The following is a 57,671-nucleotide window of genomic DNA, read 5'->3' as shown; positions in this document are numbered from 1 at the left end:
GAAGGGAAACCGCCGGGCGATGCGAGGCCCTAATGACCACCCATCTGGACGTATGCAGCGTAGGTCTGTTGCCAGCCCATCATGCCCTGTTCATCCAACATGCCGCGCTGGTACAGATCAGCATAGACTGCCAGAAGCTGAGCGTAGTGCTGCAACATTGCAGACGCATTCGGATCTGGCTGAGGTGCTGCGGTGCTTGCATTGGGCGCCGCTCCGGTTCCAAGCACAAATGGCATGATCGGTTGCGCGGGCTGCACTGGCTGTAAAGGTGGCCGCGGCAGTCCACCACCAGGCACTTGCGGCCCTTCAAAAATGCCTTTGGCCGGACCTTCGAAGATGGACTTCGGTGGATCGTTGATCAGGTTTTTGGGCAGATCATCGCGAATGTTCTTGGGACCGGGATCAAAAGGACCGTCCTTGATAAGATCCTTGGGTCCATCTTTGATGCCTTCCTTTACCAATTCTTTGGGTGGATCCTTTGGACCATCTTTCGGGAAATCTTTACCAAAATCTTTGGGTGGGTCTTTGGGGGCATCCTTCCCAAGATCTTTCGGGAGTTCCTTGGGCAGGTCCTTCGGAATCTCTTTGAGAGGTTTGCCACCTGGATCGCCAACGATCGGTTTGGGGATAAGCGGATTGCACGAGAATGTCTCACCGATACTCGAACGTGGGCCGTCGAGGCACGCTTGCATCCGCGCGATCTGACCCTCGGTGAACATGACCATCGTGTCATCATCCACATAGTCCATGTAGTTCATGAACATATCGCCATTGGGGCCGTTGCTGCACGAAACCGATGGGAAACTTGGCTTGCCCGTGTTTGGACCACCTTGGTTGGGGGTATCGGACACGTGGTCTGTCCCGTTACAACCACCCCCATCGTCACCCCAGATGTGACGCAAGTTCAACCAATGGCCGATCTCATGTGTGGTTGTCCGGCCTTTGTCGAAAGGCGCTTGGGCCGTGCCGGTGTTGCCAAAGGCGGTATAGGTGCAGACGACCCCATCCGTTGCAGCCGGCCCACCGGGGAATTGTGCATACCCCAACAATCCACCAGACAATTGTCCGACCCAGATGTTCAGATACTCAGATGTATCCCAGGCATCTGCACCGCCCGAAGCCGATGACTTGATCTCGTCGTTGGATCCAAACGATGTTTCGTTCGTTTGTGTGCGTGTGACACCATCGGTGGGGTTCCCGTCGGGGTCTTCACTGGCGAGGACAAATTCGATCCGCGCATCCCCTGCCAGTGGTGCAAAAGGTGCGGGAACATTGGAAACGTCCGCATTCTTCTTGCGGAAGTCTTCGTTCAGCACGGCAATCTGACTGTCAATCTGCGCCTGAGAGATGTTTTGATCGGGCGTATTCCAAACCACATGAACCACAACTGGAATGCGGGTACATCCCGGTCGCATCGTAATTCCGGACTGGATCGCGCGGAAACAGTGGTCTTCCGCTCGCGCCAAACGCCGCGCATAGTTTCGATCGGTATCAAGAAGACGACGGTGGTTCTTCATCGTGCCGCACGCGCGGCAAGGCTTCCCGTGTTCGTGTGCGTGTTCGTCAGCCATAGCGCTGCTCCTCTTTCTACAAAAACTTGTCGTCAAAAGTCAGACTGGTCCCGATAAGGCCCCTTAAATACAGGGCCGGGACACGGACGCCGTAACCTAGCGCCGGTTCAGGATCAGTTCTGTATCGGTCATGGATTCTACCGTGTATTCGCCCTCCCATCCTTCAAGTTTCAATTCCAAAGTGTTCTCGTCAATCATGGACCAATCGCCCTCGGCCTGCGCCTCAAGTCGATCAGTCGCACCTTGTGCCATTGATAAAACGCAGCCTTCCGGATCCAGTTCCAATTGCCGCCGCCCGCCGCGGCTGGATGGAACATTTGCATCTGCCCGCATCAGGACCAGTTGGTCTTTTGCGCCGCGCTCTTGAATTTCGACCCATGCGCCAGTGAGTTTTTCTGTCTGTCCCATTCGGTTCCTTCAAAGTTGAGATTGCCCTGTCAGCCGATCGTGTTCCGTTCGAAGCTGTTGCATGTGCAGAAGATCATTCTGGTTCAATCCGCCCATAGCAGATAAGCGCGCGTATTGAGCCAAAAGCATCTGATAGTGCATCGCCAACTGGCGCATCTCGTCAGATGGCCCGCATCCAGCACATCCACAACCACTTTCGCCAGGCTGCGTGGTCTGTCCGGCAACCACGCTGGCTTGCTCCGCAAGGAAGGCCACGTTCATACGCAATATTTCCATCGCGAAAGCGACGTCGACACGGTCAAGCGTATCATTTTCGGTATGGATCGCGTCATTCGCGCTGTCCGCACCTTCAATGGTCAGGACCGCCGGGATACCGGCATCCAGGAAAGGCACATGATCTGATGCAAATGGATTAAGCGAACTTTGCACATTCAGCGATGTAAACGAAGCGGCTGCACTGGATAGTCCGTCAATCAAAGACTGGCTGAGCGACGCGCCTTCAAGCAGAACAGTTTGCGCTGGCGTATTCACATGGCCAATCATATCCATGTTCAAAACGGCTTTGGTGCGGGCTTTGTCCGCCGTGCTCATATCGGCGACATATTGCTGAGAACCGTGCAGACCTTGCTCTTCACCACCGAAAAGGATGAATGTCAAATCATGTTCAAACTGCGCCCCGGCCATGGCTTGGGCAAGGGCCAGAACGCCCGCAGAACCAGACCCGTTGTCATCTGCGCCCGGAGCGGGTGACGTGGGGCCACCCGGGTGGTTCACGCTGTCCAGATGCGCGACGATGATCACCTGATCAGGGCTCGTCGATGTGCCCGCCTTGAATCCGATGACGTTGGATGACTGCCCGGCGCCCGGAACGGTCACTGGCGCTTGGCTCGTGACATAACCCATGCCGGACAAGCGGCCTTGGCACCAATCTGCGGCATCCTGATAATTGGACGATGTTGATAAACGCGTGGGGAAACTCACCAGGTGTGTCAGATCTGCGATAAATCTCGCCTGATCCAAAGCTGCAACCAGATCACTCGTGCCGCTTCGCGTGGTTGCGGCTTTCGGCGTGACCTCTTCAAATGCAATGGAATTCTCTTGCAGCGGTTCGATGGCAAAGCAAGTCTCGTCATCACGGACGAGCGTCTTGGCTTTCGCCTTGGGAACGTCAACAACAAGGTAGCGTCCCTTGTCGAGGATCACGGGAATGTCTGGGTAAGCCTGTTGAAAGGTGCGTCCCTTTTGAACGACCAAATGCATGGCACCCTTATTGATTTCACCATCGGCTGCCAATCCACCGCGACCAATCGCGGATGTAACGCCAGCCCACTTGTTCGCGGCCGCGTAAATCAATTGAGTATCACCGAACTGAACCCACCACCCATCGGCTTTGGCTGCCTTGTTGCTGGTGGTGCGTGCTTTCGTCCCTGCAGCCGGAATAATAGCGTATTTCATCCGCAGCTCCTCCAATAATTTTCAAAATATTTTTTCAAACAATGCGAAAACAATATCAAAACCAGCCCGTTTTTTCAATGGAACCGACGCGAAAGCCCGGATTTCCGCCGTATGTCCGGCCTATTTGTGCGAAAGTAGTTCTACTGCCATTCCGGCAGTGCTCCCTGCTTCTGGTTGACTTAATTCCGCATCATCATTTAGCGGATTGTCTCTTCTTTTGCGGTTGGAGCGCTTAAAACTGATTGTGTTCACCAAGCAAACAACAACAAAGTCCTGCGTGATAGAAATATACCCCCGGACAAATTCTATTTGTGATAATCAGTCGTTTTTGTCACTTGCGACACAACCCCGGAAAGCAATGAAAAATCTCCGCCACAAACTCTTGGGAAAACCTCCATTGATTTTATCACGTTTTTGACGCGCACCCGAGGTATCGGCCCTTCATGCAGGATGCAGCATCGGACAGAAAAGCGTTCCTTGTTGGCTTGCTCTGCCTGGTGGATCAATTACAGCTTTGTTGATTGCTACCCGAGATGGGCAAACTTTGAATCGCAAATGGCAAGACCTGTGGATTGTCAAACGCCCCACCGATATTTAACCCTCAGTTTAGTCCGTAGGCCGTGGCAGATCTATGTGTGGCCACCCAGCAAAAAACCAAACGCATTCGGAATGACCTTCCCTTTGTGGCGCAGGTGGCGGACACTTGCCCCTGCGCCTGCGTATGTCAGCTGACAGCGGCCAATAGGCTGGCATTGCCACCGGCTGCTGTCGTGTCGACACAGATGTGACGTTCCATCAGGCAGCGATCTCCAAAATCTTCTTCGGTGATCAAAGGTACAAGAGCACCTTCACGTTCAGCAAGTGCTTTACGGATGATGCGCAGATCGGGTTCTGCCCCCCAGTGAACCACTGCATCAATGCCTTCCAGCGTCACGAGCGAGGAGGGATCAATCGTGCCGTCCGCAGCTCCCGGACCCTGCGCGCCGGTGGCAACGATGATAGCGGCACAGCCATGGGCCTGTGCGATGGCGGCCTGTTGGCGGGCCGCAGCAAGCGTTGGGCCAAGGCACAGGAACTTACCGCGCCCGTAAGTCGACAACACGTTGGATTCTCCGGTCGGTCCTGGCAACTCTGTCCGACCAAGGGCAAGCCGTGCGGGCATTGCCGCTTCGTTGATTGCAGCCTGAATACCGGCTTGCGAGGCTGCCTTGCCGGGCTCAGCCGCAATGCTATTGCTCGGGCCCTGCGTGAACCGCCTGACGTAAGACGGACCGCCTGCTTTCGGACCGGTGCCCGACAGACCCTCGCCGCCAAAGGGCTGTGAGCCGACGATCGCTCCGATCTGGTTGCGGTTGATGTACATATTGCCGACATTGATCCGCGAGGTGACCTGCTCAATCCGGTCATCGATGCGGGAATGCATGCCGAATGTCAGGCCAAAGCCCGTCGCATTGATGGCGTCGACGACCTGATCCAACTCGGACGATTTGAAGGTCGCAACGTGCATGACCGGTCCGAAGACCTCTTTTTCCATATCGGCAATGCTGGAAACGCGCAGTACGGTTGGTGGGACGAAGGTTCCCTCTTTGGGCGCCGCCAGTTGTTTGAGTACACGGCCTTGCCCCCGGGCGACCTCGATGTAGTCCAGGATTTCCTGCTGTGCACCCCTGTCGATGACCGGACCAACATCCGTGCGAAGGTCCCAGGGATTGCCTACGACAAGCTCGTCCATCGCACCATAAAGCATGTTCAAAAGCGTGTCTGCGACGTCCTCCTGCACATAGAGGATGCGCAAGGCCGAACACCGCTGACCCGCAGATTGGAATGCCGAGGCAACGATATCCTTGATCGCCTGTTCGGGCAGCGCGGTGGAATCCACGATCATGGCATTCAAGCCACCGGTTTCCGCAATCAATGGCGCGCCTGGATCGATTTCTTGGCTTATGGCGCGGTTGATGGTTTGCGCGGTAAAGGTTGACCCGGTGAAACACACCCCGTTGATGCGGGGATCGGATGTCATCTGAGCACCCACAACCGAACCCCGGCCCGGGATCAGTTGCAGGGCGGTGCGCGGCACGCCTGCCTCATGCATGAGGCGGACACCGATTGAGGCGATGATCGCTGTCGGCTGTGCGGGTTTTGCAATCACGCTGTTGCCCGCTGCCAGCGCGGCAGCAATCTGACCCGTGAAGATGGCCAGCGGAAAATTCCAAGGCGAAATACAGGCAACAATACCACGAGCAGGGTTCGCCAATTCTGTCCCGCGCGCCGCGTAGTAGCGCAGGAAATCCACGGCTTCTCGCAGTTCGGCGATCGCGTCCAACGGTGTTTTTCCGGCCTCGCGGGTCAAGGCCGCAAAAATCTCACCAAAGTTCTCTTCATACAGGTCGGCGGCTTTTCGCAGGGCGGTGGCGCGGGTCATCGCATCTGCATCCCAAGGGGACGCGGCGCCAAGCGCGGTTTCCATATCTTCTGCCGATGCCTGATTGGCTGTGCCAAGTTGATCTGCGTGATCAGCCGGGTTGATCACATCCAGCACCCGATCTCCGACCACATCGCCTGCGATCATCGGACCAACGTCCCAGGTTTTCGATTGGAACGGAGTGCGCGCCTGATCGATCTCTGCCAGATCAGTGGTGTCATGCAGATCCCATCCGCGCGAGTTTGGTCGTTCGCGACCATAGAGGTCGGCGGGCATCAGCACGGCGGCATTGCTTTCCGGCGCCAGAGTGCTTTCGAACGGATCCGACGCAATGGATTCAGGCGCAACGCTTTCGTCGACGATCTGGTTCACAAAAGACGAGTTCGCCCCGTTCTCCAGCAACCGGCGGACCAGATAAGCCAACAGATCACGATGCGCCCCAACGGGTGCATAGATACGGCACCGCGTGCCTTCGCCTTCCAGCACAAGATCATGCAGTGAATCGCCCATGCCGTGCAGGCGCTGAAACTCAAAGCTGCGTTTGTCCTCGGCCATTTCTAGGATGGCGGCGACCGTGTGCGCGTTGTGTGTGGCAAATTGCGGATAGATCCGGTCTGACATCCCCAACAGCTTTTTGGCACAGCAGATATAGGACACATCCGTTGCCGCCTTGCGGGTGAAAACGGGAAAGCCGCCCAGACCTTCGACCTGAGCCCGCTTGATCTCGGTATCCCAGTAGGCCCCCTTGACGAGGCGAACCATGATCTTGCGGTCCAACTCGGTGGCGAGCGCGTTCAGCCAATCAAGAACATAAGAAGCCCGCTTGCCATAAGCCTGAACGACAACCCCGAAACCGTCCCAGCCCGCCAGAGACGGATCGCGCAGCACTGCTTCGATCACATCCAGCGACAGGTCCAGCCTGTCGGCTTCTTCGGCATCGATATTCAACCCCATGCCCGCGTCTTTGGCCTGATTGGCCAGTTTCAGCGTCTGCGGGACCAGTTCAGCCATCACACGATCTGTCTGACCCACTTCGTACCGGGGATGCAGCGCAGACAGTTTGATCGAGATGCCAGGGTTTTCACGAATGTCCTGCGATCGGCATTCTTTGGCCAGCGCCGAGATCGCGTTCTGATAGGCGACAAAAAAACTTTCGGCGTCCGCGGCAGTTAGGGCCGCTTCGCCCAGCATATCGTAGGAATAAGTATATCCCTGTGCCTCTTTTGTCTTTCCACGTTTGACGGCTTCTTCGATGGTCTGGCCCAGAACGAACTGCGCGCCCATTTCTTTCATGGCGCGTCCAACGGCGGCGCGGATCACCGGCTCGCCCAGGCGTTTCACGGCGCCTTTCAGGGTGGCGACCACACCATGCCCTTCCTGCAGGACCTTGCCTGTCAGCATCAGGGCCCATGTTGATGCGTTGACCAGTGAAGAGGACGAGTTACCCAGGTGCTGCCCCCAGGCGGATGGCGCTATCTTGTCTTCGATCAGAGCGTCAATTGTATCCGCATCCGGTACACGCAAAAGCGCCTCGGCCAGGCACATCAGGGCCACACCTTCGCTGGTGGAAAGACCGTATTCTGCCAGGAACACTTCCATCAGGCCGGGATTGTCATCTGCACGGATGGACTGAATCAACGAAACCGCTCGGTTTTGAGCCGCCGCGCGCAGGGGCGCAGAAATGCCAGCCTTTGTCCGAAGCGCGCTCAGCACCTCGGCCTCATCACGCAGGTGATTGCTGCGAATTTCTTCTCGGATTTTGGACAGTCCAGCCATGGGATCCCCACTCATTCCTGCGGTTCGCGGTTTGGTCAGCAGAATAGCGATTTCACTTTGGTCGTGTTGACTTAATTCATACTACTATCGAGGCGAATAGACCAAAAAATACCATAAAGGCGGATCAAATAGTGGAAATACAGAAACAAGACAGTCAGATAGACCGATTTGATCGTGAGATCATGGCGATTCTGAGCCGTGAGGGCCGGTTGCCCGTGACCGAGCTGTCTGCGCGGGTTGGATTGTCAAAAACGCCGTGTCAGGTCAGGCTCAAGAGGCTGCTGGCAGAAGGGTACATTCTGGGGTTCGAGGCGGTCCTGAACCCGTCGAAGCTCGATCTTGAACAGGTCGCTTTTGTTGAGGTCAAATTGTCTGACACGACGGAAGCCGCCTTGTCGGCGTTCAACACGGCGGTTGGAAAAGTTCCTGAGGTGGAACAATGCCATATGATCGCAGGTGCCTTCGACTACCTCATCAAGATCCGAACGTCCAATATGCGCACGTTCCGTCAGGTCTTAGGTCGGACAATTTCAACATTGCCGCATGTCAGCAGCACATCGACCCATGTCTCGATGCAATCCGTCAAAGATAGCGAGACATTTTAGGACCGTTTCGGGCGTGGCTGTAGCATCCGCTCTCACCAAGGGAAAACGAACACCAGCGTGATGATCGGAAACGCCACAAGGATGGCCACGCGAACCAGATCGGATGCGACAAAGAACATCACGGCCTTGTAGGTTTCGATCATGCGCGTTTTTCGGTCCATTGCGTTGATGACGAACAGGTTCATACCAACCGGTGGCGTGATCAGGCCAACCTCGACCACGATCAGGACGAGGATGCCGAACCAGATCGCGACCAGTTCGATGTTGATCCGGTTCAACGCGCCGTTATTGGCGCCGCGAATTTCCATGGCGCGGATTTGTTCGCGGGTCAGTTCTCCTCCGGCGGCGAGGGTCTGTTGGACGGATTCCAGCATATCCGGGGCAAGTTGCACACCGGCGGCAAAAGCTTCGGCGGCTTTCGACGCGTGCAGTTCAGCCATAGTATACAGGCCGAAATCCAGCTCTTGCATCACCGGCCAGAAGATCGGGATTGTCAGCAGGATCATCGAAAGACTGTCCATCAGGCAGCCCAGCAAAAGATAGAAGACGAGGATCAGGACCAGCACGAGCCAGGGGTTGAACCCCTGTTGCGTGACAAAGGATGCAATCTCCTGCGGCACCTGCGAAAGGGCCAGAAAGCCGTTGTAAAACGCGGCGCCCAGAACGATGAAAAAGATCATCCCGGTTGAGCGCGCGGTCACGATGAAGCTTTCCCCTAGCGTCGCAATGTTGAGACCACCATTCGCCCAGGCGATCAGCCCGGTGCCAAAGGCCCCCACCGCCGCCCCTTCGGTTGGCGTGAAGATGCCCGCATAGATGCCACCGACAACGGCCAGAAAGACCAGCATGACGGGCCAGACATTTATGAGGGCCTTGATACGTTCTCCGTAGGGGATGCGTTCGCGCACGCCGGCCTCATCCGGATAAAGACGGACATAGATCGAGATCACGATGACATAGCCGACCGCCGCCAAAATGCCGGGGATGAAAGCCGCAAGGAACAGTTTGGCGATGTTTTGCTCTGTCAGGATCGCATAGATTACCAGAACAATTGAGGGCGGGATCAGGATGCCAAGCGTGCCGCCAGCTGCCAGCGTTGCGGTCGAAAAGCCGCCTTTGTAGCCGTATTTGCGCAGCTCTGGCAAAGCCACGCGTCCCATGGTGGCTGCGGTCGCCAGTGACGATCCGCAGATCGCACCAAACCCGGCACAGGCGCCGACCGAGGCCATGGCGACACCGCCCTTGCGGTGCCCCAACCAGCTTTCGGCTGCTTTGAAAAGCGCCGTGCTCATGCCGCCCAGGGTTGCGAATTGCCCCATCAACAGGAACATCGGGACCAGCGACAAGGAATAGTTCGAGAAGGTCGAGAAGGTTTCGGATTTCAGGCGCGCCAAAGGTAACGACGCATCGCCTGTCACAAAGACAAGGCCCAGAAACCCGGCCAGAAACATTGCAAGGCCAATGGGAACACGCAGGAAAATCGCAGTCAGGAGGGCCGGAAAGGAAAGAAGGCCAATCGTTAGGTCACTCAATGACTTGCTCCTGCCTGATCAGGGATGATGGATTGCCCGGTGGTCAATTCGCTGATCCGTGCGAATGCCATGTAGATCGCGGCCACAGCAGCAAAGACGGACGCGATCAAGCTGGGCAAATAGGCCCACCAGATCGGAAATTCGAGCAGGAAGGTGGTCTGGCCCGAGGCAATCTTGCTTTGCATGCCGCTATACAGCTGGACCGTGATCACAATCAGCACCAGGGCAAAAAGAACCTCACTGATTGCGGCAAGAAATCTGTTCGCGCGGGTCGACATGCGCGACGTGAAAACATCCACTAGCGCATGCCCTGAGGTGATTTGGCAGATCGGTAGAAAGGCAAAGATGACAAAGGCCATGCCGGCCTCGACAAGTTCAAAATCCCCTTTGATCGGACCGACGCCAAGCGCCAGCAACGCAGCTGCAGCGCCTTCGAAGTTGTTCTGCATGAAGTCCGAATTCAGAAAACCGCTGAGTGTGCGACCCAGGATCGAAACGCAGGTCATGATGACCAGCGCCGTCAATACCGTGCCGCCGAGATAGGCCATCAGGCGCGATAGCCTCAGAACGATCGAGTACATGGATTTACCTTGCCCTGTAGCAAATGCCGCGGACCTTGGCCGATCCGCGGCATCCTTCTGTCAGTCTACTGATTTTCGTACTCTGCCATCAGCGCCTTGGCTTCGTCGATCAGGGCCTGACCGTCGATACCTTTGTCCGCCATTTCTGCAATCCACTCTGCATAGAGCGGGGCGGTTGCCTCTTTCCAGGCGTCCAGATCATCGCCGCTGACCGTGATGATGTTGTTGCCGTTTTCCACTGCAAACTCACGCGCGGGACCATCGGAATCCGTTTGCGTACCGCCTGCGAAGATCGAGAATTCGAGGCCAGAGTTTTTGTCGACAACAGCTTTCAGATCATCGGGCAGACCTTCGTAAACGTCCTTGTTCATCGCAAGAACAAAGGTCACGTTATAAAGCTGAGTGCCTTCGAATTCCGTATGATTTTCAACCAGTTCCGGAACTTTCAGCGCGCCCGTGACTTCCCAGGGGATGGTGGTGCCGTCGATCACGCCTTTGGACAGCGCCTCGGGCACTGCAGGTACAGGCATGCCAACAGATTCCGCACCCAACGCGGCAATCATCTTGTTGACCTGGCGGGTCGCCCCACGAATTTTCACGCCCTGCATGTCATCGGGCGTTTCAATCGGATCAGCCGAATGGATCATGCCCGGTCCGTGCACCCATGTGCCAACGATGTGCACATTGTCGAATTCGGTGTCCTTCATGTGCTTTTCGAACATTTTCCAATACGCATAGGACGCTGCGCGGCTGTCTTCGATCATGAAAGGAAGTTCAAAGACCTCGGTGCGTGGAAAACGACCGGGGGTATAGCCCACGACCGTCCAGATCACATCGGCAACACCATCTTGCACTTGGTCAATCAGCTCTGGCGGTTTGCCACCAAGCTGCATGGATGGGAACCGATCCACCTTGATGCGGCCACCGGAATCCTCCTCGATCCCGTCGGCCCAAACATCCAGAACAAGTTTCGGGACGTTCGCCTGCGCCGGCAGAAACTGATGCAGCTTCAGCGTGACTTCCTGCGCAAAAGCCGCGCTGACCGTCATCGATGCCATCACCGCGCCACCCAGTGCGGCAAGTAGATTTCTACGTGTTGTCATGTTTTCCTCCCTAACAACTCAATTGGTGTTCAGTGGATTTTTCCCATCGGCCCCAACTGAGGCTTAGCCATCCACAAATCTCTGCGACATTCTATCCAAGACTTGAACCACCGCTCCCATTCCCCTCAATCACGCAAACAGATCGCAGTGCGCCTAAGTGTATCAATTGTGCGTGCCACTTCGACCTGATCCTCAAACCTTTTGAGCGTGGCGGTGGTCAGCAGTACAGCTTGAACGCCCCCTATGCTGGATACTGGAACAGCGATCCCAGACACCCCGGTTTGGAATTCGTTCGAGACCAGGGCATACCCTTGTTTTGCGGCCTCGTGAATTTTTCGGCGCATGGATTTCACATCCATTTCCGTCGAATCCGCGTATTTTTTGACTTCGCAAGACCGAATAACGTCTTCGCGAAGCTCTTCGGGGCATTGCGCCAACAGCATGCGGCCAGCAGCGGTCGGCAACATCGGCAGCGTGCTTCCAATCGAAAATCCCACACAAAAGCGCACGGAGGATATTGTCGACTTAGCAACATAAACCGCACGGTTTCCTTCCCTGACGCAAAGCGAGATTTCACCTTTGATCTCTTCCGCGAACTGGTTGAGCGTTGGTTGGATCGATTTTCCGATACTGTTGGCAGTAACGTAGCCACCAGCGACCGCGACAATCTTTGCGGACAGCTGGAAAAACCGTCCGTTTTTCCACAGATACCCGCCTTCTTCCAATGCCATAATCAAACGGCGTGCAGTTGCCCGGTCAAAGCCGGTCAATTGAGCGACATCTGCCATCGTCAGGTCCGTGCGGCCGCTTTCAAAGCAGTTCAGCACCCGTAAACCCTTGACCAGAGTTGAGGCGCCGTTACCTCCGCTTGCAACAGGTTTTTCCGTTGGAGCGTCCGTTTGTTTATTTATCGCATCAAAGTTCATATAGCGAACGTGTAAGGCGCCGCTGACGCCTTGTCCAGAGATTTTGTTAACGAGATAACTTTCCAGAAAAGCGAGGCGAACCCAATGCAAAGAAACCAGCGCTGCACCCTAGCACTCTGTCCAGCGCCAATCCAAAACGTCGAATGAACGGCTGACTTGGTCAAATTCGTTTGCATGCGTCAACAGTCCCTCAATTCGCAGTTTGGCATTTTGAACCGTGCCGCACGTTTACCCAGCGCGGAGTTCCCAAAATGCATGGCTGCATGAACAGAAATCATGGCTCATCCAGCAGACACAGCTTGGTCCGGTTTGACGGGCGATAGAGGCTGCGGTTTTTCAGGCCGTAGATAGAACTTAGCTCCATTGGCGCCGCGTCGCTTGCCATGCTGTGGCGGTGGGTAAGCGCGATTAGGTTTATGCAATAAAATGCATGACACAAGAAATTTATGCTGTCAATCTGTCACGTAGTGATGCAATATAACGCATCACTGACTCGTTGGGAGGAGCGGGATGCCAGAGACCCAGAACGCAGCACATTGGTTTGTTGATCGTCACCTCGAAGAGGGGCGGTCAGAAAAAACAGCCTATAAAGAAGCGGATGGCGAGCAGCGAGAGCTCACTTATGGAGAGCTTGCGGACCAAACCGCGCGCTTTGCCGGAGCGTTGGTCCGCGCCGGTGTCCGCCGCGAAGAACGTGTGGCCATGCTGGTTCTGGATCAGATCGAGTTTCCGGTCGTGTTCTGGGGGGCGATCAAGGCCGGTGCGATTCCTGTGCCCATGAATACGCTGCTTTCGACCTCGGTTTGTGAGGCCATATTGACCGACAGCCGAGCGTCGGTCCTGATCGTTTCGGCCGCGTTGTGGAAGACCGTTGCGCCAGCCGTCAAAGACAACCCGCATCTGCGCCACGTGGTCGTGATCGGAGCTGCGCCCGAAGGGGCCATCAGCTTTTCAGATTTTGTGGACGGAGCAGGCGCGGTTGAGCCGGTCGAGGCCAGCGGGGACGAAACAGCGTTCTGGCTCTATTCGTCGGGATCAACGGGCCAACCCAAGGGCGTGCGCCATGTGCATTCCAGCCTGAAGGCAACCGCCGATACCTTTGGCGCTCAGGTTCTGGGGTTGCGCGAAAGCGATGTGGTGTTCTCGGCTGCAAAGCTCTTTTTCGCCTATGGGCTGGGCAATGGTATGTCCTTTCCCATGGCATGCGGTGCAACAACGCTTTTGCTGGGCGGTCGACCGACACCCGATCTGGTCTTTGACATCATACAAACCCATGCACCGACCATTTTCTGCGGTGTTCCGACCCTCTTTGCGGCAATGAATGCAACCGCAGAGAATGCCCAAGGTGGTATCCGTTCGAATCTGCGTCTTTGCGTGTCTGCGGGAGAGGCGTTGCCGCGTGAGGTCGGCGAAGCGTGGGAAAACAAGATGGGCGCGGCGATTGTCGACGGGGTCGGTTCGACCGAGATGCTGCATATCTTTCTGTCAAACCGCCCGGGCGACATTGTCTACGGCACGTCAGGTACGGCTGTTCCGGGCTATGACGTCCGGCTGGTGAACGAACAGGGGGCCGAAGTCGGTTCCGGCGAGGTGGGCGAACTGCTGGTGCGCGGCCCCTCTGCCGCGGAAAGCTATTGGAACCGCCGTGCCAAATCCCGCGAAACGTTCGAAGGGGAATGGACGCGGACGGGCGACAAGTATGAGCGGACAGATGAGGGCCGCTATATCTATTGCGGGCGAACCGATGACATGTTCAAGGTTTCGGGCATCTGGGTCAGCCCGTTTGAGGTTGAGCAGGCCCTGATCGAACACCCCGCCGTGTTGGAGGCCGCAGTTGTGGCGCAGCCGGATGACAAGGGTCTGGAAAAACCCAAAGCCTTTGTCGTGTTGAAAGATGGTCAAAGCCCCGACGCAATCGCCAGTTTGAAAGAGTTCGTAAAAGACAAGATTGGCAAGTGGAAATATCCGCGCTGGATCGATGTGGTTGACGATCTTCCAAAGACGGCGACGGGCAAGATCCAACGCTTTAAACTGAGAGACATGTCATGAACTGGCAGGATGGCGCGACCGGGCGGTTGGAGGTCGAAGGCCGAGGCTTGGAATATGCCACCTGGGGGCCTGCGCCGGATGCTGCCCCGACGCTGGTTCTGCTGCATGAGGGGCTGGGTTGTGTCGCTCTTTGGCGTGAATTTCCCAAGCAGTTGGCCGAAGCGACGGGATTTGGCGTCTTCGCCTATTCCCGGGCTGGATACGGCCAATCGGATTCCGCCGATTTGCCGCGCCCGCTGGACTATATGACCATCGAGGCCACCGAGGTCTTGCCCAAGGTTTTGGATCAAATCGGTTTCCGTAGGGGCGTTTTGTTAGGCCATTCCGACGGTGCCACGATTGCGGCGATCTATGCGGGTTCGATCTCGGATCAGCGGATCAGGGGGCTTGTGCTGATGGCGCCGCATTTCTTCACAGAAGACTTGGGGCTCAAAGCCATCGCTGCGGCCAAGCTGGCCTTTTCTGCGCAAGGGCTAGAGGCGCGGATGGCCAAGTATCACCGAGATCCGGTTGCCACCTTCACGGGCTGGAATGACGCTTGGTTGGATCCTGATTTCAAGGATTGGAACGTAGCCGATGCCATCGACTATCTGAGGATCCCGACATTGGCCATTCAGGGGCGTGAGGACCAATATGGCACCTTGGCCCAGATCGATGAGATCGCATCCCGCAGCTATGCGCCGGTTGAAACCGCGATCCTGGAGGATTGCCGCCACTCTCCGCACTTGGATCAGCCCGAGGAAACACTGGCGGAGATCACCGGATATGTCCAACGGCTGGAGCGGATCGAACACGCCGCCGTTGCAACGGTATGAAGACTCTTTGGCGCCCAGGTCACGCTTATGTTCCGGGGCAAACGCCGCGCCATCCTGATGGTCTTTTTGACCCGCTCAAGGCTGGGCTTGCTGGTGTTCCGGCAAACCAATTGAGCGAAACCCGCGCCTGGGCCTATGGTCTGGCGTTTCTGAAGGACGGATATTTCTGGGAGGCGCATGAGGTGCTTGAGGCGGTCTGGATGGCCTGCCCGCCCAATGCGCCGGAGCGCTTGATGGTGCAGGCTGTTATTCAACACGCAAATGCCAGGTTGAAACGTAAGATGGGTCAGGACCGTGCGGCTCAGCGACTCGACAGGCGATCGGCCGCGTTGGCCGACGAAGCGGTGAGCCGGGCAGGGGGCCGTGTGTTGGGGTTTGACATAGAATTATGCAATATAATGCACTAAACTATCAATCTGGGGAGTAAATTTGCGGTGCAAAGGAAAAAATTCACAAGAAAAGGTGTAATATTTTGCATATCACACTTTACTTTCCCGCCCTCTGCGCAATATTGTGCACGTAAGCGAACAGGAGTCTCTGATGACCGAAGTGATAGATTTTCAGACCGATCCGTCGAAGTACCGCCATTGGCGCGTTGAATATAACGGCCCTGTTGCGAACCTCTTTATGGATGTAGACGAAGACGGAGGGCTGTTCGAGGGGTATCAGCTCAAGCTCAACTCTTACGATCTGGGTGTGGATATCGAACTGTCCGACATCGTGCAACGGATGCGCTTTGAACATCCCGAAGTCAAAGTGGTGGTCATGCAGTCCGGCAAGGACAGGGTGTTTTGCGCTGGGGCGAATATCCGGATGCTGGGTGGTGCCGCGCATAGTCACAAGGTCAATTTTTGCAAATTCACCAACGAAACGCGCAATACGTTCGAAGCTGCCGAAGTGGATAGCGGCCAGAAATATATTGCAGCCGTCAAAGGCGCCTGCGCGGGCGGCGGGTATGAGCTGGCCCTGGCCTGCAACCATATCATGCTGACCGATGACAGCACCTCTTCCGTTGCGTTGCCCGAAGTGCCTTTGCTGGCCGTTTTGCCGGGCACGGGTGGCCTGACGCGGGTCACCGACAAGCGCAAGGTGCGGCGCGATCTGGCGGATATCTTCTGCTCGACCGAAGAAGGGGTCAAAGGCAAGCGCGCGAAACAATGGCGCTTGGTGGACGAAGTCATCCCAAACTCGAAGTTCGATGAAACGGTGCGGGACCGTGCCCGCGAATTCGCAGCGAACTCTTCCAAGGTTGATGTGGCCTCTGGGATCGCTCTGGGTTCCTTGGACAAGACGGTGGCAGATGACGGTTCGTTGACATACAGCACGGTCGAAGTTTCCGTCGATCACGCGGGCCGGAAGGCGACCATCACGATCAGCGGCCCGGATGCAGCGGCCCCTGCGGACATGGCGGAATTCACGGCGCAAGGGGATCAGGCCTATTTGCTGCGCCTCGCGCGCGAATTGGATGATGCCATCTTACATCTGCGCCTGAATGAGATGGAATTGGGCCTTTTGGTGTTCCGCACGCAAGGCGACCCCGAAGCGCTGAGCGCGCATGAAGCCGTGTTGCTGGACAACAAGGATCATTGGCTGGCCAACGAGGTGCTGCACTTCTGGAAGCGTTTGCTGAAAAGGATCGACGTGACCTCACGCTCAATGTCCGCGCTGGTCGAACATGGGTCGTGTTACAGCGGCATTCTGGCCGAGCTTCTGTGGGCGGTGGACCGCACATATATGATGGAGGACGAGTTCGAAGGCGACAATCGCCCGATCGCGACCGTCACGCTGACCGATGCCAATTTTGGTCTCTTCCCCATGAGCAATGATCTGACGCGACTTGAGACGCGGTTCCTGGGTGACCCCGAAGCGCTGGAGGCGGCCAAGGGTCAGAAGGGCAAAGCCCTTGAGGCTGAAGATGCGGATGAATACGGTCTGGTGACCATGATCCTGGACGACATCGATTGGGAAGATGAGATCCGCATTTTCGAAGAAGAGCGCGCCTCTTTCAGCCCCGATGCGATGACCGGAATGGAAGCCAATCTGCGCTTTGCGGGACCGGAAACGATGGAAACACGTATCTTTGGCCGCCTGACGGCCTGGCAGAACTGGATTTTCAACCGCCCCAACGCGGTCGGCCCGGACGGTGCCTTGCAGCGCTATGGCACCGGCATTCGCGGCGAATACAAAATGGAACGGGTGTGACCTGGTCACCTGACCCCTCAGCAGGAGAAAGACATGCTTGACCTCATCAACGTGAATTACGACACGCAGATCCCAAACAATGTGGGTCTGAGTGAGGACCGCAAGGTTCTGAAAGCACTTGAGAAATGGCACCCGGGTTACATCGACTGGTGGAACAAGCTGATCCCTCAGAATTTCCAGGAATCGATGGTTTACCTGCGCACAGCGGTCAGCGTTGACCCCAAAGGCTGGGCCAAGTTCGACTATGTGAAGATGCCTGAATATCGTTGGGGTGTTCTTCTGGCACCGCAAGCCGAAGACCGGGTGATCCCGATGGGCGAGCACAAGGGCGAAAAAGCCTGGCAAGAGGTTCCGGGCGAATACCGCAATATGCTGAAACGTTTGATCGTAATCCAGGGCGATACCGAGCCTGGTTCGGTTGAACAGCAGCGCTTTTTGGGACTGACCGCTCCGTCGCTTTACGACATGCGCAACCTGTTTCAGGTCAATGTCGAAGAGGGCCGCCACCTCTGGGCGATGGTCTATCTGCTGCAGAAATATTTCGGCAAGGACGGCCGCGAAGAGGCGGATGATCTACTGATCCGGTCCTCGGGCTCCGAGGAAGCGCCGCGGATGCTGGGCGCCTTCAATGAGGAAACGCCAGACTGGCTGTCCTTCTTCATGTTCACTTATTTCACCGACCGCGACGGAAAGATGCAGCTTGAAAGCCTTGCGCAGTCAGGTTTTGACCCGCTCAGCCGGACCTGCCGGTTCATGCTGACCGAAGAGGCGCACCATATGTTTGTGGGCGAAACCGGCGTCAGCCGTGTGATCCAGCGTACTTGCGAGGCGATGAACGCGGCGGGTATCACGGACCCGTATGACATCGGCAAAGTGCGCGATCTGGGTGTGATCGACCTGCCAACGATCCAGAAAAAGCTGAACTTGCATTATTCGCTGTCGCTGGACCTGTTCGGGCAAGAGGTTTCGACCAACGCGGCCAACGCGTTCAACGCAGGGATCAAGGGTCGTTACATGGAGAACCGGATTGATGACGATCATCAACTGGCTCAAGACACTTACAAGGTCAGAAACATCGTCAACGGCGCTATTGTGACCGAAGAGGTTCCCGCGCTGACCGCGATCAATATGCGCCTGCGGGACGATTATGTCCGTGATGCCTCGGGCGGGATTGGACGCTGGAACAAGATCATCGAAAAAGCCGGAATTCACTTCAATCTGGCGCTGCCGCATGAGGCATTCCACCGTCAGATCGGCGTATTCGCCGTGATCAAGGCCAATCCCGAAGGTGACATCATCTCCGAAGCGGATTGGGCGGCAAATGTCGAAAACTGGCTGCCCAGCAAAGAAGACGGCGCCTATATCCAATCCTTGATGGTGCCCTGCTATGAGCCCGGAAAATACGCCGGTTGGATTGCTGCTCCGAAGGTTGGCATCGACAACAAGCCGGGTGATTTCGAGTATGTGAAGCTTCACATGGCCTAAGCGCTTGGCATGGGTCGGTCCACGGCCCACTGCCCCACACAGCTACAAGGACCAGCCATGCAGACCGAACGATCTACTATCCGCAAAGACCAGCCCGTCGTAGTGTTGGAACGCGAATTGGCGGGTGCAAAATGCCTCGATTGTCCCGGTTGCAAAGGGATTTGCGCGGCAATTGTCGACGCCATGACCGTCCCGGCCATCATCATGCGTCGAGGTCGTTCATGAACAAGCCTCTCAAGCAACATCTCATTGATCCAGAGATTTGTATCCGCTGTTACACCTGCGAAATGACCTGCCCCGAGCAGGCCATCGAACATGATGACAATAACGTCGTGGTCAATGCAGATTTGTGCAATTTCTGCATGGATTGCATCCCCGTTTGCCCCACAGGGTCCATTGATGAATGGCGTGTGGTGAATGACGCCTACAGCCTTGAGGATCAGTATTCCTGGGATGCGTTGCCCGAGCAGGAGGACCTGGGTGCGGACGAGGCTGAAACCGGAATGGAAGCGTTGGATGACGCCATGGCGGCGTTGTTGGCAGACGCCCATAAAGGGGCCGGGGGGAAATCCAAGGCTCCGGCGACTGCAACGAAGCCGACCATCAATCTGTATAATCTTGGCAAACCGGTCGAGGCCGTTGTTCAGGGGAACTATCGACTGACCGAGGAAGGCTCTGACAGCGATGTGCGCCACATCATTCTGGATTTTCAGGGCCACCCAATGCCGGTAATTGAAGGGCAATCCATCGGGATTATGCCACCGGGCGAAGATGGCGAAGGCAAGCCGCATCTGCCACGTCTCTATTCGGTGTCCAGTCCCCGTGATGGGGAACGTCCGGGGTTCAACAATGTCTCGCTGACGGTCAAGCGCGAAGACAAGGGCGTGTGTTCGAATTACATCTGCGATCTGAAAAAGGGCGATACGGTGCGCGTCACCGGTCCGTTCGGGTCCACGTTCCTTTTGCCGGATGAACCTGATGCGCGGATCCTGATGATCTGCACGGGCACCGGATCGGCCCCGATGCGTGCCTTTACCATGCGGCGTCAGCGCAAGGTCGGGGTAATCCACGGCGGCATGACCATGTTCTTTGGCGCCAGAACACCGGAAAGCCTGCCCTATTTCGGGCCATTGCAAAAAGTACCGTCCAGCCTTTTGCATCAGCACCTTGTATTCAGCCGGCAGGAGGGCCAGCCAAAAGAATACGTGCAGGATCGTATGCGGCAGGAAAAAGAGGCGGTGGCCGATCTTTTGCTGGACAACAATACGCATGTGTACATCTGCGGCTTGCGCGATATGGAAGACGGCGTCGACAGTGCCTTTGCCGAAATAGCGGGCGAAAACGGTCAGGACTGGGGCGCGTTGCGTGACAAAATGCGCGAAGATGGGCGATACCACGTTGAAACTTACTGAGATGTCGGAACGGCCTGCTTCGGCCTACCAACATGAAATCCGGGTGACCTGGGGCGATTGTGATCCCGCCAAAATCGCCTACACCGGTCGGCTGCCGTGGTTCGCGCTCGACGCGATAAACGCATGGTGGGAAGAGCATCTTGGCAGCGGGTGGTTCCAGCTGGAGCTGGATCGCAATGTCGGAACTCCATTTGTGCGTCTGGAGATGGATTTTACCGCCCCGGTGACCCCGCGCCACAGGCTGATTTGCCATGTTTGGCCCAGCAAACTGGGCTCCTCCTCGATCGAGTTTCGCGTCGACGGGGTGCAGGATGGTCAATTGTGTTTTTCAACCCGGACCGTCAGCGTGTTTATCGTGGCGGATGAGTTCCGCAAGCGTCAGCCGCCCGAAGATATCAAAACCTTGCTGGGCCCGTTCCTGAGCGAAGTTGCCGCAACTCAGGCATAACTGTTTTCCTTTTTCGACCGGTGGAAGTATAATGCATCACTGGAAAAGAACGGAATTATTGAACATGGCAGAGATTACCACATTCGGAGGTGCAAAGACCGACATAAGCACCGAATCCGAATTGGAACGCGTGATCTCGGACCTGATGGTGCAAGTGGGACAGCGGGTGCGCAGCGCGCGCGAGCGCAAGGGGATTTCCCGGCGCGTATTGTCCGAAAACTCTGGCGTGTCGCAGCGATATCTGGCGCAGCTTGAGGCCGGCACCGGCAATATTTCAATCGGTCTTCTGATGCGGGTTGCACAGTCTTTGGATCACAAGATCGAATGGTTTGTGGGCGAGAAGGACCCGTGGAATTCCTCAAGCCTGCGTGTGGCGGAACTGTTTGACAGCGCAGACCGCCAAACGCGCGAACTGGTCATGCGCGCCTTGGGTCCTGTTGCGTCCGAGGCGGGTCGGGGTGAGCGTATTTGTCTGATTGGGATGCGGGGTGCGGGCAAATCCACGCTGGGAAAACTGGCGGCAGAACGTCTGGATGTGCCTTTTCTGGAGCTAAACAAGGAAATTGCCCTCTATGGCGGGATGCCGGTGGATGAGATCCTGGCGCTTTATGGCCAAGAGGGGTATCGCAAACTCGAAGCGAGCTCATTGGATCGCGTGATCGAAAATTATGACCGCATGATCCTGGCGGTGGCGGGCGGCATCGTGTCCGAGCCTGAGACCTTCAATAAACTCTTGTCCCGGTTCCATACAATCTGGCTGAAAGCTTCACCGCAGGAACATATGGATCGCGTGCGGGCACAGGGGGACGAGCGCCCCATGCAAGGCAACGCAGACGCGATGGAGCAGCTCAAGGCCATTCTGACAAGTCGCGAGGCGGTCTATGCGCGTGCGGACGCATTGCTGGATACGTCCGGCTGCACCCTTGAGCAGTCGTTGGACAGTCTGGTGGCCACGATCCAATCACGACGATTTCTTGAGAATTGAAACATCCCGGAAAACGGTAATATAGCGCATCTCTTGCACTATAACGCAAAAGGAGAGCCCGATGGCGGTAGAGATTTGGCGCGAAGGCGCAGTGGGGTTTGTCAAGCTGGACAATCCGCCGGTCAACGCGATTGGTCTTGCGGTACGGCAGGGTCTGATGGATGCGCTGTCATGGGTTGAGGAACAAGAGGGTCTGTCACGTATTGTGCTGCATGGGTCAGATCGTGCATTTGCCGCCGGTGCCGATGCGCGCGAATTCGACGCCGACCCTGTGGAACCGCACCTGCCCGATATCGTGAACCAGATCGAAGCCTGTGAAACGCCTTGGGTTGCGGCGGTGACCGGTGTTGCCTTGGGCGGCGGGTGCGAGCTGATCCTGGCGTGCCGCTATCGCATCGCCAAACCCGGCGTCAAAATAGGTCTGCCCGAGGTGACGCTGGGCGTGATCCCGGGGGCGGGCGGTACACAGCGCTTGCCGCGTCTGATCGGGATGAACGCCGCGCTTGAGATGATTTCGACCGGCAAGCCGGTCTCGGCTGAACGCGCCGAAGTGCTGGGTTTGGTGGACGGCGTATCGGATGACCCCGTTCACACGGCGCAATATCTGGATTTGGGAACGATCGAATTGTCCCCGCGTGTCGGAAATCTGGAAAACCCTGAATGCGAAGACGCTGTGGTTGAACAGGTTCGCGCGATGGCGCGCAAGAAAACACCCAACCAAATAGCGCCGCAAAAGGCGATTGATCTTGTCACCCAATCCGCGCGTTTGCCGTTGGCCGAAGGAATGGCGCAGGAACGGGCGTGTTTCATAGAGCTCAGGCAAGGCGGTCAGGCGAAAGCCCTGCGCCACATCTTCTTTGCAGAACGCGGCGCCCGGGCGCCTAAATGGCTGGCTGCAGAACCCGGTGCATTCGACCATGTGGCCGTGGTGGGCGGTGGCACCATGGGGGCCGGGATCGCCTATGCAATGTTGAACGCAGGCCTTCGGGTAACCTTGTTGGAGACGGACGCAGCTGGGGTCGAACGCGCCCGCAGCAATGTCGAAAAAATCATTCAGGCAAGCCTAACGCGTGGATTGATTTCGATCCCGGGGGCAGAGGAACGGCGCGCGCGGTTTGTAGCCAGTTCTGACTATGCGCAAGCCAGCGAAGCAACGCTGGCAATCGAGGCCGCCTTCGAAAGCATGGAGGTCAAGAAAAGCGTTTTTGCCGCGCTACAAAATCATTTGCCAAAAGATGCTGTTCTGGCGACCAATACCTCGTATCTCGACGTCAATGACATCGCCAATACTTTGACTGACCCGTCGCGACTGTTGGGTCTGCACTTCTTTGCGCCAGCGCATATCATGAAACTGCTTGAGATTGTGCGCGGCGATCAATCCAGCGATCGCGCGCTGTCGACCGGGTTTGCTCTGGCAAAACATCTGCGCAAAATCCCTGTGATTTCAGGTGTCTGTGATGGCTTTATTGGCAACCGTATCCTGGCGCGCTATCGAGAGGCGGCGGATACAATATTGCTTGAAGGATCCACCCCGTGGGAGGTGGACGAGGCGATGGTGGAATTCGGCTATGCCATGGGTCCCTATGAGGCTCAGGATTTGTCCGGTCTCGATATCGCCCACGCCAATCGCCGCCGACAGGACGCGACCCGTGATCCGAACCGTCGCTATGTCAAAATCGCGGACCGTATGGTCGAGTTGGGCAAGCTGGGTAAGAAGACGGGCGCTGGTTGGTACCGGTATCCCGGCGGTGGTGGTAAGGTCGAAGACCCGATTGTCGCCGATCTGGCCATCGAAGAAGCGCATTTCGACAAGGTCACTCGGCGCGAGTTTTCGGCGGATGAGATCCGCGAGCGATTGGTTTTAGCCATGATCAACGAAGCGGCGGACATATTGAGCGAAGGGATCGCAGGATCGGCAGCTGATATCGATCTGGTCACTGTCTTTGGATATGGCTTTCCAAGGTGGCGCGGCGGGTTGATGTGTTACGCGGACACGCTGGGCGCGTCAGCAATTCTATCCCGTCTGCAAGAGTTTGCAAAAGAAGACCCTATTGTCTGGTCTCCTAGCCCTGTGTTGCTCAAATGTGCACGGGACGGGACACCGCTATCACAGTTTTCCGCCTAAGGGGCGTCGCAGGCTAGGTACCTCTGGCCTGGGCTCAAAGGGTCTTGATTTGCATGGACACGGTCTTGCCGCTGTCCAATTGGCGTGCACCAAGTCGCACAAATCCGTTTCCTTCGTGAAACCTGAGGGATTGTTCGTTTGGCGGATCAAGATCCATTTCGGCGCACATTATCTTGCAGCCGTTCAGCATGGCGGCATCCGCAACATGCGCGTAAAGCTTGCGGCCCAGCCCGTGCCCTTGGCCTTCTTTCGCGATCACGATGCGGTCGATATAGACAAAGTTGTTGAGGCGTTCGGAAAACCAGGAAAAATTTCCGTTCTGGTAAGGCGCATCTTGTTCCATTGCCAGCACAAAGCCCAAAACCGCTCCGTCCCGTTCGGCGACAACACAATGCGTGCTGAGTTCAAATAGCTCGGCAAAGCGGCCTGCATCCATCGGGCTGGTGACATCTACAACCTCGGCATTAAGCTCCACGATCCGCGGTGTGTCTTGCGGGTTCGCCGCGCGCAGGTTGATCATCGGTGCATCCTATACTCAGGCGTTTGAATTGCGGTCCAAGGTATAGATGAGCGCGCGGAAGATGGTTAGAGGCAATGAAATATTTCTGACTTTGCCCGGCTTCAACAACCAACATCAGACGATAGTCCCGCCTAGTCGGCGCCAGCCACAAGGTTCCAAAGGAACAAATCCAGCGACCGCGAGATTTTCTGGCGGTCGAAATTGTCCGAGAAGCTGCGCACCAGAATGGAATCCTGGCCTTTGTGAATATCGATGGTCAGTTGCTGAAGAAACGCCAATGCCAGTTTGTCCGCCGGATTCATCTGATCTGATAAATGGATAAAAATACCATATCGCTCTTCGGAATAGACCTGTGGATCAGCGCGTGCGGGGCAGTCGGGATTCTCTTCCATGTAGGATTTCAGCGCCAGGGTCACGATCTCCAGATCACCGACGGAATAATAGATCTCACCATCGCACAGCGCCTTGGCCAGGGCTTCGTGATCAGGATAGCTGCGTACGACATAGGCTGCGGACGGATCGGTCTGGTCGGCGTTCTCGCTGACATAAGCGGCGGGTGATCCCACATCGCGCGTGATCTTGCCAACGGCCCCCGGGCACCGGGTCAGGCTTTCCTTTTCGTCCGCATCCAAGGTCACGTTGTCGACATCCGGGTGGGTCAACACCAGCGGCGAAAAGGTCTCGCCAAACCCGAATTTCTCGGCGATCAGGCGAACAGAGCGGGGCGCGGTTGTGCCCTCGACAACACCGGCGATGGGACCGATACAGGGCCAATGCCCCGCCCACTGGTCGCGCGTTGTTTCAGCCCGTCCAACACCGGACAGATACACCGGCGGAGAGACCAGAACACCCGGAATGGAAAGCCGTTCCTGCGTGATCGTGGCCGGGTCGCATAGGATGTTTATCTGACCGTCTTCCAGTGCGGTAAATCGATCCCGCGCGGGGACGGACACCCATGAGACAGAAAAGTTGCGCGTTTTCTGCATCTCTTCCAATACCGAAGCACAGATATTCACCATGTATCCGGTATAGACTTGGCCCGAAGCCTGCTTGGCGGAATAGTCCGTCAGCCGACCTTCCGGGTTAGGCTCTGCAAGATAGGAAAACGGTGGCGCATCGGTACGAACACCCACAGTCAATTGGGGCTGCGCCACTGCGGGCGCGGCGCTGAAATGGCCGAGCATTAGCAATGAAGCCATCAGCATTGCGGGTTTGGAGATGATCGAAGCGGCAATCATTGCTGAGGCTCCCGGATGCGTGTACCGACAGCCGACAGAATCTTTTTCATCGACCCGGTTTCCGCCAACTCGGCTGCGATCGCATAGAAGATCAGGAAAACGGCGTAGGGCAGGGTGACCATGATCGCCACGTCCAGCAGGCTAAGCCCCAGAATCGGCGGCGCAATCTTGAATAGGCTGGCAGCGAGGTTTGCCACCATCAGCAAGAACACGGATCCGACCAGTGCAATACCGACGGTGACGTACCAGCGCATCTGGTTGTGCTGATCCGCCACGAACAGCATGCCGCAGGCTGTCACATAGGACAGCAGGAAGATGCGCGGCAGTTGCTCGATCTCTTCTTTCAGGAAATTCAGCCCGGTCGAGATCATGGCGCTGCCATTTCCGGCCAGCGCGTGACGCACGACCCCATCAGCCCCGATGCAGGTTATCGCACCATAGACCAGCATGGCAAGAACAGCAGGCCAGAAGGCAAGCTTGGCATAGTCCCAGAACGGGATCTGTCCCTGTGCCAAGCTGGGCCAGCTGCCCTGATCCATCCTGAGGTGCCGCAGCAACAGGGTCAGAAACGACAGCAAAACCAACGAGGGGATCAGCGGTATCAGCATTGCGGCGCAGACCTCGCGCAGCTCCGGTACGTCGCCGGCATTGCTGCCGAACATGGCGACCTGTTCGACCAGAACATAGCTGATGACGGTCCCGAAGATGCTGGCCAGTGTAATGTCATGCAGCGACTGCGCGGTGTCTTCACCCGTCACTTTTTCGATGATCACTGCCGTGGGCGTGCCCTCCAACACTTCGGGCACCTTGCGCGACCGGATGGCATACAGGGCAAACAGGCATTGCATGGAATCCGCTAGCTTTGCGGTTTCGTCCTGCAGCGCCTCCAGCGCGTCGGTCTCAACCTTCAACTCGCTGATGCGGCCCAGGATGCTGTTGTATCTGGCGCGCAGGTCGTCGATCCGGGCCAGCGGGGCGTCGTCGTTGAACAACTGCCGAAAGGCCGAGCGCTGTGGCCCGATGATCGGAGGCTGCAATAGGTCGATACAGCGCAGCGAGCTTTCGATGCTTTGCACCATCCCGTCCATGATGGGCTCGATATCGCTGGCTGCAATTTTGTCGTGAAAGGCCTTCCACAAGGGCAGCGTATCGCTGTCGCCAAAATTTCCATAGTTCAGATCTTCCAGCGATTGCAGCACGCGGAAAATGTTGCGCGGAACGCCTGCAAAGAAATACGCAATGGCGCGTATTCTGCGTTCGATGACCTGAAAGGTGGGTGACGCGGCACCCAAAGTGATCGCAATCGCAAGCCAGAAGGGCAGTGATCGTGGATCAACCAAAGTGTTGTCTGCGCCGTTCCCCGCATCGGGGTTCACAATGGATCGCGCGATGACGTTCGACCCGCCGGTCAGGGCCGTGGCCTCATCGCTGCCCGGAATGAAGGTCGCGATCATTTCGGGCGACATGAGCATCACGAAATAGATGCCCAGAAAGAACATCATATAAATCACCAGACCACGCCAGTTTTCGGCTTTGGTGGTCAGCGCTGACATCCGCACATTTTCAAGCTCTTTGCGCGAGGCCTGGTTGTTGGACTTGAGATTGTCGACCGCGTCGGCGGTCGTGTATTCCTTGTAAGCCTCAAACAGCAGTATGACGGCCCCCAACACGATGGCCCAGATGGCATAGTTGTTCATGATCCCGGTTCTCCGAACTCTTGGCGCGCCTCAAAGCGTTCAGTGCTGTTGCACTACCAACCGCACTGTTCGAATTTGGGATTGCAGGACGTATTAGCCTGCGCCGCAGGCCATCCGATCGCCGTAACTGTCGCGATCAAAACCAGTGTAATAACAATCGTATAGCGCATCATCTACTCCTGAAAAGCAGGGACAAGAAATTAGGGTGTTTTCAAAAAGTCTGTACTAAATGCTGACAACATTAGCATGAAACAGGGTTTGGCGCAACTTGAGGGGGAATGCGCTGCCGCGCGCACCTCTCAGGGCCTATGTGGGGTGTGATCAGGCTGACCTCCGCTCAAGGCGTCGCCCGCGGGTGCCCCGGACTTTGCGAAACTGGAGTTTCGTGCAAAGCTTCTCGAATTTAGTTCAAAGGAGTTTTCTGATGGCCCTGTTTTTTTCGCGCCGCACGTACAACGCGTCAAAAAAGAAATTCACGCTGAAACCCGCCGCCAAGACGCGGTACGTCAACCTGACCAAGACGAGCGCGGATGGGCGCATTCGGTCGGGCAGTATCGTCAAGAAATCGGCCTGGCTGGATCTAGTGCGGCAAGAGGGCGGGGACAAAGAGGTTCTGATCTATGTGCATGGTTTCAATACCTCGCAAACCGATATGCTGAACCGCTTGAGCAAGATCGAAGCCGGGGTTCGCGCCAAAGGTTTCAAAGGCGCCGTGGTGGCGTTCGACTGGCCCAGCGATGGATCGGTGCATGCCTATGACCGGGATCGTGCTGACGCCAAGGCCGTGGCCCCGCATCTGGTGGGGGACGGCATGCTGCCGTTGCTGGCGATGGCGTCACGTCCCAAAGTGCATATCCTTGCGCATTCCATGGGTGCGCTGGTTGTGCTGCGCGCCTTTTCCGATTTTGGCGATTCCGCCGGATCCGGCAGCGCGATCTGGAAAGCGGATCAGGTGATGTTTGCCTCGGCCGATGTGGATTCGGCCTGGCTTGAAAAAGGGGCCTGGGGCAGCCTCGTCCTCAGAAAGCGCAGCAAGCGGTTTACAAATTACTACAGTGGGCTGGACAAAGTCCTGGCGCTGTCCGACGGCATTGTGCACGGAGGCCGCGACCGTGCCGGTCGGTCGGGCATGCCAAGCATGACAGCAAAGGGTCACTGGGATATTTTCAGCGACGCGCAGTACAAGCGCGACGTGCCCAAATCGAAGCGGACCAAGGTCTATTCGCATCGATGGTGGTTCGACAACAAAGGATTTTACAAGGATGTTGCCCTGACGATTCAGGGGAAAGACGCCAAGGCCATGCCAACCCGCAAAAAGACCACGACATCGGACCTTGCCCTGCTGACATAGGCGGATTCCAGCCCATGCCGTGCAAAATCTGGAAACATATGTTATGAAAACCTCATTGTTTTTGAAATTTATTTTCTCTGTCTTTGAGGGCATTTTCGATGTTCGAACGGATTCTGGACTTTGTGCTCGGCAGATTTGCCGTTATTTCTCAGCGGGTTAAAGTTTGGCACGGTTGGCCTTTTCTACCTGCCCTGGCGATTATCCTGGGCCACCGTGTAAACCTGCGACATCACAATCTGGTCGACACTGAAACTGCGCCTTTGAGCGGCGATCGACCCGAGGATTTTGATATCGTCGGCTGGCGCACCGCGGATGGCCAGTTCAATGATATGGCACAGCCCGGCATGGGTGCGACAGGCGCGCGGTTCGGACGCAATGTTGCGTTGCAAGAAACCTATCCGCCCAGCGAAACCGACCTGATGGACCCAAGCCCCAGGCTGGTCAGTGAAAAACTTCTAAAGCGGCACGAATTTGTGCCTGTTCCTCACCTCAACGTTCTGGCGGCGGCGTGGATTCAGTTCATGGTTCATGACTGGCTGAGCCACGGGGCCAATGATCCGGATGCCAAACCGTTTGAGGTGCCGCTGCCGGATGGTGACGATTGGCCGGGCGGGAAAATGACGGTGCGCCGCACTATGCCGGACAAGGATCTGAACGACGCAGACGCAAACCGTCCGCCGACCTTCCGCAATGTCGAAACCAGCTGGTGGGATGGATCGCAAATCTATGGCTCTACCGATGAACGCCTGCGCTATGTGCGCACCGCCAAGCTGAAAGGGCAGCCCAAATCTGCCGAAATCGCGCTTGAGGACGGCCTGCTGCCTGTCGACAAAAAGGCCAAGCGCGAAGGGCAGGAGCTTGCGGGGGTGAATGGCAATTGGTGGACCGGCCTGTCGGTGCTGCACACGCTGTTTGCGCGCGAACACAATGCCATTGTGGCGCGGCTGCGTATCGACCATCCCAACGAATCCGAAGACTGGCTGTTTCACAAGGCCCGGCTGGTGAACGCCGCCCTGATGGCCAAGATACACACGGTCGAATGGACGCCTGCGCTGATGGACAGCCCCGAGGGGCGCATGGCGATGCGCGGTAACTACTGGGGCCTGATGGGCGAAACCGTATTCAATGCCATGGGCCGGGTGTCCGACAGCGAGGTTCTGTCTGGCATTCCCGGCTCGCCACAGGATCACCATGGCAGCCCCTATGCAATGACCGAGGAGTTCGCCTCGGTCTATCGGTTGCATTCCCTGATGCCCGACCGGTTCGGGTTCCGCAGCCATGTGGACAACGCGCCATTGCGTGAGCTTGGGCTGACCGAGGTCGCGGGGCCGGGCGCGCGCAAGCTCTATAACGAGTTCAGCTTTGATGACGTGCTCTATTCGCTGGCGACCGAAAACCCGGGCGCGCTGGTGCTGAACAATTTCCCCGAGTCTCTGCGTCGTCTGGACAAAAAGGTCGAAGCGAATGTGTTCATCGATCTGGCGGCGGTTGATGTCCTGCGTGATCGCGAACGCGGGGTGCCGCGCTATGCGGATTTTCGCGAGGCGATTGGCGCCACGCGGCCCGAAACATTCGAAGACATCACCGATGATGAAAATTGGCAATCTGCGCTTCACGACGTGTATGGCAGTGTCGACAAGGTCGATCTGCTGATCGGTACGCTGGCCGAAGCCAAGTCCGGTAATCAGCCGCCCCGGTTTGGCTTCTCGGACACGGCCTTTCGGATATTCATCCTTATGGCCTCGCGCAGGCTTAAGAGTGATCGGTTTTATACAGATGATTTCCGGCCCGAGATTTATACCGAGGCGGGCTTTCGCTGGGTTGCGGAAAACGGGTTCAAGGATGTGGTACAACGTCATTGCCCCGAACTCGCCGAGGCGTTGGTTGACGCGCGCAATCCGTTCTTCCCCTGGCGCGTCGCGGGAGCCTAAGCCATGGCCCGCCATATCCGTATTCCCCTGATTGCTGATCTGATCCTGACCGATGATCCGCAGGAAATCCGCCATTTGGCCCGTTACACCGCGCTGGATCGCGGGTTTCAGCCGCACGGCCCGCTGATCAACCGCGTGTTGGCGCGTCGGGTGAGATCCGCGCTGTCGCTGCGCGGGAAGCCTTTGCCAAGCGCGATGATGCGAAATAGCGCCGAGCGCCGCGAGATCTCGGATCGGCTCGTCGGACTATTCACCGCCGGTAACTGGAACCCTGAAACGCTGGGCCAGATCGTTGCCTATGTTCAGGGCGACCGGAAACGATCCGCTGGTGAGCTGGCGCAAGAGGTCATTGGTCGGGCTTTTGTTCCGACTTTCTCCGCAAATGACCAAACCTGGAAAGCCGCGCGGGTGATTGAGGATCATCTGCAATCCTTCAACTTCCTCCGCCGGATCATGCGGTCTTTCTCCGGCGCACTGAGGAATGCGCAAAAGGTTCTGGGCGACGCGCTGCAAGAGGATCTGGGCGCCGTTCATGGCACAGGGATTGCGGTACACAATCTTGCGCTCAGTTTTGAACGGTTGCGCGATGATTGGAGCGATGGGGCGCACAGGTCTTTGACGCCCCAGCAGGCCGCACAACGGGCAATCGTCGCCCCGCGCACGGTGTTGCGCGCATCTGCTCGGAACTGCGACGTGATTGCAGGCCCGCTGCGTCGTGGCACGCTGGTTGCCATGAACACGCGTGCTGCAACGGACAAAGGAATGACCGCGGATCTGGCCTTTCTGCAAGACAGTTGGAGCCGCTGCCCTGCCCAATCCTGGGTGTTGGCCCTGCTGGCGGAAATCTGGAAACAGGCGGAGGCCGGGCAATGAGTGATGACATTATCTTTACTCCGCTCAAGTTCCGTAACCTTGAGGTCAAGAACCGGGTGTTCCGGTCCAATATCTCGGGTCGGTTCGACGCGGAAAACGGCGCGCTGACACAAACACGGATCAATTGGGAATGCAAATTCGCTCGGGGCGGCGTGGGGGCCGTGATCTCATCCTATGTTCCCGTGCGAATGGATGGCCGGATCATCGCCGGTTACGCGACCATCCACACGGATGAATTCATTCCGCTTTGGCAGAAACTGGGTGAGGCGGTGCGGGCCAATGGGTCCAAATACATCCTGCAGCTGTCGCATTCAGGTAGGCAGATGGATTTGCCCGGCATCCACAATCAACATCGTCCCACACCCAGCCCGACCAACACATTTGAAACCCTTCACGGCTTTCCCACGCGTGCGATGAGCACGGGTGAAGTGCATGAGATGGTCAACGACTTCGCCCGCGCCGCCTGGCGCGCGCGCGAGGCCGGGCTGGACGGAATCGAGTTGCACGCCGCCAATGGCTATCTGTTCACGCAGTTCCTGAGCTCTGCAATCAACGACCGAACGGATATGTATGGCGGGTCATTGCGCAATCGGGCACGGTTCCTGCTTGAGGTGATCGATGCCATTCGCGACAAAGTGGGTCGCGAGTTTCACCTGCAGGTGAAACTGTCGGCAGTTGATCATAACAACGTCATTCCATGGGAAGGCAAAGGCAACACGCTGTCAGATACGGTTCAGGTGGCGCAGTGGTGTGAGGCCGCAGGTGTCGATGCGCTGCATGTTTCCACCGGGTCGCTGTTTCCGCATCCGATGAACCCGCCGGGTGACCTGCCGCTTGAGGTGCTGGCGGTCACGTATGATGCGATGATCGCATCCGGTGTGAACGGGTTCCGAAACTATCTGTTCTTCCGGTTTCCTCTCTTGCGCCCGTTGTTCTTGTGGCTGTGGTTCCGCCTCAAGAAAGGCCGCGAGGATGAGGCGATCAGCCTTGAGGAATGCCGCGCGATCAAGCAGGCGGTGACCATTCCGGTGATCAACACCGGCGGCTACCAGAACGCCCGCGTCGTGCGCGACGCAATCAATTCCGGTGGTTGTGATGGCGTTTCGATTGCGCGGGCTTTGGTGGCCAACAATGACCTGATCCAGCATTGGGCCGCAGGGCGAGATGAGCCGCCAAAACCCTGCACCCGCTGCAATAAATGCCTGTGCAACGCACCAAAACACCCTATGGGCTGTTATGAAGAGGACCGGTTCGAAAGCCGCGAGGCGATGATCGAGGAATTGATGTCGATCTATGAAACCAAGCCCGCGCTTCAGATCCCGACCCCCCGAGCGGAGGCGGCGGAATGAGCAACGAACCGGTCACCTTTGTCGAAACCACGTTGCAACATCGCCGCCGCAGGCGGTTGCCGTTGACCATTCTGCTTGCTCTGATCGGATTGATTGGTCTGATGGGTGTCATCGCGGCGCTTTGGTTTCTGTCGGCGCTGCTGCGCGGCGGCCCGGAACATTTCCGCGATGAGGAGCAGCATTTCCTGCACGGTTCCATCGGCTCCGAGGCATCGAGCGGTTTGCCATATGAAATCTGGCAAGCGCTGCCTTACCTGTTCCCCGATGCGTTCCAGGGCAAGACAACCTATGAGGCCTTTGGCTTTCTCTATCAGGAAGATGAAAAGGGCCGCAGTGACCTGCCCGTGGGAATCTCACGGCGCGATCAGTTGGGGCTGACTCTGGTCTGGTTCAACTGCGCGGTGTGTCATGCCGGAACCTATCGCGAAAGCGAAGATGCAGACCCGGTGATCGTTGCGGGCATGCCCTCGAACAACCTGCAATTCCGCGCTTTTGTGGAGTTCCTGTTGATGGCATCGACCAGCCCGAAGCTGGCAGCCGATCCGTTGTTTGAAGCCATCGAGGCAAGCGGAAACAGGCTTGGTCCCCTCAAGAAGCTGTTTTGGCGCGTTGCCGTGGTGCCCCGCGTGCGCGAAGAGTTGTTGGCGACGCGCGCCGCGATGCAACCGCTGCTGGATCGTCAGCCAGAGTGGGGAATTGGCCGTGTTGATACGTTCAATCCCTACAAGGTTCTGGAATTCGGGATGAATGCGCCGGACCTGACCCCGCAAGAGATCGTGGGTGCCTCGGATTTCCCATCAATCTTCCTGCAAGGCCCGCGTGAAGGGATGCAATTGCACTGGGACGGCAATAACCCGTCACTGGCTGAGCGCAACCTTTCTGCAGCCCTTGGTGCGGGCGTCACGCCGGAAACGGCAGATCATGCCGCGATCGAGCGCGTAGCCGCCTGGCTCGGCGATTTGCCCGCGCCAGAAAGCCCGATCTCGGTCGATGGTGACGCCGCCGAGCGCGGGGCGGCCCTGTATGATGTCTACTGCCACGAATGCCACGGTCGCCAGATGGCCACGGGATATGAGTTTTCAGGCAAACGTCTGGGCAAGGTCGAACCCATTGAGGCCATCGGGACCGACCGGGCGCGGCTGGACAGCTACACGACGGAGTTCCAACAGCGACAGCTGGGCGAGCTGTTTGCCGGAACCCCTTATGCGTTCAAGAAGTTCAGGAAAACGGATGGCTACGCCAATATGCCGCTGGATGGGCTTTGGTTGCGCGGGCCTTACCTGCACAACGGATCCGTTCCGACGCTGGCCGATTTGCTGAAAGCACCGGGTGACCGGCCAAAGCGATTTCTGCGGCAGTCTGATATTGTCGATACACAGAATGGCGGGTTCCTTTCACCGCCCTGCGAGCCCGCCGAAACCCACTGCTATGATACCACCCAGCCCGGTAATTCCAACGCGGGCCATATCTATGGCACGCATCTGAACGCCGCCCAAAAGGCGGATTTGCTGCAATACCTCAAGACGTTCTGACCAAGGAGGTACGAAAATGACCGATACTTTGTCCATTGGCTGGACCCGGGCGCAAGCGGACAACCGGATCAGAATACACCGCCGAATTTTCGGCTTTGTGCTGGCGCTGCAGATCGTCATCGGTGCATTGTTTTTGTTTGTCCCGGTGTTTTCACTCGGTTTCGTTGGCCTGCCGGTGGGTGGCGAAAACCCCTGGCCTTCGGTTTGGGGCGCGACGCTGATCTTCGTCACAGTGATGCAGATCCCGGGTGCGATTGATCCGGTGCGCCAACGCTATGCCAATGTCATCGCGGTTCTGGGCCGTGCTTTGATGGTGGCCACCTTTCTTACCCATGGCGGTCCGTTTTTGTGGTTTGCGGCCTTTGATGCCGTGTTTGGCGTTTTGATCTACCTGAATTTCCGTCGCCTTGTCATTGCCGAACTTATGACCCGGCCCTGACCTTCGCCGTCATATCCGATCCGAAAACGGGTCTGGCGGTGTGTTCAGCCGTACATGCCGCATGAATGCGCGTGCGATCCTGGGAACCGGCCTTTGGCTGGAAACCACAAAATGCCCCCGATAGCGCATGGGGGATTCAAATCTCACGAAAGCCAGATCCGATGACCGGTACATATGCACCGGAAACGGGTTGATGATTGCCAGTCCCATGCCTTCACGTGCCATATCCGCGGCGGCAAAAGATGTTGAAACCTCGGCAACGATGTTCGGCTCGACCCGAGCCTGATGCAAGAGGCGGTCCAACTGACCCCTGCGACCGTGACGGTATGTCAGTGCAATCAGATCCTGTTGGTGCAGGTCCGAGGGTGTCATGGAAACGCGTTCGGCCAAAGGATGATCCGGACGCATGACGCATACGGCGGGGGACTCTCGGAACGGGATAAGCTTGATGCCCGCGCGGGTCAGCTCGATCCCTGTCACTGCAAGATCGAACCGGTCCTCCAGCACGCCCAAAGTGACCATATCCGACGTTGTAACCTCAAGATTCACAAAAAAACCGGGATTTCCTCGCAAAAAACTGGCAATAAGTGACACAATATACCTGTGCGCATAGCTGGGCGGTGCAACGAGGCGCAGGGTTTCCTGAACGGTTTCACCCGGCCCGTCGATCCGGTCGAGGGCTTCGAACAACGGATCAAGCCGCATGTTCAGCCTGACCGCTTCCTGCGTAGGGCGAAGTCGTCCTGCATCGCGTTCGAACAGCATTTTCCCCAACCGGGATTCAAGATTTCCAATGGATCGGCTGACCGCCGACTGAGACAGATCCAACTGCCGCGCGGCTGCGGCTGTTGTTCCAGACTGCATCAGCGCGCGCAGGGCCTGATATTCAGGCAGCGAATGCCAGTTGCGGGGTTTGGCCATGATCTTACGCCTTCATGAATCCGTCTAGATCAATGAGTAAAACTCATCGAAGTTTTTTACAATTATGATGATTGCTGTTGTTAACTTGTGTCTACTTGAGACTTTAGGTGAGTGGCACAAGCGTGAACACCTTTCCCCTGATCTTTGATGGGCACAATGATGTGCTGTCCAAGATGGCTGCCGCCGGAGGATTGCCGAAAGCAGATCGCTTTCTGACCGGGCTGGACGGTGCCATCGACAGCGTCAAGGCCGTGCAGGGCGGGTTTGGCGGTGGCTTCTTTGCAATCTGGGTGCCGTCGCCCATGGATGTCGATGCCAAAATGGAAGAGATGATCCAACCCAGCTACGATCTGGCGTTACCTGATCGGATCGATACGGAAGATGCCATTCCGCCTGCGATGGGTCAGATCGCCATTCTGTTCGAGCTTGAACGCCTGGGTGCGCTGCGCGTTGTCCGCTCAGTCTCGGACATCCGGGACTGTTTTGAAAAAGGTCAGATGGCCGCAATCCTTCACATCGAAGGAGCCGAAGCGATTGACGCCGACCTTCATGCGCTCGACGTGTTTCATGCGGCAGGGCTGAGGTCACTGGGACCTGTCTGGAGCAGGCCGAACATCTTTGGCCATGGGGTTCCGTTTCGTTACCCGTCGGGGCCTGATACCGGCCCCGGTCTGACCGATCATGGGCTCAGGCTGGTGCGGCGCTGCAATGCGCTGGGTATCATGCTGGACTTGTCGCATCTGAACGAAAAAGGGTTCTGGGACGTGGCGCGCCATTCCGATGCGCCCTTGGTTGCCACGCATTCCAACGCGCACGCGATCTGCCCGCATGCGCGTAACCTGAAAGATAATCAATTGCGCACCATAGCCGATAGCGACGGCATGGTCGGGTTGAATTTCGCCGCCGCCTTCTTGCGCGAAGACGGGCGGATGCTGGCGGACGTGCCATTGGAGCAGATCCTCAGACATCTGGATTATCTAATTGAGATCATGGGCGAAGATCGCGTTGGTCTGGGGTCTGATTATGACGGGGCGGTGGTGCCCGAAGACATCACGGATGTTTCGATGCTGCCCCGATTGAGAGATGCCATGGAGACCCATGGCTACGGCCAAGAGCTCATCAAGAAGCTTTGCCACGGGAACTGGTTGCGGGTTCTGGAAAAGACCTGGGGATCGTAGCCGCAGAAAATGACTTAATGACAGAGAGGACAAAATGAACGCATTTAACCGATTGCTTACCGGTGCCGCGCTGAGTCTGGCGCTGGCCGTTACCTCGACTTCGGCGATTGCCGAAACCCCGCCGAATATGCTGGTTATTGCCAACCGGATTGACGACATCACAACGCTGGACCCGGCAGAAAGTTTCGAGTTCGCTGGATCGGATGTCAGCCGGAATGTGTACCAGAAACTGGTGAATTTCGACCCGCTAAACCTGGAGGCCGGTTTTCAGCCCGATGTCGCCGAAAGCTGGGATGTCTCGGAAGATGGCAAATCCATCACGTTTAAAATCCGTGACGGGCTAACCTTTCATTCCGGAAACCCGGTCACGGCCGAGGATGTGCAGTTTTCCCTGCGTCGGGCGATCATTCTTAACAAAACGCCTGCCTTTATCCTGACTCAGTTCGGATTTACCCCGGAAAATGTCGAACAAACCATTGTGGCCGACGGCAATACGCTGACGATCACAACCGACAAACCTTATGCGACGTCCTTTGTTTTGAACTGTTTGACGGCGACCATCGGCGGCATCGTCGACAAGAAAACCGTGATGGAACATGACGAGGACGGCGATCTTGGCAATGAGTGGCTCAAGACCAACACCGCCGGATCCGGCGCCTACAGTCTTGTCAGCTGGAAACCCAACGAAAGTGTCACACTGAAATCGAACCCTGATTTCTACCTGGGCGCGCCGGCGATGGAACGGGTGGTTGTTCGCCATGTACAGGAAAGCGCCAGCCAACGTCTGTTGCTTGAGCGCGGTGATATTGATGTTGCCCGAAACCTGAACCCCGAAGATGTCGCGGGTGTTTCCACGGCAGAAGGCGTCAAGATCGCAGACGAGCTGAAAGGCCGTCTGATGTATGTCTCGCTGAACCAGAAACATCCTGAGCTCAGCAAACCTCAGGTGCGTCAGGCGTTCAAATACCTCGTCGATTATGAGGGGATGCGCGACAGCTTTCTGAAGGGTCAATATACGATCCACCAGAACTTCCTGCCGCAAACCTATCTGGGCGCGTCCGAGGATGTCGAGTTCAGCTTTGACATCGAAAAGGCCAAATCGCTGCTGGATGAGGCGGGCGTGAGCGGTCTGGAGATCGAGGTTGGTGTGCGTGAAGCGCAAGAGCGGATCGAGATTGCGCAGGCCTTGCAGAACGCACTTGGCCAGGTCGGGATCACGATGAACATCACGGTGGGAACGGCCAAGCAAATCCTGGCGCGGTACCGCGCGCGTGAACTGGACGTTTACCTTGGTGCATGGGGCCCGGACTATCCTGATCCGCAGACCAACGCCGGGACCTTTGCCTATAACCCCGACAATTCGGACGCGGCCAACGCGACCGGGCTGCTGGCATGGCGGAACTCGTGGGATACCGGTGGGTTGACCGAAAAAACAGCTGCTGCGGTGGTGGAAAACGACACGGCCAAACGTGCGGAAATGTACGAAGCGATTCAGGACGAATTCCGTCAGACATCGCCATTTGTCATCATGTTCCAGCAGATCGAGCAATCGGCGCTGCGTGACAACGTAACGAATTTCTCGACCGGGCAGGCGATTACGTCGGCGTCGTATTGGCAGGTGACCAAGTAAATGGCACTGGCCGAAAGACCAATTGAGAGGCGCCGCGCGGCGCCTCTTATCCATTGGGTCAAGAGCATCCTGAAAACTCTGGGCACCATTGCCATCACGATGCTGGGCCTGCTGTTCGTGACTTTCGTCATCGGGCGCGTGATGCCAATCGACCCGGTTTTGGCCATCGTGGGTGAGAGAGCGTCACAATCGACCTACGATGCGGTTTATCAGCAATTGGGTCTGGACAAGCCGCTGCTGGTGCAATTCTGGTACTACCTTTGGGACGTGCTGCACGGTGATTTTGGCGACTCGCTGTTGAATGCGCGCCCTGTTTCGGAAGACATCGCCCGCGTCTTTCCGGCAACGCTGGAATTGGCGACGCTTGGCGTTTTGATCGGCATCTTTCTGGGGGTTCCGCTTGGCGTTATCGCCGCGGTCAAGCGTGGATCGTGGATCGATCAGATCGCCCGCGTGGTTGCCCTTGTGGGGTATTCCATGCCTATCTTCTGGCTGGGATTGATGGGGCTGCTGGTCTTTTACGGTATCCTCGGCTGGGTCGGCGGTCCGGGACGTTTGGACATATTTTACGAGGATTTGGTGCCAACGCGCACAGGGCTGATCCTTGTCGACAGCGCCATCGCGCGGGAATGGGACGTGTTCCGAAATGCGGTGTCGCATATCATTCTGCCTGCCGCTTTGCTTGGGTACTACTCGCTGGCTTATATCAGCCGGATGACCCGCTCTTTCATGTTGGAACAGCTGTCGGCCGAATATGTCATCACTGCCCGCGTCAAGGGGCTGTCGGAAAGGCAGGTCATCTGGCGGCATGCGTTCAAGAACATTCGGGTGCAATTGATCACCGTCATCGCGCTGAGCTATGCCAATTTGCTGGAAGGCTCGGTGCTGACCGAGATCATCTTTAGCTGGCCGGGGATCGGCAGCTATATCACCACGGCTTTGCTGAGCGCGGATATGAATGCCGTACTGGGCGGAACCGTTGTGGTCGGACTGATCTTTATCTGTCTGAACATCTTCTCCGACCTGCTTTACCGTTTCTTTGATCCGAGGTCGAAATGAGCGACATGACACTGCGTCAGTGGTTGCTGACCGACGCCCCGACATCGCGACGCCATGCCAGACTATCCAGCCTCTACAAGGGCTGGCTGACCTTGCGATCCAACTCGATGGCAATGGGTGGCTTGACCATCCTGGTCATCCTTGTCCTGACCGCGATTTTTGCGCCCCTTTTGGCGCCACATGACCCGTTCATGCAGGATCTCTCCAGCCGTCTGATGCCCATCGGGTCCGACGGGCATCTGCTGGGCACTGATAGTTTGGGGCGGGATATCCTGTCACGCCTGATCTATGGGGCGCGAATTACGCTTTACATCGTGGCACTGGTTGCGCTGATTGCCCCGGTTGCGGGGCTGCTGGTAGGGACCGTAGCGGGCTATGCCGGGGGGTGGACAGACGTGATCCTGATGCGCATCACGGATATCTTTCTGGCCTTTCCCCGGCTTGTTCTGGCACTGGCGTTTGTCGCCGCCTTGGGTGCCGGGATCGAAAATGCCGTTCTGGCCATTTCGCTGACAGCCTGGCCCCCGTATGCCCGTATGGCACGGGCCGAGACGCTGACGATCCGGTCCACCGATTATATCAACGCGATCCGCTTGCAGGGGGCAGGGCCGCTGCGCATCATCACCCGGCACATCTGGCCGCTGTGCATTTCTTCGCTGATCGTGCGGGTTACCTTGGATATGGCGGGGATCATCCTGGCCGCGGCAGGCCTTGGTTTCCTGGGCCTTGGCGCGCAACCGCCCAGCCCGGAATGGGGTGCGATGATATCTGAGGGGCGGCGGTTCATACTGGACCATTGGTGGGTGGCCACCGTTCCGGGGCTGGCGATCTTTACCGTCTCGCTGGCGTTCAACCTGTTGGGGGACGGTTTGCGGGATGCGCTTGATCCGAAGGATGGTGGACAATGAACCTGCTGGATGTCGAAGACCTTTGGGTCCGGTTCCCGACCCGCCAGGGTGTGTTTGATGCCGTGCGGGGTATCTCGTTTTCGCTGGGGCAGGAAAGGCTGGGCATTGTGGGTGAAAGCGGATCAGGCAAGTCGATGACGGGCCGGGCCATTTTGCGACTGATCCGAAAGCCCGGCATCGTCGAGGCCGATCATATCAATCTGGAAGACAACGATCTGCTCAGGCTGGATGAACGCCAGATGCGCAAGGTGCGGGGCAAACAAATCTCGATGGTGATGCAGGACCCCAAGTTTTCCCTGAACCCGGTGGTCACGGTCGGCGAGCAGTTGATGGAAGCCTTCCTTCAGCACAATTCCGGCCCCAAGGCCCATGCGCGGAAAATGGCGATCGAAATGCTTGAGAACGTGTCCATCCGCGATCCAGAACGTGTGATGCGGGCGTATCCGCACGAAGTTTCCGGCGGGATGGGCCAGCGCATCATGATTGCAATGATGTTGATCCCGAACCCTAAGATCCTGATTGCGGACGAGCCGACCTCGGCGTTGGATGTGAGCGTTCAGCGGCAAGTTTTGAATATCATGGACGGGTTGGTTAAAGAACGTGGTATGGGGCTGATCTTTATCAGCCATGACCTGAATCTTGTGTCCGAATTCTGTGATCGGGTGCTGATCATGTATTCCGGCAGGATTGTCGAGGTGTGTGACGCCGACAAGCTGCACGAGGCGCAGCATCCGTATACGCAAGGACTGCTGAATTCGCTGCCCCGGCTGGATGACAAGCGCGCGCATCTGAGTGTTCTGACACGCGATCCGTCCTGGTCTCAGGCTCCAAGCGTGAGGGGTTGAGATGACGGCGCTGGAAATTCAGAACCTGAACGTCTGGTTCGGTCACGCGCATGACCGTGTGGATGCGGTAAAAGGCGCTGCCCTTTCAGTCATGCAGGGCGAAAGCTATGGGCTTGTGGGTGAAAGCGGCTCGGGTAAATCGACGATCCTGCGGGCAATTACCGGCCTCGCGCCTCAGTGGTCAGGCTCGATTCAGATCGAGGGTCAAGCGCTGTCTGGCTCCAAGCGGGATCGCGGGTTTTTTCGGACGGTGCAGATGGTGTTTCAGGACCCCTACGCTTCGCTCCACCCCAGACACACGGTCGATCAGGTTCTCAGCGAGACGTTGCAATTGCACGGTCTGGACAATATCGACCAACGTGTCATGACCCTGCTCGACGATGTTGGTTTGGGACAGCGGTTCCGGTTCAGGTATCCCCATCAACTGTCCGGTGGGCAGCGCCAGCGTGTGGCGATTGCCCGCGCTTTGGCCGGGGAGCCCGATATTCTTCTATTGGATGAGCCGACCTCGGCCTTGGACGTCAGCGTTCAGGCCGAAGTTCTCAACCTGCTGACGGACCTGCGCAGCCAGCGCGGACTGACCTATCTTATGGTGTCTCATGATCTGCCGGTTATCGCGCATATGTGCGATCAGCTTGCGGTCATGAGAAATGGCGAGATTGTCGAAGTAATGTCTTCGGAAACGCTTCGGCAAGGTAATCCGTCACATGAGTATTCAAGGGAATTGCTGACCGCATCCATGTCGCAATCACAGGGCTGACCTGCGATTGACCTGTGCCTGGCGCTGTCAGGGTCGTTTCAGAACCGTTGCTTCGCCCTTGCGAATAAACGGACGGGCTGGTGCAGGTATGTTGTGCCCGGTGGCAAGCTCGGGGAATACCTCTGTCAGTTCATCATATACATCGCTGTCGGCCTGCAAAATGTGCTCTCCGGCATAGAAGCTTTCGAGCATGGCGTTTTCGCCAAACACGATTTCATGCTGGTCGAACATGATGTGGATGTAGGTGATGCTGTCGCAGGGGGCCACATAAATGCTGTCACCATCGCACAGATGTTTGGCGGCACATAAAACTTCGGGCATGTGCAGGAAAAACTCGCACCGCCATCCGGACACAAGAACCCGATGCTGAGGGGAGAGCTGCAATTTGCGCTCGTTTCCAATCGCGCCGGGCGAGAAACAGATCGGGGCATGCTTGCCCCGGCCGGGGATCGTGCGTTTTCCGATCCAGCGAATGGGCTGCGCGCCATGGTCCAGCGTCTCAACCCGGTCTCCAACACACAGATTTTCGATCAAGACCTCCCCATCGGGTGTTCTGATCATGGTGCCTTCGGTGAAACACGCAATCTCGACCGACTCGATATTTGTATAGGTAAAGGTCCTGCCGTCGGGCAGGGTAACAGTTCCGCCAGTCGAACCGGGCGAAAACGGAAGGAAGGTCGCGCCCACCGGAATGATGAGCGTGTCATTGCCATTTCCACCGTTGACAAAAGTTGTGTTCAGCCCGGCATAGATCATGTCCGCGCCACCGCCACCATCCAGGTTGCCGCTGCCGTCCTCGGCAAAGAGCGTGTCGCGCCCCCCACCGCCGCTCAGGTTGTTGTTTCCCGATCCGCCCCGCAGGACATCCCGGCCCCGTCCTCCGAAGATATTGTTGTTTCCCGATCCGCCTTGGAGCGTGTCGTTGCCAGCGCCGCCGCTGATCGTGCCGCCCAACGTTCCACTGTCAACAAACGTGTCGTCCCCGGCGCCCCCCGAATAGCCACCGGCGTTCAGACCGACCGAGCCGCTGACGTTGTCGTCATTTCTGTTGCCGGTGTATTCAACGAATTGGCTGAATGACCCACCGGCCAGATCCGCGTCAGTATAGGTGGTGACCACTCCGGTTATTGTGTCGGTAAACGTGATCGAGTTCCCGGTCATCGTGACCTGGAAGCGATTGCTTAACCCCGAGACGTCGATCGTACTGTCGGGGCCAATATCCAAAGAGGCCCAGAAAGCCGCGTCGGTAATATCCGCATTCGTCAGTGTAAGGAAAACCGGCATAAGTGCCTTCCTTCAAGCTTGGGGATGTAAAGTCACAAATCAATCAGATGCATTCTAACGCATGTGTGGCGTTCAGTACAGAAAATGCTGGCAACTTGCCGTGTGGTCACAAAAGTCCCGTGGGCACCAAAATAGTGCTAAGGTAAGCTGAGGGTTGAATTTCTTTACGCCACGTTTTGGTCGCGGGACACAGTATTAGCCGGGACAGATCGGATTGAGGGTACGTGATGGATTTCTTTGTTGATGGGCTGAACGGCATACTTTGGAACTATGTCCTTGTTTACGGGCTTTTAGGCGCGGGCCTATTTTTCACGATCCGGCTAGGGGCTTTGCAGTTTGTACATTTTCGGGAAATGCTGCGCGTCATCACCTCTGCCCGCAGTACAGACAAACATGGCATCACACCGTTTCAGGCCTTGACCGTCAGCCTTGCGTCGCGGGTCGGGACGGGCAACTTGGCGGGTGTTGCCGTCGCACTGACCTTGGGCGGACCCGGGGCCATTTTCTGGATGTGGATCGTGGCGCTGGTCGGCATGGCCACCGCGTATTCAGAAAGCACGCTGGCGCAGCTATACAAGATCACCACCAAGTCAGGTGAATATCGGGGTGGCCCGGCGTTTTACATCTCGAAGGGATTGAACGCGCCCTGGGCCGGGGCGCTGTTTTCCGTTTGCCTGATCCTCAGCTTTGGCCTCATCTTTGTGGCAGTTCAGTCGAACTCGATCGCAGAGGCTCTGAACGGAGCTTTCGGGATCGAGAAGCTGTGGGTGGGTGTTGCAGTTGCCGGTGCCGCGGCAATCGTCGTCTTCGGCGGTATCAAGGCGATTGCCCGTGTTGCCGAGATTTTGGTTCCGGTCATGGCCGGCGGATATCTTTTGATGGCTGTTCTGGTGGTGATCCTCAACATCACCGAAGTTCCGGGTTTGTTGTGGCTGATCATTTCCAGCGCGCTGGGTCTGCAAGAAGCCGCAGGCGGCGTTGCGGGGGGTGTCATGGCGGCCATGTTGAACGGGATCAAGCGGGGCCTCTTCTCGAACGAGGCTGGTATGGGCTCTGCCCCCAATATCGCCGCGGTGGCGACCCCATCGCCGCACCACCCGTCAAGTCAGGGGCTCGTGCAGGCCTTTGGTTGCTTTGTCGATACGATCCTTGTGTGTACGGCAACAGCTTTGTTGATCCTGCTGTCCGGAGTAATGAATGGTGATGGAACTACGGGAATGCTGCTGACCCAGAACGCATTGGACGTGCATATGGGCGCAACAGGTGCCTATTTCGTTGCCATCGCGATCATCTTCTTCGGATTTACGTCAATTTTGGGGAATTATTCCTACGCTGAAAACGCCATGGTCTTTCTTGGACTGGACGGAAAGGTGGCGACCAATCTGCTGCGGGCGGCCTGTCTGGGGATGGTGGTCTGGGGCGCGATGCAGACGGTGACCACCGTTTTCAACTTTGCCGATGCCGCGATGGGTGTAATGGCCGTCATCAACTTGACCGCGATTCTGCTGTTGTCGGGCACGGTTTATCGTCTGACCAAAGACTACTTCGATCAGCGCAGGGCCGGGCAGGAGCCGACCTTTGTGCTGGAAGAGTTCGAGGGTAAGACAAACGGTATCTCTGGCAGGATCTGGAGCGAAAATGCGTAACCCCTGGGATCCGACACAGGTTCAGTCTGTTCTGGCAGAGATTGCAGACCGTATGGCAGGAGAGGCCAGCCGCGGTGAGGCAGCGGATTATATTCCCGAGCTGGCCGATGTGTCCCTGAACCAATTCGGTATTGCGGTCGCCCCGCTTGAGGGGCCGCTTTTGGTTGCGGGTGACAGTGAGGTTCCGTTTTCGATCCAGAGTATCTCGAAGGTTTTTGGTCTGGTCGTTGCGCTGGGGCATGTCGGTGCGACCCTGTGGCGGCGTGTCGGTCGAGAGCCGTCCGGGGATCCGTTCAACTCAATCGTCCAGCTGGAATTCGAACGGGGCAAGCCGCGCAATCCCTTCATCAATCCTGGTGCGATTGTGGTGTCGGATGTGATCCTGGAACATGCAGCGGACACGCAACCGGTTCTGGAACTCTGTCAAAAGTTGGCAGATGCCCCGGATATCGCTGTGGACGAAGCAGTTTTCGCATCCGAGGTCGCAACAGGCGACCGCAACCGTGCGCTGGCTTATTTCATGGAAGCTGAAGGCAACCTGAATGGCGACGTACCCACAGTCACCAGCGATTATTTCCGGCAATGCTCAATCGCGATGAGCTGCCACCAGCTGGCAATGGCCACCCGGTTTCTGGCCGCAGGAGGGCAGGGGCCCGATGCAGAGATCGCCGGGGTGACGCCAGAGCGCGTGCGCCGGATCAATGCTTTGATGATGACCTGCGGATGTTACGATGCTTCGGGCGAGGTTGCGTTTCGCATCGGCTTGCCCTGCAAAAGCGGTGTTGGCGGTGGCGTGGTCGCCATCGTGCCCGGCGTGGGCTCGATCGTTGCATGGAGCCCGGGGCTGGACGACAAAGGAAACTCGGTCCTGGCGCTTTCGGCGATAGAAGAGCTGGCCCGTCGATTGAATTGGTCGGTATTCTGATCTGAGGTTCAGCGCGTGGCGATGACCGCGGCTGCTCCGCCTAGGGATGTCGCCCCGACCCGATTGGCAAATCTCACCGCTTTTGGCGTCTTCAACAGCTTCCTTGCGTGATGGGCGAGAACGACCCAAGCGATATCAATCGCTGCAAGAACGCATACCGTGACGATTGCCAGCAAAGCCCACATAGACATACTGGCCCTTGTCAGATCGATCAGGGTGGGCAGCAGTGCCAGATAAAAAACCATGATCTTCGGGTTGCCCAACGTCACAGCCATACCGGCGGCGAACATCGACCAACCTGACCGCCCTTCGGGCAAGGCCTCGCCGTCGTTTGCGACGGGTTCGAACCACATCTTCCACGCAAGATACGCTAAATAAGCAACACCGCAGTATTTCAGGACAACGAAGGCGAAATGAAAGGTCTCGGCCAGCGCTGACAGCCCTGCCATGGCAACCGTCAGCCAGATCACCTCACCGATCCACATGGCGGCGACAAATGGCACGATATCCCGCCACCCATTCGCAATGACTCGTGAAACCAGGGCCGCGATACTGGGGCCGGGTGTGCCTGCGGCAATCAACAGGGCAAGAGCGAATAGTAGCAGCGCGAAGGGATCCATGACGCCGATCATAAGGCCAAATTCTGGGACCGGTAAAGTGGCCATCCACACATGACCCCTATCCCGGTTTGACCGGAAGCTGTGCGCCAAGATCTGGCCCTGCCAAACACCTCGGTCTGAAGCGACGGTCAGCCTGACATATCCAAAATCACAAAAATCGATCCACACCGTGGCCTTGGGCGTATCAATTACAGTTTAGGATCGGAACTCGTGCGTCAGGAATTGCTGTTAGGTGCAGTGTTTGCTTTGGGTGTCGGCATTTTTGCTGGCGTGTACCTCCTGTCGTCCGATGGGGGCGCTCGCGTTGCCGGGTCCGAAGCTTATGCCGTCCCGGGGTCGCCGGGATTGACGGTTGCGGTCGCGCATGACTTGTCAGACGAACTGACCCCGGCCTTGCTGATGGTCGTCTATGATGCCTTCGCCAAAACGGAAGAAGACGCCATCTATGACACGCTGGCCGAGGTGACCCATGGTGCGGCGTTGGAACAGCTTTATCTTGAACGGGTCGGGGCCATGGCTGGCGGCGGTCTGGATGAAGCTGATCAGGAAATTCATGAAATCAACATTCTGGACAGCCAGGCGGACAAGGATGACGCAACGCTGGTCATCGATGCAACCTGGCAGGTGATCGGCACCGTTGGCCACGCCGAGCATCTGCACGTGCGCGGCAACACCTACAGCGCGGATTTGTCCATCGCGCCGATTGAGGGCGCGTGGCGGATTACCCAGTTCGATTTGCGCGAGGTGAACCGCGACGCAGCGGGCGAGACGTTCCTGGCCGCGGAAGACGAACAATGATCGGCGTAAAGGGTCTCTCATTCACCTATGGAACAGGTGGATTTCGCCTGCGGGTGCCCGAGCTGGCGCTGACAAAAGGTGAGCGATTGGCCATTGTCGGCCCGAGCGGAAGCGGTAAGACAACCCTTTTGAACCTGATCGCAGGGATCCTGTCGCCTGATGTCGGGCGGATCGACGTTGCAGGCACGGATGTCACAGGTTTGACCGACGCGCACCGTCGACAGTTTCGCGCCAGCCATATCGGCTTTGTGTTTCAGGATTTTGCGCTGCTGGATTATCTCACCGCGCGCCAGAACATTCTCTATCCCTATCGGATCACCCCGGCGCTGACACTGACCATCGAGGCCAAGGACAGGGCCGAGGCTCTGGCAGATGCCTGTGGCATCGGTGACAAGTTGGACCGGCATCCGGCCGAGCTGAGCCAGGGGGAACAACAGCGCGTCGCCATCTGCCGGGCTTTGGTTGCGCAGCCAAAGCTGATCCTTTCTGATGAGGCGACAGGCAACCTCGATCCTGAAAGCAAGGGGCGCATTCTGGATCTTTTGTTTGAACAGGCCTCTCAGGTTGGTGCGACGGTGCTGGCGGTGACGCATGATCATGAGCTTTTGCCCCGGTTCGACCGCGTTATTGACTTCGCGCAGTATCGCGAAGGCGCAGACGCATGAACGCGCTGTATCTTGCCTTTGCCTATTTGCGCTTTCACTGGGCGCGCAGCCTGGTACTGGTGATTGTTGCCGCGTTGATCCTGTTTGTACCGGTCGCGACGCAGATTTTGCTGTCTACCAGTCAAAACGCACTGGTCGCCCGGGGCAAGGCCACCCCGTTGCTTCTTGGCAGCCGCGGGTCGCAGTTGGATCTGACCATGGCGGCTTTGTATTTTTCAGACGAACGCCCCGACCCGGTGCCAATGCGCGAGGTTGAAGAGGTCTGGGACAGCGATCTGGCGGTTCCGATACCGCTGCATACCGCTTTTTCTACTGGCGGGTTTCGGATCGTGGGTACAACGCTGGACTATTTCGATTTCCGCGATCTGTTGCTTCAGGATGGGCGTGGGCTTTCGGTGCTGGGTGACGCTGTGATCGGCGCTTCGGTCGCGGATGCGCTTGGAAAAGGCGTCGGGGATGCTCTGGTGTCGGCACCGGAAAACCTGTTCGACCTGGACGGTGTCTATCCGCTGGAGATGCCCATCGTAGGCGTACTTGCACCGACCAATACCCCGGATGACGATGCGATTCTTGTCGATATCAAGACCGCCTGGGTCATTCAGGGCATCGGTCACGGGCATGAAGATGTCGTGACAGCCGCCGAGGTCGCCGCAGGATCAGACGCGCTGGCCAATGCGGCCATCGTTCAATATCAGCGTATTACACCGGAAAACATCGACAGTTTTCACTTTCACGGTGCGCAAGGGGCGTACCCTGCCACTGCCGTAATCGTAGTACCTTATGATGTGCGTTCAGCGACTATCCTGAAGGGCCGTTATCTGGACAGTGACAACCCCAGTCAATTGGTCGAACCCGCGCGTGTTATCCAGGGGCTGGTTGATCGTATCTTTCGGATCAAATCCTTGCTGGATGTGGTTACGGCGATCATAGCGGTAGCGGCGCTGGCCGCAGTGGGTCTTGCCGTTTTCCTCAGCTATCGCTTGCGCGCGCGAGAGATCGCAACAGCCGTCAAGCTGGGTGCGCAACGCGGAATGGTTCTGCGCCTTTTGGCGGCAGAGACGATGACCTTGCTGATTATCTCAGGGTGTATCGCGGCAGGGGGTGCCGCGTTAGTTTCACGAAATGCTGAGGCTTGGGTGGGCTGGCTGCTCTCGCTCGGTAGTTAGGAAAGGGAGTATCATGGGACGTCAATTCTTGTTTGCGATTGTGGCTGGCAGCGTAGTCGCCGCCCCGGCACTGGCACATTACGGAATGATCATTCCCGATGATCCGATGATCAGCCAGGAGGACGGCCGCAGCCTGTCCCTGACCATGTCTTTCTCGCATCCGTTTGAGAAGGACGGGATGACGCTGGACATGCCCGAGGCCTTCACTGTCACCCATGAAGGGAAAACCACCGATATTTTGGGTGACCTTCAGGGTGCCATGGTCATGGGGGATCAGGGATTTACGCTGGACTATCCGTTGGAGCGCCCCGGTACATACATCTTCGCGATGGAGCCCAAGCCCTTTTGGGAACCCGCCGAAGATACGTTCATCATTCACTATACCAAAACCTATGTGACCGCATTTGGCGATGACGAAGGTTGGGACACCGAACTTGGCCTCAAGACCGAGATCGTGCCGCTGTCGAAACCCTTTGGTCTTTGGGAACACAACGTGTTTCAGGGCATCGTCAAGATGGACGGCGAAGCGGTGCCCTATGCCGAAGTTGAGGTTGAGTTCTTCAACGATGGTGCCGAAACCACGGTGCCCGACGAGTTGATGATCACCCAAACTGTCAAGGCTGACGCAAACGGCGTCTTCACCTATGCCGCCCCTTCGGATGGGTGGTGGGGCTTTGCCGCACTCAACACGGCGGATTACACGCTGCCTCAGGACGGAGAGGACAAGGATGTCGAACTTGGCGCGGTGATCTGGGTCCATTTTGAAGACTGGACCGGACAATGATCCGCGCGCTTTTCCTCGCTGTTGCTTTGGCTGCTGTCCCAGCAATCGCATCGGCACATGGCCTTGTTGTCTTTGCTTCGGTGGATTGCGAAGCGGTGACCGTCGAGGCAAAATTTTCGAACGGCAAAGCTGCCATGCAGGGGGAAGTGCGCGTGCTGGATGGTGGAAATACGCTGCTGACAACTCTGCCGCTTGGCAGTGACGGCACCGCACAGGTGCCTTTGGCCAGCGTTGATCACGCGCAAGGTCTGGTGATCGAGGTCGATACCGGCGGGCATGATAACTATTGGATCGTGACCCCCGAGGATATCGCAAAGAACTGCGAGGGCTGACGGTGTCATCGCTTTTGAAACAGGCTGTTCTGGCCGCGATGGGTGTGCTGTTTGCAACCCTGGCTTTTGCGCAAGACGGAGCAAAGGTGGTGGCGGTCAATTATCCGCTACAGTATTTTGCGGACCGTTTGTTGGACGGATCGGCAGATGTCGTGTTTCCGGTGCCCGAAGATACAGACCCATCGTTCTGGCGACCGTCTGTGGCCGATATCAGCCTGATCCAGTCGGCGGATTTGATCCTTTTGAACGGGGCGGGTTTTGCCACTTGGGTTGACCGGGTGTCGCTGCCACGATCCCGGTTGGTGAATACCTCAAGGCATATCAAGGATCAGTACATCGTCACCGAAAGCATCACCCATAGCCACGGCGATGGTGGTGAGCATTCGCATGAAGGGCTCGCATCCTATCTGTGGCTGGACCCGACACTGGCCAAGGCGCAGGCCGAGGCAGTTGCCAAGGCCATTGCTGCGCGTGACTTGGCCCCGGAGGATGAGGTTGAGGCACGGCTGAATGATCTGTCGTCCGAGCTCGGGGCACTGGACGCGCAGGCGCAAAGTGCGCTGGCCAACGCGCAAGCCGTTGCGATGATCGCGACCCACCCCCGATATCAATATCTCGCGCGGCGTTACGGCCTGTCGATCACTGCGTTGGAGTGGGAGGCGGGCGCGGCACCGAATGCGGATCAACTGGCCGATCTGCAATCCTTGGTCGATCAAACTGGCGCAACGGTCTTGATCTGGGAAGCTGAGCCACCCCAAGAAGCCCTGCAAGCTGCGCGTGATCTGGGCCTTCGGAACGTGATCTTCCCAAGCCTCGCTCAGATGCCGAGCGACGGGGATTTTGTGTCCGTCTATGAACAGGTGTTGTCCGATCTGGCTGCGGCGTCAGCCAACTGATCTGATATCAGATGACTGTCAGATGTTCGTGACCGCCGCCGGGTCAATGGCGGCGGTCTTCTGAGTTCATCAAAGCTTGATACGGAACGCGGCAAATCCGTCCGCGCCTTCACCCGCGTCTTCGATGGCCACGCCTTTGACGTCACCCATGTAGTCACGCGCCTTGGGTCCGGTTTCAAACAGAACGGTGGTGTCCGCAAGCGGCGCAAATGACCAGTTGGCATCCGCCTTGGGATCGATTGTGCCCTGCTCGACGATGTAGCGCACGATGACATCGCGGTTGGTGTCTGGGGCTTCAAAGACGATGGTATCCCCCAGCGCGCCGGGGAAAGACCCGCCACCCGAGGCGCGATAGTTGTTGGTGGCGATGATGAATTCCATGTCGTCCGTGACAGGTTCGCCGTTAAAGGTCAGGTTCACGATGCGCGCCGCATCCGGATTGACCTCTTCCCCCTTGGGACCAAAGCGCGAGGGCTGTGACAGGTCGATCTGATAGCTGACGCCATCCATCACATCGAAATTGTAGGACGGGAATTCGGGGTTCAGCAGGGTTGCATCCTGCGCGCCTGCCTCGACCTGATTGAACATGCCTGCCGAACGTTCCAGCCACCCGCGAACCTGCGCCCCGTTGACGCGCACCGCGCGCACTGTGTTGGGATAGAGGTACAGATCAGCCACGTTCTTGATGGCCACGTCACCAACCGGCACGTCCGTGTAGTATTCCGGCCCGCCGCGACCACCGGCCTTGAACGGAGCCGCCGCTGACAGAATGGGCAGGCCCTCATGCTCGGTGCCCTTCATCATCTCTTCGACGTACCACTTCTGCGCAATCGAGACGATCTGCACCGATGGATCATCCGCGACCAGCGCGAAATAGCTGTGCAGGGGGGCTGACGTTTTTCCTACTGCACGGCGCACATAGGCCAGCGTTTCGTCGTGGTCCTTGGCGACCGAATTCAACACCTGCTGATCATCGCTGACCAGAGCAGTGATCGACCGGTCCTCGTTACGTTTGGAAATCGGTCGCGCCTCGGACGTGGTGGTGATCACGCGCCATTCGTTGCCGTCACGCTCCAAAAGCAAGTCAAGCAGACCAAGATGCGAGCCCCAGAAACCGCCCATGACCGCGGGTTTGCCCATCAGCGTGCCCTTTTCAACATCGATCCCGGGGCGGTCCGCGAAAGTGGGTGAAGGGAAGACCAGGTGATTGTGGCCGGTCACCAGCGCGTCGATCCCGTCCAGACCGGCCAGCACGACCGAAGCATTTTCCATGCCGTCGGCATGATCGGCCTCGCCAATCCCTGAATGCGACAGGGCGATGATCAGATCGGTTCCCTGTTCCTGCATCTCGGGCACATAGGCCTGTGCGGTTTCGATGATGTCGCGCGCCTCGACATTGCCCTCAAGGTGCTTGCGATCCCAATTCATGACCTGCGGCGGAGTGAACCCGATCACGCCGATCCGGATCGGGTGTTTGGTGCCGTCCCCCATCTCAATTTCGCGGTCGAGAATGGCGTAAGGTTTGACCAGCGTTTTGTCATCGCGGGGATTTGCGCCTTTTTCTTTGGCAATATTGGCCAGAACCACAGGAAAATCTGCCCCGGCCAGCGATTTATCGAGGAAATCCAGGCCATAGTTGAATTCATGATTGCCCAGGGTGGCAGCATCATAGCCTACCGTATTGAATGCGGTGATGATCGGGTGGCTGTCGCCGTCTTTCATACCGCGTTCATAGGCGATGTAGTCACCCATCGGATTGCCCTGCAGAAAGTCTCCGTTGTCGACCAATAGCGCGTTTGTGGCCTCGGCCCGAATGTCGTTGATGATGGACGCCGTGCGCGACAAGCCAACCGTGTCGCGGGGTTTGTCGGCGTAGTAGTCATAGGGGAAGACATGGACATGAATGTCTGTCGTCTCCATGATGCGCAGATGCGCCTGATTGTTGGCGGCCGCAACGGAAAATGGGTGCAGCGTGATTGCAGCGGCGCCGGCGGTGGTGCTGGCAAGAAACTGACGGCGTGACATCGAAGAACGAAGGGGCATGGCGAACCTTTCAAGTATTGAACAACGCGCTTTGTGCCGGAAACTGAAAACAATTGTGTGACATTGAAAGCCTACACATCAAACGCGTCGCGGATTGGAGCAAAATTCGATGGGTGTTACCATATTTTTGGTACACGCCCGGTGCCCCTGCCACAAGTTAATTCCCACCGGAGACGACTGGTAAAATCTCGCGGAGGCTTGGCTGTTTGGGAGAGAATGCGCGGTGTGAAGCTCCGTCCAAGCTACTGTTTTTGGTTACCTATTCGCGTTGTGAGGGTGCCGCATGTCACGGGCTGTTGACATTGCTGAGCTGAACATATTGGGGTAGGGACGCAGGCTTGGCGCGCCTTTGTGATAGCGCGACGGATGGTGTCAGCGACCGAACCATTTGGATGACGAGGGAAAGAGATGAAGAACAGCTATGACGTTGTCATTGTTGGCGGGGCGGTGATCGGTTCTGCAGTTGCCTATTTCCTGACAGCCAACCCGGATTTCGACGGCTCTGTTCTGATAGTTGAACGCGATCCGTCCTTCGCCAAGGCCTCTACTTCGCTGAGCGCGAGTTCGATCCGAAATCAGTTCTCCAATCGGATCAACGTTCAGATCAGTCAATTCGGCGCCAAGTTCATTCGGGAGTTCGCCGAAACGATGGAAGTGGACGGCGACAGACCCGACCTGGGCTTTCACGAAAGTGGATATCTGTTCCTCGCCGCATCCGACGAACAAGCGCGGATCTTGCGCGAAAACCACGAAGTGCAAGCAGCGCTTGGTGCAGACGTTGTTCTTTGGGACCCCGACCAGCTTCAAGCGGCATTCCCCCATTTGCGCGTGGATGATCTGAAATTGGCAAGTTACGGGCAGTCCGGCGAGGGCTGGTTTTCCAACACGGGCCTGATGAACGGCTTCCGCAAGAAGGCCCGGGCGCAAGGTGCGGATTACCTGATCGACGAAGTTGTGGATATCACCCGTGAGGGCGACAAGGTTACCGGAGTTGTGCTGAGCAATGGTGGGGCAATTAGCTGTGGAACCTTGGTCAATGCCTCTGGTCCCCGTGCTGCACAGGTTGCGACGATGGCCGGTCTGAGCATCCCGGTGGAGCCGCGCAAACGGTCAACTTTCGTGTTTGATTGCGCCAAAACGCCCGAGGGTTCAGCCAATGTGAACAACGGGCGTCTGCCCTTGATGATCGATCCCAATGGTACGTTTTGCCGACCGGAAGGGCAGTATTTCCTGGCTGCCACGGTTCCGGCTGACGACCCCGCGGTGGATTGGGATGATTTTGAACCGAGCCATGATGAGTTCGACCGTATATGGATGGATCTGGCCAACCGATCCGAAGCATTCGAGGCAATCAAACTGGTGAACTTCTGGGCCGGGCATTACGCGTTCAACACTCTGGATCACAACGTGATCGTCGGGCCGCATACCGAAGTTCAGAATTTCATCTTTGCGAACGGGTTTTCCGGCCACGGCTTGCAACAATCACCTGCGATCGGGCGGGGCATAAGCGAATGGATCACCTACGGTGAATTCCGAGCTCTGGACCTGAGCGCGCTTGGCTACGGTAGAATTCTGCGCAATGAGCCGTTTCTGGAACAAGCGGTTATCTGAATATTAGGTCAAAGGTCGGCGACTATGGAATATCGCCGACCATATGTTGTTAGTCCAGCAAGCTTTTGATTTTGTTCAAAAGGTTTTCGTCCACCGCCCGAGGGCCGGTGTTTTGCCTGTTTTTGAAACGACGCGCCCCGGGCAAGCGCGCCCCGTCGATGGTGCTGTATTTGCTGACAAAACGTTCTGTCTGACTGGCCCATTCAGCGGCTGAAAACACTTCGGGTGATAAGGCCATCAGGAATTGCCCACCCTGAACCGGGCCACCGTCGCCATTGTCGCGTTCAAGAGATTCATAGGAAAACGTCTCGCCGACCATCGGACCGGCCAACAGCTCGATCATAAGCGACAGGGCCGAACCCTTGTGACCGCCGAAGGGCAACAGCACCCCTTCGGCAATCTTGGCGGCGTCGGTTGTCATCTCACCTTCTGCGGACAGACCGGTTCCGAGAGGGACGTCATGGCCTTCGCGTGCTGCGATCTGAACCTCGCCCATCGCCATGGAGGAGGTTGCCATGTCGATGACAATCGGGTCTAGGCCGGGACGCGGCCATGCGAATCCGAATGGATTGGTGCCAAAGATGGGCGTGCGGCCGCCGTGTGGGGCGACCCAAGGCAGGTAGGACACACAGGTGATTCCAACCAATCCGGCTTCGGCCAGCGCTTCGACCTCGGGCCAAAGAGCCGCGAAATGGTGGCTGCGTTGAAAGGATACCCCGGCCATCCCATAGGTTTTGGCCGCGTCGATCAGACCTGGGATACTTGCCTTGTGGGCCATGGGCGCAAAAGCGTTCCTGGCATCACAAGACAGAACGACAGGGGTTCGCGTCGACAGGGCAGGGCGGGCTTTGCCGTCGACCTTACCGCTTTTCAAAGCGGTCACATAACCTGGAACGCGAAACAACCCATGAGACAAGGCCATATCCCGTTCGGCCTTGGTCACGGTTTCGGCGACGGCTTCGGCGTTTTCTGCGTCAGCACAATTACCCATCAGTGCCGAGCGTGTGAGGTCGTAAATTTCGTCCAGAGTCAATTCGACGGTCGCGTTCATGCCAGTCTCCGTTTCCCAATACAGCCCGATCTGTAGATTGGATCAGACGTGAACGTAACCGTCTGATTGTCGCGAGGCCACCGTGAATTCGCCCCGTTGGCAATCTATATCTGTGCCGTGGCGCGCCGGAACTTGCGCTGCAAATTTCTGGGTTGTCGCATTTGGCGGAATAGGCTTTACAGCTTGTGCGAATTACTCAGATGGGCAGGGGCTGGCCGATGACCAAACCGTGTCCCAAGAAATGTGCCTCGCAACGCGTGCCAGAGGCCATTTGTGCTGACTGAAATTGGAGGACATCATGGCGCTTGATCTGGAAAAAAAGAACGCCCCTGCACCGGCGACCTTCAAATGGGATGACCCCTATCTGCTGGATGATCAGCTGAACGAAGAAGAACGGATGATCCGCGATGCGGCCCATGCGTTTGCGCAAGGCGAGCTGCAGCCCCGCATCGATGACGCCTATATGAATGAGGAGTCTGATCCGACCATCTTCCGCGAACTTGGTGCAAACGGGCTTTTGGGTGTGACACTGCCCGAGGAATACGGCTGCGCGGGAGCAAGCTATGTCTCATACGGGCTGGTCGCGCGCGAAATTGAGCGTGTTGATTCCGGTTATCGATCGATGATGTCGGTCCAAAGCTCGTTGGTCATGTACCCGATCTATGCCTATGGGTCGGAACAGCAGCGTCAGAAATATCTGCCGAAACTGGCCAGTGGCGAATTTATTGGCTGCTTTGGTCTGACCGAACCGGATGCGGGTTCGGACCCGGGTGGCATGAAAACACGCGCGATCAAAACCGATACCGGCTATCGTTTGGTCGGGTCCAAAATGTGGATTTCCAACAGCCCCATCGCAGATGTTTTTGTCGTTTGGGCGAAGTCCGAGGCGCATGGCGGCAAGATCCGCGGCTTTGTTCTGGAAAAGGGAATGGACGGGCTGAGTGCGCCGAAGATCGGTGGCAAGCTGTCGCTGCGCGCTTCGATCACGGGTGAGATTGTCATGGACAATGTGGAAGTGGGCGAAGACGCGCTTCTTCCCAATGTCGAAGGTCTCAGCGGCCCGTTTGGCTGTTTGAACCGCGCACGCTATGGCATCTCATGGGGCGTTTTGGGCGCGGCCGAGGCGTGCTGGCATCAGGCGCGTCAGTACGGGCTGGACCGCAAGCAGTTTGGCAAGCCGTTGGCGCAGACGCAGCTTTATCAGAAGAAGCTGGCGGATATGCAGACCGAAATCACGCTTGGCTTGCAGGCCAGCTTGCGTGTGGGTCGGCTTTTGGATGACGCCAAGATGGCGCCCGAGATGATCAGCCTGGTGAAGCGCAATAACTGTGGCAAGGCGTTGGATATTGCCCGCACCGCGCGTGACATGCATGGCGGCAACGGCATTCAAATCGAATATCAGGTCATGCGCCATGCGGCCAATCTGGAGACGGTGAACACCTATGAAGGCACGCACGACGTGCACGCGCTGATCCTTGGGCGGGCGCAAACGGGTTTGCAGGCCTTCTTTTAAACGGCATTGTCCACGAAACGTGAAAAGGACCGCAGCGCTATCTGCGGTCCTTTTTTGTGTGAGCTCGCGAAAGCGTTTGCCCTAGCGTTTCAAGATCGCCTTCCCCGCATATTCCGCGACTTCGCCGAGGGATTCTTCGATGCGGATGAGCTGGTTGTATTTGGCCAACCGGTCTGATCGCGCCAGTGAGCCGGTTTTGATCTGGC

At 57.2% G+C, this 57,671-nt stretch carries 49 protein-coding genes; 32 read left to right on the top strand and 17 right to left on the bottom strand.

Annotation, left to right across the window (positions count from 1 at the left end):
* Window positions 1-29: 29 nt before the first annotated feature.
* The 4 genes from ACR0AG_RS08190 to putA form a co-directional block, all read right to left on the bottom strand.
* The gene (locus ACR0AG_RS08190; RefSeq protein ID WP_480837803.1) at window positions 30-1,571 is read right to left on the bottom strand and encodes a M43 family zinc metalloprotease; all 1,542 of its coding nucleotides are present in this window, start codon (window positions 1,569-1,571) and stop codon (window positions 30-32) included.
* A gap of 96 nt (window positions 1,572-1,667) precedes the next feature.
* Window positions 1,668-1,979, bottom strand: a complete 312-nt coding sequence (locus tag ACR0AG_RS08185) for a hypothetical protein (protein ID WP_480837802.1) — start codon at window positions 1,977-1,979, stop codon at window positions 1,668-1,670.
* A gap of 9 nt (window positions 1,980-1,988) precedes the next feature.
* A complete protein-coding gene (locus ACR0AG_RS08180; protein WP_480837801.1) occupies window positions 1,989-3,434 on the bottom strand; it encodes a M28 family metallopeptidase in 1,446 nt (481 codons plus the stop codon).
* 724 nt (window positions 3,435-4,158) lie between these two features.
* Window positions 4,159-7,632 carry a bifunctional proline dehydrogenase/L-glutamate gamma-semialdehyde dehydrogenase PutA gene (gene putA, locus ACR0AG_RS08175; protein ID WP_480837800.1) on the bottom strand — a complete coding sequence of 1,158 codons (3,474 nt, stop codon included), beginning with the start codon at window positions 7,630-7,632 and terminating at the stop codon, window positions 4,159-4,161.
* Between the two features lie 131 nt (window positions 7,633-7,763).
* Between putA and ACR0AG_RS08170 the strand changes: the two genes are divergently transcribed.
* Window positions 7,764-8,237, top strand: coding sequence for an Lrp/AsnC family transcriptional regulator (locus ACR0AG_RS08170; protein ID WP_480837799.1), 474 nt, complete (start codon window positions 7,764-7,766; stop codon window positions 8,235-8,237).
* Window positions 8,238-8,269: 32 nt separating this feature from the next.
* Here the strand turns inward: ACR0AG_RS08170 and ACR0AG_RS08165 are convergent, their stop codons facing one another.
* From ACR0AG_RS08165 to ACR0AG_RS08150, 4 genes are all read right to left on the bottom strand, one after another.
* Window positions 8,270-9,769 (bottom strand): TRAP transporter large permease, encoded by a 1,500-nt coding sequence (locus tag ACR0AG_RS08165; RefSeq protein ID WP_480837798.1) that lies wholly within the window; start codon window positions 9,767-9,769, stop codon window positions 8,270-8,272.
* A complete protein-coding gene (locus ACR0AG_RS08160) occupies window positions 9,766-10,350 on the bottom strand; it encodes a TRAP transporter small permease (RefSeq protein WP_480837797.1) in 585 nt (194 codons plus the stop codon). Before ACR0AG_RS08160 ends, ACR0AG_RS08165 begins: the two co-directional genes overlap by 4 nt.
* Window positions 10,351-10,415: 65 nt before the next feature.
* Window positions 10,416-11,453, bottom strand: coding sequence for a TRAP transporter substrate-binding protein (locus ACR0AG_RS08155; RefSeq protein ID WP_480837796.1), 1,038 nt, complete (start codon window positions 11,451-11,453; stop codon window positions 10,416-10,418).
* A gap of 125 nt (window positions 11,454-11,578) precedes the next feature.
* Window positions 11,579-12,379 carry an IclR family transcriptional regulator domain-containing protein gene (locus ACR0AG_RS08150; protein WP_480837795.1) on the bottom strand — a complete coding sequence of 267 codons (801 nt, stop codon included), beginning with the start codon at window positions 12,377-12,379 and terminating at the stop codon, window positions 11,579-11,581.
* Window positions 12,380-12,889: 510 nt separating this feature from the next.
* Here ACR0AG_RS08150 and ACR0AG_RS08145 point away from each other — a divergent pair.
* From ACR0AG_RS08145 to ACR0AG_RS08105, 9 genes are all read left to right on the top strand, one after another.
* Window positions 12,890-14,428, top strand: a complete 1,539-nt coding sequence (locus ACR0AG_RS08145) for a benzoate-CoA ligase family protein (RefSeq protein ID WP_480837794.1) — start codon at window positions 12,890-12,892, stop codon at window positions 14,426-14,428.
* Window positions 14,425-15,243, top strand: a complete 819-nt coding sequence (locus ACR0AG_RS08140; RefSeq protein WP_480837793.1) for an alpha/beta fold hydrolase — start codon at window positions 14,425-14,427, stop codon at window positions 15,241-15,243. Before ACR0AG_RS08145 ends, ACR0AG_RS08140 begins: the two co-directional genes overlap by 4 nt.
* On the top strand, window positions 15,240-15,650 hold the full coding sequence (locus tag ACR0AG_RS08135; RefSeq protein WP_480837792.1) for a DUF309 domain-containing protein: 411 nt from the start codon (window positions 15,240-15,242) through the stop codon (window positions 15,648-15,650). The genes ACR0AG_RS08140 and ACR0AG_RS08135 overlap by 4 nt, the downstream gene beginning before the upstream one ends.
* Window positions 15,651-15,783: 133 nt before the next feature.
* Window positions 15,784-17,445 (top strand): 2,3-epoxybenzoyl-CoA dihydrolase, encoded by a 1,662-nt coding sequence (gene boxC, locus ACR0AG_RS08130; RefSeq protein WP_480837791.1) that lies wholly within the window; start codon window positions 15,784-15,786, stop codon window positions 17,443-17,445.
* A 33-nt stretch (window positions 17,446-17,478) separates the two neighbouring features.
* Entirely contained in the window at window positions 17,479-18,930 is a 1,452-nt protein-coding gene (gene boxB / locus ACR0AG_RS08125; protein ID WP_480837790.1) for a benzoyl-CoA 2,3-epoxidase subunit BoxB, read from the top strand.
* Window positions 18,931-19,151: 221 nt separating this feature from the next.
* Window positions 19,152-20,342 (top strand): benzoyl-CoA 2,3-epoxidase subunit BoxA, encoded by a 1,191-nt coding sequence (gene boxA, locus ACR0AG_RS08120; RefSeq protein ID WP_480837789.1) that lies wholly within the window; start codon window positions 19,152-19,154, stop codon window positions 20,340-20,342.
* A gap of 1 nt (window position 20,343) precedes the next feature.
* A complete protein-coding gene (locus ACR0AG_RS08115) occupies window positions 20,344-20,790 on the top strand; it encodes an acyl-CoA thioesterase (protein ID WP_480837788.1) in 447 nt (148 codons plus the stop codon).
* Between the two features lie 64 nt (window positions 20,791-20,854).
* Window positions 20,855-21,775, top strand: a complete 921-nt coding sequence (locus tag ACR0AG_RS08110; protein ID WP_480837787.1) for a helix-turn-helix transcriptional regulator — start codon at window positions 20,855-20,857, stop codon at window positions 21,773-21,775.
* A 61-nt stretch (window positions 21,776-21,836) separates the two neighbouring features.
* A complete protein-coding gene (locus tag ACR0AG_RS08105) occupies window positions 21,837-23,900 on the top strand; it encodes a 3-hydroxyacyl-CoA dehydrogenase NAD-binding domain-containing protein (protein WP_480837786.1) in 2,064 nt (687 codons plus the stop codon).
* A gap of 34 nt (window positions 23,901-23,934) precedes the next feature.
* Here the strand turns inward: ACR0AG_RS08105 and ACR0AG_RS08100 are convergent, their stop codons facing one another.
* The 3 genes from ACR0AG_RS08100 to ACR0AG_RS08090 form a co-directional block, all read right to left on the bottom strand.
* The gene (locus ACR0AG_RS08100) at window positions 23,935-24,420 is read right to left on the bottom strand and encodes a GNAT family N-acetyltransferase (RefSeq protein ID WP_480837785.1); all 486 of its coding nucleotides are present in this window, start codon (window positions 24,418-24,420) and stop codon (window positions 23,935-23,937) included.
* 131 nt (window positions 24,421-24,551) lie between these two features.
* A complete protein-coding gene (locus ACR0AG_RS08095; RefSeq protein WP_480837784.1) occupies window positions 24,552-25,619 on the bottom strand; it encodes a transporter substrate-binding domain-containing protein in 1,068 nt (355 codons plus the stop codon).
* Window positions 25,620-25,654: 35 nt separating this feature from the next.
* The gene (locus ACR0AG_RS08090) at window positions 25,655-27,355 is read right to left on the bottom strand and encodes a hypothetical protein (protein ID WP_480837783.1); all 1,701 of its coding nucleotides are present in this window, start codon (window positions 27,353-27,355) and stop codon (window positions 25,655-25,657) included.
* A gap of 424 nt (window positions 27,356-27,779) precedes the next feature.
* Here ACR0AG_RS08090 and ACR0AG_RS08085 point away from each other — a divergent pair, with 424 nt between their 5' ends.
* From ACR0AG_RS08085 to ACR0AG_RS08060, 6 genes are all read left to right on the top strand, one after another.
* Window positions 27,780-28,706 carry an alpha/beta hydrolase gene (locus tag ACR0AG_RS08085; protein ID WP_480837782.1) on the top strand — a complete coding sequence of 309 codons (927 nt, stop codon included), beginning with the start codon at window positions 27,780-27,782 and terminating at the stop codon, window positions 28,704-28,706.
* A 98-nt stretch (window positions 28,707-28,804) separates the two neighbouring features.
* Window positions 28,805-30,637 (top strand): peroxidase family protein, encoded by a 1,833-nt coding sequence (locus ACR0AG_RS08080; protein WP_480837781.1) that lies wholly within the window; start codon window positions 28,805-28,807, stop codon window positions 30,635-30,637.
* A 3-nt stretch (window positions 30,638-30,640) separates the two neighbouring features.
* Window positions 30,641-31,510, top strand: coding sequence for an ATP--guanido phosphotransferase (locus ACR0AG_RS08075; protein ID WP_480837780.1), 870 nt, complete (start codon window positions 30,641-30,643; stop codon window positions 31,508-31,510).
* On the top strand, window positions 31,507-32,859 hold the full coding sequence (locus ACR0AG_RS08070; protein WP_480837779.1) for an NADH:flavin oxidoreductase: 1,353 nt from the start codon (window positions 31,507-31,509) through the stop codon (window positions 32,857-32,859). The genes ACR0AG_RS08075 and ACR0AG_RS08070 overlap by 4 nt, the downstream gene beginning before the upstream one ends.
* A complete protein-coding gene (locus ACR0AG_RS08065) occupies window positions 32,856-34,391 on the top strand; it encodes a c-type cytochrome (protein WP_480837778.1) in 1,536 nt (511 codons plus the stop codon). Before ACR0AG_RS08070 ends, ACR0AG_RS08065 begins: the two co-directional genes overlap by 4 nt.
* Before the next feature lie 16 nt (window positions 34,392-34,407).
* A complete protein-coding gene (locus tag ACR0AG_RS08060) occupies window positions 34,408-34,830 on the top strand; it encodes a hypothetical protein (RefSeq protein WP_480837777.1) in 423 nt (140 codons plus the stop codon).
* Between the two features lie 9 nt (window positions 34,831-34,839).
* On the opposite strand, the gene ACR0AG_RS08055 is transcribed toward ACR0AG_RS08060, so the two are convergent.
* Window positions 34,840-35,751, bottom strand: coding sequence for a LysR family transcriptional regulator (locus ACR0AG_RS08055; protein ID WP_480837776.1), 912 nt, complete (start codon window positions 35,749-35,751; stop codon window positions 34,840-34,842).
* A gap of 107 nt (window positions 35,752-35,858) precedes the next feature.
* Between ACR0AG_RS08055 and ACR0AG_RS08050 the strand changes: the two genes are divergently transcribed.
* The 6 genes from ACR0AG_RS08050 to ACR0AG_RS08025 are packed head-to-tail and all read left to right on the top strand — an operon-like array spanning window position 35,859 to window position 42,131.
* On the top strand, window positions 35,859-36,929 hold the full coding sequence (locus tag ACR0AG_RS08050; protein WP_480837775.1) for a dipeptidase: 1,071 nt from the start codon (window positions 35,859-35,861) through the stop codon (window positions 36,927-36,929).
* A gap of 34 nt (window positions 36,930-36,963) precedes the next feature.
* Entirely contained in the window at window positions 36,964-38,559 is a 1,596-nt protein-coding gene (locus ACR0AG_RS08045) for an ABC transporter substrate-binding protein (RefSeq protein WP_480837774.1), read from the top strand.
* The gene (locus tag ACR0AG_RS08040) at window positions 38,560-39,618 is read left to right on the top strand and encodes an ABC transporter permease (protein ID WP_480837773.1); all 1,059 of its coding nucleotides are present in this window, start codon (window positions 38,560-38,562) and stop codon (window positions 39,616-39,618) included. It begins immediately after the preceding gene.
* Complete coding sequence (locus tag ACR0AG_RS08035) at window positions 39,615-40,526, top strand: ABC transporter permease (RefSeq protein ID WP_480837772.1); 912 nt, start codon at window positions 39,615-39,617, stop codon at window positions 40,524-40,526. The genes ACR0AG_RS08040 and ACR0AG_RS08035 overlap by 4 nt, the downstream gene beginning before the upstream one ends.
* Window positions 40,523-41,371: an ABC transporter ATP-binding protein gene (locus ACR0AG_RS08030; protein ID WP_480837771.1), complete on the top strand. Its 849-nt coding sequence runs from the start codon at window positions 40,523-40,525 to the stop codon at window positions 41,369-41,371. Before ACR0AG_RS08035 ends, ACR0AG_RS08030 begins: the two co-directional genes overlap by 4 nt.
* A gap of 1 nt (window position 41,372) precedes the next feature.
* Window positions 41,373-42,131, top strand: coding sequence for an ABC transporter ATP-binding protein (locus tag ACR0AG_RS08025; RefSeq protein ID WP_480837770.1), 759 nt, complete (start codon window positions 41,373-41,375; stop codon window positions 42,129-42,131).
* 27 nt (window positions 42,132-42,158) lie between these two features.
* On the opposite strand, the gene ACR0AG_RS08020 is transcribed toward ACR0AG_RS08025, so the two are convergent.
* Window positions 42,159-43,415, bottom strand: coding sequence for a Hint domain-containing protein (locus ACR0AG_RS08020; RefSeq protein ID WP_480837769.1), 1,257 nt, complete (start codon window positions 43,413-43,415; stop codon window positions 42,159-42,161).
* Window positions 43,416-43,642: 227 nt separating this feature from the next.
* Between ACR0AG_RS08020 and ACR0AG_RS08015 the strand changes: the two genes are divergently transcribed.
* Window positions 43,643-45,061: an alanine/glycine:cation symporter family protein gene (locus ACR0AG_RS08015; protein WP_480837768.1), complete on the top strand. Its 1,419-nt coding sequence runs from the start codon at window positions 43,643-43,645 to the stop codon at window positions 45,059-45,061.
* Window positions 45,054-45,986, top strand: coding sequence for a glutaminase (locus ACR0AG_RS08010; RefSeq protein WP_480837767.1), 933 nt, complete (start codon window positions 45,054-45,056; stop codon window positions 45,984-45,986). The genes ACR0AG_RS08015 and ACR0AG_RS08010 overlap by 8 nt, the downstream gene beginning before the upstream one ends.
* Window positions 45,987-45,994: 8 nt before the next feature.
* Here the strand turns inward: ACR0AG_RS08010 and ACR0AG_RS08005 are convergent, their stop codons facing one another.
* Window positions 45,995-46,651: a LysE family translocator gene (locus ACR0AG_RS08005; RefSeq protein WP_480837766.1), complete on the bottom strand. Its 657-nt coding sequence runs from the start codon at window positions 46,649-46,651 to the stop codon at window positions 45,995-45,997.
* A 165-nt stretch (window positions 46,652-46,816) separates the two neighbouring features.
* On the opposite strand from ACR0AG_RS08005, the gene ACR0AG_RS08000 reads away from it, so the two are divergent.
* Genes ACR0AG_RS08000 through ACR0AG_RS07975 form a run of 6 tightly spaced genes read left to right on the top strand, consistent with a single transcriptional unit; the run spans window position 46,817 to window position 51,247 of the window.
* Complete coding sequence (locus ACR0AG_RS08000) at window positions 46,817-47,404, top strand: cupredoxin domain-containing protein (protein WP_480837765.1); 588 nt, start codon at window positions 46,817-46,819, stop codon at window positions 47,402-47,404.
* The gene (locus ACR0AG_RS07995) at window positions 47,401-48,069 is read left to right on the top strand and encodes an ABC transporter ATP-binding protein (RefSeq protein WP_480837764.1); all 669 of its coding nucleotides are present in this window, start codon (window positions 47,401-47,403) and stop codon (window positions 48,067-48,069) included. The genes ACR0AG_RS08000 and ACR0AG_RS07995 overlap by 4 nt, the downstream gene beginning before the upstream one ends.
* Window positions 48,066-49,235 (top strand): ABC transporter permease, encoded by a 1,170-nt coding sequence (locus tag ACR0AG_RS07990; protein WP_480837763.1) that lies wholly within the window; start codon window positions 48,066-48,068, stop codon window positions 49,233-49,235. Before ACR0AG_RS07995 ends, ACR0AG_RS07990 begins: the two co-directional genes overlap by 4 nt.
* Before the next feature lie 13 nt (window positions 49,236-49,248).
* Window positions 49,249-50,019 carry a DUF4198 domain-containing protein gene (locus ACR0AG_RS07985; RefSeq protein ID WP_480837762.1) on the top strand — a complete coding sequence of 257 codons (771 nt, stop codon included), beginning with the start codon at window positions 49,249-49,251 and terminating at the stop codon, window positions 50,017-50,019.
* The gene (locus ACR0AG_RS07980; protein ID WP_480837761.1) at window positions 50,016-50,351 is read left to right on the top strand and encodes a hypothetical protein; all 336 of its coding nucleotides are present in this window, start codon (window positions 50,016-50,018) and stop codon (window positions 50,349-50,351) included. The genes ACR0AG_RS07985 and ACR0AG_RS07980 overlap by 4 nt, the downstream gene beginning before the upstream one ends.
* Window positions 50,352-50,353: 2 nt before the next feature.
* The gene (locus ACR0AG_RS07975) at window positions 50,354-51,247 is read left to right on the top strand and encodes a metal ABC transporter substrate-binding protein (protein WP_480837760.1); all 894 of its coding nucleotides are present in this window, start codon (window positions 50,354-50,356) and stop codon (window positions 51,245-51,247) included.
* A 69-nt stretch (window positions 51,248-51,316) separates the two neighbouring features.
* On the opposite strand, the gene ACR0AG_RS07970 is transcribed toward ACR0AG_RS07975, so the two are convergent.
* Window positions 51,317-53,290 carry a bifunctional 2',3'-cyclic-nucleotide 2'-phosphodiesterase/3'-nucleotidase gene (locus tag ACR0AG_RS07970; RefSeq protein ID WP_480837759.1) on the bottom strand — a complete coding sequence of 658 codons (1,974 nt, stop codon included), beginning with the start codon at window positions 53,288-53,290 and terminating at the stop codon, window positions 51,317-51,319.
* A gap of 408 nt (window positions 53,291-53,698) precedes the next feature.
* Between ACR0AG_RS07970 and ACR0AG_RS07965 the strand changes: the two genes are divergently transcribed.
* Window positions 53,699-54,901, top strand: coding sequence for an NAD(P)/FAD-dependent oxidoreductase (locus ACR0AG_RS07965; protein WP_480837758.1), 1,203 nt, complete (start codon window positions 53,699-53,701; stop codon window positions 54,899-54,901).
* A gap of 49 nt (window positions 54,902-54,950) precedes the next feature.
* On the opposite strand, the gene ACR0AG_RS07960 is transcribed toward ACR0AG_RS07965, so the two are convergent.
* Window positions 54,951-55,952: an Ldh family oxidoreductase gene (locus ACR0AG_RS07960; RefSeq protein ID WP_480837757.1), complete on the bottom strand. Its 1,002-nt coding sequence runs from the start codon at window positions 55,950-55,952 to the stop codon at window positions 54,951-54,953.
* Window positions 55,953-56,250: 298 nt separating this feature from the next.
* On the opposite strand from ACR0AG_RS07960, the gene ACR0AG_RS07955 reads away from it, so the two are divergent.
* Window positions 56,251-57,465, top strand: a complete 1,215-nt coding sequence (locus ACR0AG_RS07955) for an acyl-CoA dehydrogenase (RefSeq protein ID WP_480837756.1) — start codon at window positions 56,251-56,253, stop codon at window positions 57,463-57,465.
* Window positions 57,466-57,546: 81 nt separating this feature from the next.
* Here the strand turns inward: ACR0AG_RS07955 and ACR0AG_RS07950 are convergent.
* On the bottom strand, window positions 57,547-57,671 hold a 125-nt coding region (locus tag ACR0AG_RS07950; RefSeq protein ID WP_480838147.1), incomplete at its 5' end, for a hypothetical protein.

The organism is Ruegeria sp. H6 (assembly GCF_056532975.1).
This window is presented reverse-complemented; position numbering and strand designations above follow the sequence as displayed.

Bases quoted from the DNA above. Each gene is read 5' to 3' on its own strand.
- ACR0AG_RS08190 (WP_480837803.1), bottom strand. From the start codon at position 1,571: ATGGCTGACGAACACGCACACGAACACGGGAAGCCTTGCCGCGCGTGC.
- ACR0AG_RS08185 (WP_480837802.1), bottom strand. From the start codon at position 1,979: ATGGGACAGACAGAAAAACTCACTGGCGCATGGGTCGAAATTCAAGAG.
- ACR0AG_RS08180 (WP_480837801.1), bottom strand. From the start codon at position 3,434: ATGAAATACGCTATTATTCCGGCTGCAGGGACGAAAGCACGCACCACC.
- putA (WP_480837800.1), bottom strand. From the start codon at position 7,632: ATGGCTGGACTGTCCAAAATCCGAGAAGAAATTCGCAGCAATCACCTG.
- ACR0AG_RS08160 (WP_480837797.1), bottom strand. From the start codon at position 10,350: ATGTACTCGATCGTTCTGAGGCTATCGCGCCTGATGGCCTATCTCGGC.
- ACR0AG_RS08155 (WP_480837796.1), bottom strand. From the start codon at position 11,453: ATGACAACACGTAGAAATCTACTTGCCGCACTGGGTGGCGCGGTGATG.
- ACR0AG_RS08150 (WP_480837795.1), bottom strand. From the start codon at position 12,379: ATGAACTTTGATGCGATAAATAAACAAACGGACGCTCCAACGGAAAAA.
- ACR0AG_RS08145 (WP_480837794.1), top strand. From the start codon at position 12,890: ATGCCAGAGACCCAGAACGCAGCACATTGGTTTGTTGATCGTCACCTC.
- ACR0AG_RS08140 (WP_480837793.1), top strand. From the start codon at position 14,425: ATGAACTGGCAGGATGGCGCGACCGGGCGGTTGGAGGTCGAAGGCCGA.
- ACR0AG_RS08135 (WP_480837792.1), top strand. From the start codon at position 15,240: ATGAAGACTCTTTGGCGCCCAGGTCACGCTTATGTTCCGGGGCAAACG.
- boxC (WP_480837791.1), top strand. From the start codon at position 15,784: ATGACCGAAGTGATAGATTTTCAGACCGATCCGTCGAAGTACCGCCAT.
- boxB (WP_480837790.1), top strand. From the start codon at position 17,479: ATGCTTGACCTCATCAACGTGAATTACGACACGCAGATCCCAAACAAT.
- boxA (WP_480837789.1), top strand. From the start codon at position 19,152: ATGAACAAGCCTCTCAAGCAACATCTCATTGATCCAGAGATTTGTATC.
- ACR0AG_RS08115 (WP_480837788.1), top strand. From the start codon at position 20,344: ATGTCGGAACGGCCTGCTTCGGCCTACCAACATGAAATCCGGGTGACC.
- ACR0AG_RS08110 (WP_480837787.1), top strand. From the start codon at position 20,855: ATGGCAGAGATTACCACATTCGGAGGTGCAAAGACCGACATAAGCACC.
- ACR0AG_RS08105 (WP_480837786.1), top strand. From the start codon at position 21,837: ATGGCGGTAGAGATTTGGCGCGAAGGCGCAGTGGGGTTTGTCAAGCTG.
- ACR0AG_RS08100 (WP_480837785.1), bottom strand. From the start codon at position 24,420: ATGATCAACCTGCGCGCGGCGAACCCGCAAGACACACCGCGGATCGTG.
- ACR0AG_RS08095 (WP_480837784.1), bottom strand. From the start codon at position 25,619: ATGGCTTCATTGCTAATGCTCGGCCATTTCAGCGCCGCGCCCGCAGTG.
- ACR0AG_RS08090 (WP_480837783.1), bottom strand. From the start codon at position 27,355: ATGAACAACTATGCCATCTGGGCCATCGTGTTGGGGGCCGTCATACTG.
- ACR0AG_RS08085 (WP_480837782.1), top strand. From the start codon at position 27,780: ATGGCCCTGTTTTTTTCGCGCCGCACGTACAACGCGTCAAAAAAGAAA.
- ACR0AG_RS08080 (WP_480837781.1), top strand. From the start codon at position 28,805: ATGTTCGAACGGATTCTGGACTTTGTGCTCGGCAGATTTGCCGTTATT.
- ACR0AG_RS08075 (WP_480837780.1), top strand. From the start codon at position 30,641: ATGGCCCGCCATATCCGTATTCCCCTGATTGCTGATCTGATCCTGACC.
- ACR0AG_RS08070 (WP_480837779.1), top strand. From the start codon at position 31,507: ATGAGTGATGACATTATCTTTACTCCGCTCAAGTTCCGTAACCTTGAG.
- ACR0AG_RS08065 (WP_480837778.1), top strand. From the start codon at position 32,856: ATGAGCAACGAACCGGTCACCTTTGTCGAAACCACGTTGCAACATCGC.
- ACR0AG_RS08060 (WP_480837777.1), top strand. From the start codon at position 34,408: ATGACCGATACTTTGTCCATTGGCTGGACCCGGGCGCAAGCGGACAAC.
- ACR0AG_RS08055 (WP_480837776.1), bottom strand. From the start codon at position 35,751: ATGGCCAAACCCCGCAACTGGCATTCGCTGCCTGAATATCAGGCCCTG.
- ACR0AG_RS08045 (WP_480837774.1), top strand. From the start codon at position 36,964: ATGAACGCATTTAACCGATTGCTTACCGGTGCCGCGCTGAGTCTGGCG.
- ACR0AG_RS08040 (WP_480837773.1), top strand. From the start codon at position 38,560: ATGGCACTGGCCGAAAGACCAATTGAGAGGCGCCGCGCGGCGCCTCTT.
- ACR0AG_RS08035 (WP_480837772.1), top strand. From the start codon at position 39,615: ATGAGCGACATGACACTGCGTCAGTGGTTGCTGACCGACGCCCCGACA.
- ACR0AG_RS08030 (WP_480837771.1), top strand. From the start codon at position 40,523: ATGAACCTGCTGGATGTCGAAGACCTTTGGGTCCGGTTCCCGACCCGC.
- ACR0AG_RS08025 (WP_480837770.1), top strand. From the start codon at position 41,373: ATGACGGCGCTGGAAATTCAGAACCTGAACGTCTGGTTCGGTCACGCG.
- ACR0AG_RS08020 (WP_480837769.1), bottom strand. From the start codon at position 43,415: ATGCCGGTTTTCCTTACACTGACGAATGCGGATATTACCGACGCGGCT.
- ACR0AG_RS08015 (WP_480837768.1), top strand. From the start codon at position 43,643: ATGGATTTCTTTGTTGATGGGCTGAACGGCATACTTTGGAACTATGTC.
- ACR0AG_RS08010 (WP_480837767.1), top strand. From the start codon at position 45,054: ATGCGTAACCCCTGGGATCCGACACAGGTTCAGTCTGTTCTGGCAGAG.
- ACR0AG_RS08005 (WP_480837766.1), bottom strand. From the start codon at position 46,651: ATGGCCACTTTACCGGTCCCAGAATTTGGCCTTATGATCGGCGTCATG.
- ACR0AG_RS07995 (WP_480837764.1), top strand. From the start codon at position 47,401: ATGATCGGCGTAAAGGGTCTCTCATTCACCTATGGAACAGGTGGATTT.
- ACR0AG_RS07990 (WP_480837763.1), top strand. From the start codon at position 48,066: ATGAACGCGCTGTATCTTGCCTTTGCCTATTTGCGCTTTCACTGGGCG.
- ACR0AG_RS07985 (WP_480837762.1), top strand. From the start codon at position 49,249: ATGGGACGTCAATTCTTGTTTGCGATTGTGGCTGGCAGCGTAGTCGCC.
- ACR0AG_RS07980 (WP_480837761.1), top strand. From the start codon at position 50,016: ATGATCCGCGCGCTTTTCCTCGCTGTTGCTTTGGCTGCTGTCCCAGCA.
- ACR0AG_RS07970 (WP_480837759.1), bottom strand. From the start codon at position 53,290: ATGCCCCTTCGTTCTTCGATGTCACGCCGTCAGTTTCTTGCCAGCACC.
- ACR0AG_RS07965 (WP_480837758.1), top strand. From the start codon at position 53,699: ATGAAGAACAGCTATGACGTTGTCATTGTTGGCGGGGCGGTGATCGGT.
- ACR0AG_RS07960 (WP_480837757.1), bottom strand. From the start codon at position 55,952: ATGAACGCGACCGTCGAATTGACTCTGGACGAAATTTACGACCTCACA.
- ACR0AG_RS07955 (WP_480837756.1), top strand. From the start codon at position 56,251: ATGGCGCTTGATCTGGAAAAAAAGAACGCCCCTGCACCGGCGACCTTC.